The organism is Flavobacterium sp. P1_E4 (assembly GCF_056405915.1).
This window is the reverse complement of the sequence record NZ_JBFUBE010000012.1, coordinates 57,672-115,342: the sequence shown is the minus strand read 5'-3', so window position 1 is coordinate 115,342 and position 57,671 is coordinate 57,672. Positions and strand designations below refer to the sequence as shown.

The following is a 57,671-nucleotide window of genomic DNA, read 5'->3' as shown; positions in this document are numbered from 1 at the left end:
AATCTAATTATTTTGGGGCTTCCACATCGGCAAGCGAAAGTACTTTTGACCTCAATCAAGCAGGAGGCGTTTTTGTTTTCAAAACCAGAAACCCTAACAATGATTTAAAAAAATTCTCGATGTCCATTAATTACGAGAGCACCAATAATTACGACAATTCAATGTTTTCGGCAGGAATCAGTCCCTTAAATTCTGTAGCCAATTATTTTTTAAGCTACGCCAACGGCGTTCCATTAGGATTAATAAAGAATACTAATTACGCATATTTGGACAATGGACCGCAACAAGCTTACCTAGGATATTATGGATTCATTATAAATCCAGTCTCTGAAAATGATGACAAAAATGTAGCATATACTTCAAATGTTCGTCCAGGTGGTAATTACTATCAAGAAAACAGCACTTACTCCAGTGGTTATAATGGTAAACTTATTTTTAACAGCGGTTTGCAATACAAAGATTTTCTATATTTTGGTTTAAACCTGAACTCACACTTTACTGATTATGTACAAAATACCAACTTCTACGAATCCAATAACAACACTTTGGATTTAAATGACAGAGTAAAGAGTTTAAATTTTTCAAACAGCTTACATACTTACGGAGCAGGCTTTTCATTCCAAGTGGGAGCTATCGCAAAATTAACGAATGAAATGCGTTTAGGTTTTGCTTATGAATCACCAACATGGTATAATCTACAAGACGAACTTTCGCAAAGATTAACATCCATTAGCAGTAACATCACAGGAACACTTCCTCCTGATGTAGTTGATCCATTTGTTATTAATTATTATGCCCCTTATGATCTACGCACTCCTGGGAGTTTAACTGGAAGTTTTGCCTATATTTTTGGAAAATCAGGTTTAATCAGTTTGGATTACAAATACAAAGATTATAGTTGTACTGAATTTAGCCCAACAAACGATCCTTATTACAGAGGTTTAAATAGCGCTATGCATAATGCTCTTGGCAGTAGCAATGAAGTAAGAGTGGGTGCCGAATATAAAATACAAAAATTCAGACTAAGAGGCGGATATCGTTTTGAAGGAAGTCCGTACAATGACTCCGCTACTATAGGTGATTTAAACAGTTTTTCTGGAGGTTTAGGATATAATTTTGGTTCTATAAAACTTGACTTTTCGTATGTAAACGTTCACTCCACATCACAAAATCAGTTCTTTTCACAAGGATTTACAGAAAGCGCTCGAATCAATACATCCAAAAACAATTTCACTATGACTTTTGTATTTGAAATGTAAAAATACACACCTAATTAAAAATAAAACCGGTTTTGATTATAAAGTCAAAACCGGTTTTATTTTTAATCTTTACCTGAGATTATACATCCACCTAGATTTAAAAATTACTACTGACCTTCTTTATTTTTATCTAACTTTATTTTGGCGTTTTTCACATTTTGAAGAAGCTGATTCAATGCTTTTCTATCAAAAAAACGTCCTTTGGTGTAAACTCCTGAAATATGCTCTACAGCATGAATGTCTTCCAAAGGGTTTTTCTCCAATAATACAAGATCTGCTGTTTTACCAATATCAACAGACCCCATCATATTGTCCTTTTTCATAAAACGAGCACCATTTATGGTGGCGGAACGCAAAACATCTATTGGTTTTAATCCAGCATCCTGAAACAACATCAATTCCTGTATCAGCGATTGTCCTGGATAAACAAAAACATTTAATGTTGCCGCATCACTACCCGCCAAAATTTTTATACCCGCCTTATATATATACGGAATTTGGCTTTGCAAAAACAAGTACTTTTTCTTGCGCTCGGCTATTTGTTCTGGAGTATCATTCTTTGAGCGTTCTAAACGCAATATATAATCCTTTACGTATGCTTTTGTCAAATAACTCACCATCAAACTATCTTTTAGATAATTATTTTCACCCATAAACGCCACTTGTCGACCTCCAATAAGTGTTGGAGTAACTGACAACCCCTTGTTTCCAAGTTTTTTATAGTTTTCATTGGCCATTTCCTGATTAAAAGTGGCTTGATATAATGTATTAGCTTGTGCCTTCGTTATTTTTCCTGCCTTTAAATCGGAAACTATTGATTTTTCATCATAGCCCTGTCTTAAAAGATAACTGGAATGTTCAACGCTTGAAAAACCAGCATCAACCATCTCTTCTAATGTTAAATCAATAGGAACATGTCCAGAAACGATATATCCACGTTTATGTGCAGCTTCAATACTCTTTAGAAACAATGGCCCTTGTAATGCACTTTCTGTAATTTTAATAAAATCCACATGTCTTTTATCTAACTTATCTAAAGCTATGTTGAGTTCCGCTTCATTACCAATTTCATAATCTCCTTTCCATTTAGAATTAATTCCTTCCAGTTTTATGCCAGCCGTAAAAATAGTAGGCCCTAGCAATTTCCCTGAAGCCACCTCATTGCGCCATTCCAAAACTTGCTCCCCCAAATCACTGGCACAATCTCTCACTGTTGTAATACCATAAGCAAAAAATAACGGAAGCAAGGCTTTATTATCTTCAACCAAATGTTCTCCTTCCAAGTGTATATGCATATCCCAAAGACCTGGTATAAGGAATTTATTCCCTGCATCAATCATATTTACAGCTGATACATTTTTTTTGAGTGTTTGAAAATCACCAATGCTCTTTATTTTTTCGCCATTAATTAATACCGCTTTTTCCTTTCGTATCTTACCCGAAAGAACATCTACAATTTGTGCGTTATAAATCAGATATTGTTTATCAACCTTTTGAGCTCTTGAAGCTATTATACCGCTTAAAAAAACAAAGACAACTATTATTTTGAGTCGAAACTTATTCATAAATTTAAAATTTTAAGAATATCAAAAATAGTCGATTTTGACCGAATGCTGATCGTTTGGGCATATAAAAAAATTCAACTAATACGACAACAACTTTTTGACCATAATACGTTTTATCATTAAATAGCATAATCACCTGAATACTTTTTTTGTTTAGTTCTTTTTAAAAACAAAAACATCTTAAATAACCCCGATGTCCAATTGCTCTCGCAAGTATCTTTTCTTTTTTCAAGAAAAAAAGAAAAGATACTGCAGACAGCGGGACAAATGGTCTTGAATAATGTAAACATTGTGCTTCAAATTATTTTTATACTATCAAAACAGGGCATTTTGAAAGTAAACAGGCAGGGTTTGCACAAAAAATTGTAATTTTGCAAAATTCCTAAATTATCAAGGATATAATACTATGAGAACGAAGTCTTTAAAAAAGAACAAAATAAATGTGATCACGCTAGGGTGCTCCAAAAATGTGTATGACAGTGAAGTGCTAATGGGACAACTCCGTGCGAGCGGAAAAGACGTGACCCACGAGGCCAAAGCAGAGGATGAGGGAAATATTATCGTGATAAACACTTGTGGATTTATTGATAATGCAAAAGCAGAATCGGTAAATATGATTTTGGAATATGCCGACAAGAAAGACAAAGGACTTGTTGATAAGGTTTTTGTGACGGGTTGTTTGTCTGAAAGATACAGACCGGATTTAGAAAAAGAGATTCCAAATGTGGATCAATATTTTGGAACTACAGAATTACCTGCTTTATTGAAGGCTTTGGGCGCTGATTACAAGCATGAATTACTTGGAGAGCGTTTGACTACTACTCCAAAAAACTACGCTTATTTGAAAATTTCAGAAGGTTGCGACAGACCTTGCAGTTTTTGTGCTATCCCATTAATGAGAGGGAAAAACGTTTCGCAGACTATTGAAAAACTAGTTAAAGAAGCTGAAGGATTAGCAAGAGACGGTGTAAAAGAATTGATTTTGATTGCTCAAGATTTAACTTACTATGGTCTTGATTTGTATAAAAAACGTGCTTTGGGTGAATTATTGGAAGCATTAGTAAAAGTTGAAGGTATCGAGTGGATTCGTTTGCACTACGCCTTCCCTACYGGTTTCCCRATGGATGTTCTGGAAATCATGAAACGCGAACCTAAGATTTGTAATTATATTGATATTCCGTTGCAACACATATCTGATTCAATTTTGAAATCAATGCGTCGTGGTACCACCCAAGAAAAAACAACACAATTATTGAAAGACTTTAGAGCAGCAGTTCCCGGAATGGCTATTCGTACAACTTTGATTGTTGGTTATCCTGGAGAAACTCAGGAAGATTTCAACATCCTGAAAGATTTTGTCCAAGAAATGAAATTTGACAGAATGGGTTGTTTTGCTTATTCACACGAAGAAAATACTCACGCTTATTTACTTGAAGATGATGTTCCAGACAACGTAAAACAAGATCGTGCCAATGAAATAATGGAGTTACAGTCTCAGATTTCATGGGATTTAAATCAAGAAAAAGTAGGCAAGACTTTTAAATGTATTATTGACAGAAAAGAAGGAGGTCATTTTGTGGGAAGAACAGAATTTGACAGTCCGGATGTAGATAATGAAGTTTTAATTGACGCTACAAAACACTATGTAAAAACTGGTGATTTTGCTATGATTAAAATTATTGAAGCAACAGAATTTGATTTATACGGAGAACCAGTTTAGATTTTTGAATTTTTAATTTTTCAAGTTTACATTTATGAAGGCATTTAAAACAGTACTTTTTGTAGTTTTTTTATTCTTGTCGGTTAACACTATTTCGGCACAACAATATGGAAATGGTTATGGCGGTGGAGGATATGGTGGTGGAGGATACGGAGGAAATGGTTACGGTAGATCTAACCAAATGAGTCAAATGTCTCAAAGCAATCAACAAAGTGCCCCTAAACCTATTCCTGCAGAAGTAACTGCAGCAAAAATTGTAGACTATTACAAAAAAGAACTTAATCTAGATGCTCTTCAAGAAATAGTCCTTAATAATATTTACACTAAATCACTTAAAAAGCAAGAGGCTTTAATAAAAAAAGAAAGCAGCGACGAGGAAAAAGAAAAAGAATTTAAAGTTCTTGGGGAAATGACTGATTTGGAAGTGTTGGATATATTAAACAAAGACCAAAAAGCAAAATATCAAATTTTGAGCGAGGATCGAAAAAATAAAATAGAATCTAGAAAACACTAAAAATTTGCTATAAAAACATTTTTGAAATGCCTACCATGAAAAAGCACATTTACTATATCATTCTTCTCCTCTTTATTGCTTCCTGTGCAACAAAAAATCCTCATAAAGAAACTGAAAAGGAATACAATGCACAAATAAAAAACTTAAAAGAAACCATATCTGCAAAAGAAGCTGTTCCCTTAAAAAGCGAACCAAGTGTAGTAATCGACAGTGTTGCATATCGATACAAAAATCAATTACTTAACTATAAAGATACTCTTTCTAAAACTGACGCTAATATTTTACAAAATGGTATTGCATCTGAATGGGTAGGTACAGTCAATTTTAATTTAAGAAAACCCAATTTCATTATCCTTCATCACACAGCACAGGATTCTTTACAACAAACAATAAAAACCTTCACCTTAAAAGACACTAAAGTTAGTGCTCATTATGTGATTGCCAGAGACGGAAAAGTAGTTCATATGCTCAATGATTACCTAAGAGCTTGGCATGCAGGAAATGGATCATGGGGAAAAAACACCGATATTAACTCAAGTTCTATTGGAATTGAATTGGACAACAATGGTTCTGAACCATTTTCAGACACCCAAATTAATACTTTATTGGCTCTTTTGACCAAATTAAAAAAAGACTACAATATCCCTACACAAAACATAATTGGACATGCCGATATTGCGCCAACAAGAAAAAAAGACCCAAGTGCTTTATTTCCATGGAAGCTTTTAGCCTTAAATGGTTTTGGGGTTTGGCCAGAAGATACTCTTGAATGTCCTCCCACTGATTTTAATGTTGAGCAAGGTTTACAAGTAATAGGATACAATACCAAAAATCTTTCGGCAGCTATCATGGCATTCAAACTTCATTACATCCAAACTGAGGTTAATGATATTTTGGACGAAAAAACGATTGGCACTATCTACTCGATTTATAAAAAATAAAAAAAAATCAATATATAAAAAACGCTTTTTGATCCTTCAAAAGGCGTTTCTTCTTTTATGTTACTCCGAAACGTATTCTTTATCAATAGCCCTTAAACTTGAAAGCAGAAATAAAAACACCATTCTATACAATAACATTCTCATTCCATACTTTATCTAAAAAGATTATTTTTACTTACATTTAATCCCGAATCCACATTAGAAATTAACTGTTTGTGTATTCTTATTCAAATCCTAGCACTTACTATAATTTTAAAATTGAATAATCTAGTTTTATAATTTAGTCTAATATAGATTGTGGATTTAAGTTAGAATGATTTGCAGACAAAATCATTTTACAGGATTTTGTGGTTTTAATATCAAAAGACAATGAACAAATCAAAAATCTGGCTATCCTCTCCTCACATGGGAGGCACCGAACTCGAATACATACACGAAGCATTTGACTCGAACTGGATTGCTCCATTAGGGGCAAATATTACCGAATTCGAACATGATTTAGAAAAATATTTATCCCGAGGACTTTTTGTAACAGCTTTAAGTTCAGCGACTGCAGCTATTCACTTAGGTTTAATTCTATTGAATGTTAAAGCAGGTGATGTTGTTATTTGCCAATCCCTTACATTCTCAGCATCAGCTAATCCCATTTTATATCAAGGTGCAACTCCCATTTTTGTTGATAGCGAACTTGAGACGTGGAATCTTTGCCCAATTGCTTTAGAAGAAGCTATTATAGAAACGATTCACAAAGGGCAGATTCCAAAAGCAATAATTACTGTTCATTTATATGGTGTTCCATATAAAATTGAAGAGATAAGAACCATTGCCGACAAATACAATATCCCTATTTTGGAAGATAGTGCCGAGGCTTTAGGTAGCAGTTACAAAGGGCAAAAATGCGGTACTTTTGGAGATATTAGTGTTTTTTCATTCAATGGCAACAAAATTATAACCACTTCTGGAGGTGGAGCAATTGTTACATCAAATCATCAATTAAAGAAAAAAGCACAATTTCTAGCCTCACAATCAAAGGATGAAGCTCCTCATTATCAACATAGCGAAATAGGATATAATTACCAGATGAGTAATATTTGCGCAGGTATTGGTCGAGGTCAAATGAAAGTATTAGATAAACACATCGCCTTAAGAAGATCTATGCATGATTTTTATGTTTCTCTTTTTGAAAATGTTCCTGGAATTACTGTTTATTCTACAACAAATCCTGACTACTTTTCTAATTACTGGCTAACTACAATATTAGTAAATCCTGAAGAAACTAAAAATGGTATCAATCGAGAAACCATCCGATTAACATTGTTGGATTCCAATATAGAATGCAGACCTTTATGGAAACCCATGCATTTGCAACCACTCTATAAAAATTATCCCTTTTACGGAAATAAAATTGCTGAATCATTATTTGAAAAAGGGCTGAGTTTACCTTCAGGTTCCAATTTAACCGATTTGGATAGAGATCGCATTCGTACTGTTTTATTAAATTTATTAAGCTAACCGAATTTAAATAGCATAATAAAAACGCTAAGACTAGAAGTACCTAACTGAATTCCAACAAACTAATAATTCAAAATCTCTTCTTTGAATACTATCTCCTTTAACTTTACACTTTCTTCAAAAGAAATAATGTATTTACCATAATGAGAATCAGACCTCACAAAATAACACATTTCTTTTTACACCAATTATTCTGCCGTCTTAGCGATTAACTCAAAAATATCCTTGCGACTGCTTACAAATTCAGTCAAAAACAACCAACCAGTTTTTAATTTTCATATTCAAAAATATTCTATAAAAGAAGTGAAAAAATCAAGCAAACCATAGCTAGTCCGTCCTAAACAAAAAAAGCTGCCAAAACCACTAGGGATCTTGACAGCAAAAAAAAAATATTTTTTAATATTATATAAGTCTAAACTCGAATGATAATTCCTTTGAATTAGAATCCGTAAACCACAGCTAAAAGAACTTGAGTAGCAGAACTAGTAGGATTCAAATCCGAATTAACGAACATAACATCATCTGAATTAGTATCAATTCTAAACTCTGGAATAATAGTCAAGCCACTTACTTTATAGTTTCCTGATAAAGTGAAAGCTGTTACGTCTGTTTTTCCATATACAGAAGCTTCTTTATATTTGAAATATTCCGCACGCATTCCTAAAGCAAAAGCATCGTTAAACGCATAAGATGGGTATATAGCAGCTCCTGTATAACCTACATCACCTTCGTTTGAAAAATCAGCCCCATTTAAACCTAATTTGAATTTTTCAGTAAGTTGGAATGTCGCTGTTAAATCAAAAATAGTACCACTTACAGAACCGTCCATAAAGTTAAGATAGGCGCTTGTTCCTCCGGACACATATGACAATTGACCTCCTACGGCATTTAATCCTTTTGCAGGATCTGCTTTGTAAGAATTCCATGAGTCATTAAACACTCCTAACATTGCCCCAAATTTTTCTGTTATTTTATAATTGGCTTTAACACCCGCATTTTGGAATGGTCCGTTGGTAAACAAATATGAAGTTGAATAAGAGAAATTACCTACTGGTGAAATTACCTCATACCCAATAAAAGTTCCCATATAACCGGCAGTAAAACTTAATTTATCTGAAACTGCATATGATGCGTATAAATTTTGAATATGGAATGAATTCAAATCAGTTCCATCACCATTTGGAATCGATTGATATTGTCCTCTTGGACCAAAAGATACTTCACCCACAAAAGACACTTTTTTTATAGTTTTCTTAAAAGCAATATCTAACATACCTAAAGAAACTGAATTTTGATCTGTTCCAAAACTTGTTGGAATATTTGCTGTTTTTGAAAAATCATACTTGTAATACAAATCTCCAGAACCTGAAATTTGTAATGGAGTAGTTTCTGGCGCATCTTGTGCAAATGCAAAACTTGTAGTCAAGGCTAACACTAAAATAGTAATTACTTTTTTCATATTTAATCTGTTTTTTAGTTAGTAATTCAATTAGGGTAATTGAATCGAATTTGGTTATTTTTTCTTTTTTCCTGAGACGAAATTATTAACTTTTAGTTAACAGAAAAACTTTTTTAAAAGTTTCCGAGAAGAATTATCGATATCCGAAAATCATCTAAAAATAATATGTATTTCCTATTTTTTTTAAATTATATTAAAAATTCAATAATCGAATTTTTACTAAATACTATCAAAATTTAAAGCTATTTTAAATTTTAGAGTTAAAAAAACATAGTTTAAGATCAAATTACACAATTAAAAAACACACAACCCCATAAAAAAATAGGGGTATTAAAAAATATTTAATTTTAAAAAATAAAGACTAATTACAAAAATCAAGTATTGATTAAATCGACAAAACAAGGAAACCTTAAACTCACACACTTAAAATTAGCATTAGTTTAAGGTTTTGAAAATCGAAAAATAGAATCTTATTTTAAAGGATTTATCAATTCGTCTATTTATAAAATCATTCAATAATCAATGATTTCATATTCATAAATTCTTTAATTCCTACCTCAGACAATTCTCTTCCATATCCTGATTTTTTTATTCCTCCAAAAGGAATCCTAGAATCAGATCGAACTAGAGAATTGACAAAAACATTGCCCGCTTCAATTCTTCTGGCCAAAGCATAAGCTCGCTCTCTATCTTCAGTCCAAATTGCCGAGGCCAAACCATATCGATGATTATTTGCTATAGCAATGGCATCATTTTCATCTTTGGCTCTAATAATAGTTGCCAATGGGCCAAAAGTCTCTTCTTTAAAAGCAATATTATTAACATCCACAAAATCAATTAGTGTAGGCTGAAAATTACAATGGTCTCTTTCACCTCCTACTACCACCCTAGCTCCTTGTTTTAAAGCACTTTTTAATTGCTTACTTAATTTATCAGCCAAATCAATTCTCGCCAAAGGCCCCATATCAATCCCACTCTGTAATGGATTCCCTTGTTGCAAAGCAATTATTTTTTTAGCAAAAAGTGCAGCAAATTCATCGGCAACTTGTTCGGTAACTATAAACCGCTTTGCACAAATACAGGCCTGTCCCGCATTCAGCATTCTGGATTTCACAGCTATTGTGGTTGCTTTTTCCAAATCGGCATCATCCAAAACAATAAAAGCATCCGATCCACCCAACTCCATCACCGATTTCTTTATATACTTTCCAGCTAATACTCCAACCGAAGAACCGGCCATTTCACTTCCTGTCAAAGTAATTCCAGAAACAACATCAGAAGCAATCACACTTTCAACTTGTGAAATATCAATGTTTATTTGCTGGAAAACACCTTCTGGAAAACCAACTTCCAAAAACATCTTTTCGATGGCTTTCGCACAACCAATAACATTTGGTGCATGTTTTAAAAGAGTAACATTCCCCGCCATAATTGCCGGTGCAGCATAGCGCAACACTTGCCAGAAAGGATAATTCCAGGGCATAATAGCAAATACAGCCCCCATAGGATCATAAACCGACATACTCTTGAAAGGTGTGTCGTAATATTGATCTTTAAGTATTTTCTCTGCATTTTCAGCATAGTAATCACAATTCGTTGCTGATTTTTCAACCTCAGCGATTGCTTCGGGAAGAATTTTACCCATTTCATTGGTAATAAGCAATCCCAATTCATCTTTGTTAGCTCTCAATATACCTGCCAATTTTTTCATTCTATCGGCTCTTTCCTGAAAAGTTGTAGTACGCCAATTCTTGAAAGCCAATTCCGATAATTGCAATTTCTGATCCAATTGAGCATTGGTCAAAACTTCATGCTCAGCAATAATGGATTGCGTAAACGGATTTATAGATTTAAATAATTTGACTGTATTATTCATTTTGTTTCCTTAATAATTTTACTAATCCAAAATAACGTTGTGCACTTTTATAAACCGTCATAGATATATTGGTTTTAGCATCAAAAATACTTTCCAAACATATATTTGGCTCCAATTAGTTCATTCAAATTTAATTAATCATTTACACAAAATATAATTATTTTGCTTTATCACCAATATCAAATTTGTTTCATGTACATCTGTTTCAACCAATCCAAATATCATTTTCCATCTAAGAAATATTATTCGATTCAAATGACTTTTATTAAAAATTAACCTTTAACCAAATCACCAAACTTTTTTTACTTGTTTAGTATTAATTGCTAAACCATTTTCAGAATATTTTAGATTTAGATTTTCAGAAAAACACACAAACCAAAAATAAAATTTACAAATAGAGATTGGAAACTAAACCTCAATATCCCTAAAGTAAAGTTTTTTTTGTAAATTTATTTCTCCAACCACTAAAGACCAATCATTTATGATACGAAAAGCTACTACTCAAGACTTAGATCAATTGACGAATCTCTTTGATCAATATGCTGTTTTCTATAAAAACCCATCCAATTACGAAAAGCATTATGCATATCTAAAGGAGCGATTAGAAAATAATGAGGCTATCATTTTTGTAGCTTCAGATGAAACTGATGAAGATAAACTTATTGGTTTTGCTCTAATTTATGTAACTTTTTCTTCATTGGCACTTAATAGAATCCTGATTTTAAATGACTTATTTGTCGACTCTTCTGCTCGAAAAAAAGGTATAGGTGAAAAATTAATTCTAAAAACTGTTGAATTTGCTAAAGAATTAGGAGCTCATGACATCCGATTAAGAACCGCAAAAAACAACACTGTAGCTCAAGGATTGTATCATAAAATGGGTTTTGTAAGAGAGGACTTTCTGTACAGTTATGACTTAGCAGTCAATTAATTAAAAAATGCGAAATAAAATAAAAAAAAGAGGATTCGTATTGAAATCCTCTTTTTTTTTTGAATAAAATCAAATTTAATTAATGGTATTATTTTGAAATACTTGATTAATTAATTCGAATATTTTTTCTTTATTAAGAGGTTTAGTAATATACCCTGAAAAACCGGCCTTCATGATACTTTCCTCCACTTCAGAAGAAGAGTGTGCCGTTTGAGCTATTACAATTCGATCTGGATTGACTTTTTTTATTATTTCAAAAGCTTCGTAACCATCCAGTACAGGCATTTTTATATCCATAAAAATTAAATCAATATTTGGGTCTGCCGCACTAATATCAACAACTTCCTGCCCATTTTTAGCTCTTAAAACAATATGGTTTTTCTTTTCCAATATCGTTTTTAGCAACAGAAAATTAATATTATCATCTTCAGCCACCAAAATGGTTTTGCTTTCAGACTCATTATACGCTATTTCTGGGACGCTATCATTTTCATCATGAGTCGTTTCATCATAATACAATGGAATAGTAAATTTAAAAACTGATCCGCCACCAAAAACCGATTCTACGGTAATTTCTCCTCCGAGCATTTCTACATAGGCTTTGGAAATTGACAATCCCAATCCTAAACCGCTGAGCGAAATAGAATAATCATCTTCTACTCTTCTGAAGCGATCAAATATTACTTTTAAGTCTTTTTCACTAATTCCAATCCCAGTATCTTCAACCCTAAATTCTAAAAATTTTTTATTTGGACAAATGCTATAACCAAACGCAACATGACCATTATCTGTGAATTTTATGGCATTAGTCAATAAATTAACGATAACTTGTTTCAATTTAATTTCGTCGGTCAAAACATCATTCGGTAGTTTAACGCTATTTTCCAGTTGGTAGAACTTTATGTTTTTATCATCCGGTATTGTAACTTTCAGTGTATTATATAATTCATTCAAACATTTTTCAATGTTCAATCCTTTAAATTTTGGCGCAATTTGTTTGGCATCAATTTTGGACATTTCAATCAAATCTTCAATAATAGACACTAAACTTTTGCCACTGGTATTTATGATTTTCAGATACTTCTTTTTGAAAGTATCACTTAATTTATCATCCATCAGTAAGTCTGAAAAACCAATAATAGCATTCATGGGAGTTCTGATTTCATGTGATAAATTGGCCAAGAAAGTCGATTTGAGTTTATCACTTTCTTCAGCTTTTTCTTTTGATTTTTCCAATTGGTATCGGTTCTTCCTATGATCTTCAAACAGATTACCAATATAACCAAATTCACCAGGCTCTTTTTTCAAGAGACTGATAGAAATTTCACGATCACTTTCTAAAATTGTAGTAATTAATTTCAAAGGTTTATAAACCCATTTTCTGGAATAATGAACTGCCGCAATAAGACTAATTAGAGTTACAATTACTATAATCAACAGCAACTCTTTGGTTTTTTCAAAATTGAGATGTGAAGGTCTTTCAAACAATAATTTGGCAACTACCATATTATCTGCATTTCTCAATTTTATTACAGAAGTTACCTTTTTATCCCCAATGGTATCCATATCTACTTTATCCAAAAGCTGAATTTTGGAGCTGCAGATATCTTCTAAATTTTTAAAATATTTTGGATCCAATAAACGAGCCATAAACATATAACCTGACGGCTTCGATTTTACTTTTTTAGGATCATTTGAAGCATGGATGGTCCCACCAAATATTTCGACAACTCCTTCAGGAACTCTCATATAGAACCGAGAAAATTTGGTTCTATATAGATGCATCATTGCTTCTTTGGGAATAAAATCTTTAGATTTAAAATTAGATTTTGAAGTATTGGCGATAAATTTTTTATCTAAATTATAAATTCCAATATAATCCACTTCGTAAGTAGGAAATTCATTTACTATATATCTATTAAACCATGAGATATCTTTTGACTTTGTGAAATTGACCAAAGCATCCCAATAGGTAAGATCATTTATCGTAACAATTTGTGTCTTTGAATTAAAGTCAAATAACCGATTTACCTCAGTTCTATACTGATCTGAATTGACTTTAAAAACGTCCTTTTCTTGCTGAACAGTGTATAAATAAAGAGATGTAAACAGCAATAAAAATAGCGAGCAAATCCCTATGATCAATAACACCAATTTAGAATAAGTCGTTAATTTTAATGTCAACTTCATTTAGTCAAGGGGATTATATCAAAAATAGAGTTGCAATATACTGTTTTATTTTACAACACAAAAAAATCCAACACTTTGAAGAGTTGGATTTTTGAGTTTAACAAACTAATTCTTTCCATTGTATTTCCTTAAAAACTCACGTGTTTTAAGGCCTGATTCTTTAAGATCCTCATCCTTCCATTTCCCTTCTGAGCTTGCAGATTTTTTTAACATGGAACAAGTTTCGTCTTTATCTGAAATAGACCAAGTGATCCAACTTAATTTTCTCGCTTCCATCCAATCGATGTATTCCTGCCATGCAACATAGTTCATCGGCCCATCTCCTGAAGCTTCCATCCCTGCTGATTCGGAGATAAAAATGGGTAAACCGCTCTTGATTGCTTCATCTGTTCGATCTCTAAGTTCTTTTCCATGTGTAGCCGCATAAAAATGCATAGTGTACATTAAATTATCATAGCCTTTTATAGGATCTGTCGCGGGCAAATTAACATCTTGATCCCATTTTGGGCTTCCAACCAAAATAATATTGTCTGGGTCGTTTGCCCGAATCACCTTTATTACTTCTTCGGCGTAAGCCTTAACTTCTGGCCAAGTTTCGTAGTCCGGCTCATTAAATACCTCATAGATTACATTTGGATATTTTCCGTATTTCTTGGAGATTTCGTCAAAATATTCCTTTGCTTCTTTTAAATTAATGTTATGGCTGTGCCAATCGATAATTACATAAATATCGGATTTAATAGCTCCTTTTATTACGGTTTCGATTTTTTCTTTGGAAAATTCTGGTTCTTTCTTATAAGAATGCTCACCTGCTTCGATACCCATTGCTGCGCGGACAACATTACATTTAAAATCTTTAGCCAACCAGTTTACTGCTTTTTCATTATAAAATCTGGGCCACATACTATGCCAGCCAAAACTTACTCCCCCTAAAACAATTGGATTTTGGTTTTTATCTACCAATTGTGTTCCTTTTACGCTGAGCTGTCCGTGCTTTTTAACAAATTGTGCGTTTGCCAAGCCACCACAGCTCAACGCAAGCAGAAATAAGACAATCTTTGATTTGAAATTCATATCTTTTGAATTAAGGAATCAATTTTAATGTAATTACATCATGAGAAGCAATATCGGCAGTGAAATTCTTTTTGGTCGTTCCCGTTTCTTTGTTTTTCCAAAGGTCTTTGATTTTGAATACTGTTTTATTGAAATCGGCTTCATAGCCAAAATCAGCATCTTTGATCGGATTTTTTTTCCAATCATAATTGATTTTTTTAGGAACATCAGATCTGTTCAAAAAGGTAATAGCCCAATTTCCATCGGATAATGGTTTTACCCAAACTTCCAATCCGTCTTCGGCAGAAAGTTTGAATCCTTGAATTCCCAATTTATCCTGATTTACGGCAATCAATTCTTTATTCGTTAAAATAGCCAAGGTTTCTTTGGACATTTTTCTAAAATCATTTCCGGCGATTAAAGGTGAAGCCATCATACACCACATCGCAAAATGGGTTTTATCTTCGGTATTGGTCATTCCGTCGCCCACTTCCATCATATCAAAATCATTCCAATGATCTGGGCCTGAAAACTTACGAATGTCTTTGCGCATTTCTGCAATTTTCATAAATCCCCATGACGACCAATTTCCTTCTTCGTGGTGGAACTCGCAATCAAAGCAAGGATAAATATCACCCGAAATTCTCCAAAGGTTCCCTATTGGTTTTCCCCAATTCCATACTTGAGTGTCACCCCATTCGCAAAGACTGAAAACGATAGGTCTTCCTGCAGTTTTAAGTGCATTGCTCATAGTTGCATAAGCCTCTGGAGCATTGATTCCTGCAGTGTTACACCAATCGTATTTAAGAAAATCAATTCCTAAGTTAGCATAAAAACGGGCATCTTGATATTCATAGCCACGTGTTCCTGGGTATCCAGCGCAGGTATGTGTACCGGCACAATTGTACAAACCAAATTTTAGTCCTTTGGAATGCACATATTCGATTAAGGATTTCATTCCGCTTGGGAATTTTATTGGGTCTGGAACTAGATTTCCATTGGCATCACGTTCTTTTGTCATCCATCCATCATCCAGTACAATGTAATTATAACCCGCAGCCACCATTCCTGTGGAAACCATAATATCGGCAGTTTCTTTTACTAGTTTTTCATCGATGTTGGTTTCGAAAGTGTTCCAAGAGTTCCAGCCCATTGGCGGTGTCATGGCTAAACCTTCAAATTTTCCAGTTCCTTGTTTATAAACATTTCCCTGTGAGAAACCTTGAATTGCAATACTGCTTAGAAGTAAGGAGAGAAGTAATTTTTTCATTTTTTATTTTTTCTTTTGTTATAGATTTTTGAAAATGTTAGCACGCAGATTTATCCAGATTTACGCAGATTTTTTAAAATCAAATGTCTTGTTTTGCAGGATTTGCGTGAGGGATGGCAGTGGAGCTCTTTTTTCTTTTCAATTGCCCCGGGTTTAAACCCGGGGCAATTGAAAAGAAAAAAAGCGGGAACGTACAGCCCGACCCTTGTGGTCACGCCCAAATTATATTAATTGTTCGTTGCATTTATTTTTATTTCGACTTTTTTAAGTCCGCTGCTGGTTGCTGTTAAAGTGATTTGGCCCGCTTCGCCAGTAGTTTGAATGATAACCTGAGCCAAACCGTTAAACAATTTGCGTTTATAATTTTCGGCTTTGGTAATAATTTGAATCGTTCCTGGGTTTTGATTTACCACATCCCATTTGTATTTTTTCAATAAGGGCTGGGCAATAATTGCAATGCTATTTTTGCCTGAATGCAGTATTTTTTTCTCTAATACAAAGGTGTCTCCTTTTTTGTTTTCGGGAATTTCATTGCTGATTTTATGTCCGTTGATAAAAACAGACTGCTTTTTGCCAAGACTGTTGTAAAACAAACTGATCGTTGTTTCGTTGTAATTCGCCGGCAATTCGAACTCGGTTCTGTAAACGACTGCTTTTACTTTTTTGCCAAAAATAGTATCTCTGTCGTCTGTAAAGGCTTTTTGCCAAGATTCGGTTGCTACATTTTCTTGAGTTTCTTCGGAAACATTAAAATCGGCTACTATTTTTTCTTTCAGATTTTCAATATTCAAAACGGTGTTGGTTTCTAAATATTGGTCGGGTTCAAGTGAAGTCGGATTTCCGTTTCCTACACCGATAATTTTTCCCGGTCCTGTGATTGAAAAGGTTACTTCGTTATCAGCAATTGGCACAGAAAGTCCTGATTTATCTTTGGCACTGACCGTAATCATAGCGATATCATTTTTGGCAACTTCTATATTATTTTTATCAGACGCTAAATTTAAAACAGTTGCTACTCCAGTAGTTTTTACAACATCGGTTATGATTTTCTTTCCGTTTTTGTACCCGACAGCTTCAAGCGTTCCGGGAGTATAGTTGACATTCCATTCCAGATGCCCATCCTTCTCCATTGTTTTTTTGCCTAAACTTTTCTTATTTAAAAAAAGTTCCACTTCGTCACAATTGCTATACGCCCAAACTTCGATATTTTGATTCTCCTTTCCTGCCCAGTTCCAGTGAGGTAACAGATGCAAAACAGGCTCGTTTTGCCACCACGCCTTTAAGTACCAAGCAGTGTCTTTATAAAATCCACATTGGTCCACCATTCCGAAATAAGAACCTGTGGAAGGATATTCAAATGGAGTTGGTTCCCCTCGATAATCAAATCCTGTCCAAATGAACATTCCTGACAAATACGGACGGGAATTATAGTGTTTCCAGCCTTGTTCTATACTAATAAAACTAGAGCTTGGCGCTTTATCATAAGCTGGCATGATGTGTTTTTGATTGTCACGATAATATTCGCCTCGAGTGGCATTAGTACTTCCTTCTTCGGTTCCCCAAATGCATTGATTTGGGAATAATTTATGCTGCTCATCGGTGTTTTTATTCACGATATAATTGATTCCCAGCAGACCCATAACTGTTGTAATTCCGTTACTGCCAATCCCACCACTAAAAGCGGCTGTTGCAGGTCTGGAAGCATCAATCGATTTCACATAAGACTGCATGGAACTGGCAATTCTGGCACCTACAATATCATTTTCAATTCCCCATTCTTCATTTCCGATACTCCAACTAATGATTGATGGATGGTTTCTATCGCGTTCGATCATTTTTTTTACATCTGTTAGGTGCATTTCTGTGCTTCCCATTAACCGATTCTCGTCAATTACTAGTATTCCTAAACGGTCACAAGCTTCAAGCAATTCGGGAGTTGGCGGATTGTGTGAACAACGATAGGCATTGCTACCAAAGGATTTTAATGTTTTGATTCGGAAATCCTGCAATGCATCCGGCATGGCCGATCCTACTCCCGCATGATCCTGATGATTGTTTGTCCCTTTAATTTTGACATGTTTTTCGTTAAGAAAAAAACCTTCATTGGCATCAAAACGGATAGTTCGGATTCCAAAAGTCGTTTGGAAAGTATCCACTAATTTATCCTCTTCATAAACCGAAGTAATCATTTTATACAAATAAGGATTTTCAAGCGACCAAAGCGTAGCATTCTGTACTGTTAAATCTGCTGAAAAGTCCTTGGTTTCTCTTGGATTTAAACTGCAGGAATTAATTGTTTTTTCGGAAACACTTTTCCCAGTGGCATCAAAAACAGTTTGGTTTATTTTGAATGATTTTCGAGTTTTTCCTTCGTTTGTAAGTGTTACTAATCCGTTAATTGTTGATGTATTGTCTTTTGTTTTTGTTTGCACAAAAGTGCCGTTATCCGGAACATGAAGCTCATTGGTTTTATTAAGCCAAACATGACGATAGATCCCTGCGCCTTCATAAAACCAACCTTCTTCCATGGTTGCGTCTACACGAACGGCGATTGTATTTTCGCCTCCATAATTAATATAATCGGTGATATCATATTCAAAACCTAAATAACCGCTGTCTTGATTTCCTAAATAATGTCCGTTTACCCAAACAATAGAATTACGAAAAACACCATCGAATGCGATATGAATTCGGCGTCCCAAATCACTTTCGGGAATGGTAATTTTTTTTCGGTACCAACCGATGCTTTTATCTGGAAAATTTCGGCCAATTGCTTTGAATCCGTGGCTAAAACTAGCTTCATTGCTAAAACCTTGTTCTACTGCCCAATCATGAGGAAGATCCAGCTTTCGCCAAGAACGGTCATCAAAAGAAGCATTAGCAGCGCCATCTCCAAAACCTGCTTTTGCCAAATACGAAAAATAAGCCGTTCCAGTATTAAAATCTTTCTTCGTATCTGATGGATGACCAAAAGCAAATTTCCAATCTTTATCTAGTGAAATATGTTCTCTATTTTTGACACTTTGTGCCAAAACTGAGAAGTAAAAACTAAAAAAAACAATCAGTAAATGTGATTTAAGAATCTTCATTGCATAAGAATAAAATGTTAAAATAAAAGCAATCCCTAATTGCTCAGATTAGGGAATGCACTAAAAAATAACCAAATAAAAAAATTAAACTAAAGTCATTATTATTAATAATTACAATCAAAAAAAGCTTTTTAATTGATCTGTATATTATTATCTATTTATTTATTGATTTCGAATGTCTTAGGCGCTGCGTCTTTCACAATTGCCATTATAGCAATGGAGCTGTTTTTGTTTTTTATTTTTCCAAGGTGTTTTACTTCACCTCTTATAAAAAACCCTGATTTTTGATAAGGTTGCCAAGAATATTTACCGTTTTTATTGCCTAAAAGGACACTTCCAAAATTAGAATCCAATCGAGTATATTGTGGCTTGAATCCATACTGGTTTCCACCTAAAATGATATCCAAAATACCATCGTTATTTACATCTAGTGTACAAATGGTATTTACACTCGAAAACTGTACTTCTTTAGGCAGTATTTGTATTTGAAATTTACCATTCCCCTTATTAATTGCGATACAACTTTCTTGTGTTGTCACCTTTTTTTGTATTGACTTGTCTATAACTTCTTTCGAAAATATATCTTGAAACGATTTTGTAGCATATTCGGCATAACTTAAATTATGTTTCTTAATGGATGGAATTTGACTTGCCAATTCTTTCTTTAAATTAATAGTCAAATCACGTCCGCTAATTGTTCTGGTTGCAATTTGCTCAATTGTACCATTATCATCGAAATCATTAATAAATAATTTCAGTGGATTTTCGTTTGTTGCTTTATAAGACGAATTAGTTCCTTTATTTCCTAAAATAAGATCTTTTTGTCCATCATTATTTAAATCCACACAGGAAACTGCATTCCAAAAGCCCGAATAATTAGACAAATTTGATTTGAATTCAACCAATTTTTTTCCAGTATTTTTGAAAATTACTGGCGCAGACCAATCGCCAACTAAAATTAAATCTTTTTTGCCATCGTTATCAATATCTTCCCAAATTGCATCAGTCACCATTCCAACTTGGTTTAATTTGAATGCTATTATGTCTGTACTATTTTTAAAATTTCCTTTGCCGTCATTTTCTAATAATAAATGTTTGGGATCGATTCCATATACACCTGGAACACTTCTGCTGCCAATAAATACATCAATATCCCCGTCATTATCAAAATCAGTAGCCGTTATTACTGCCACATTATTATTTGTTGTTGGAATATTAGTCTTGCTTTTTATAAAATGCCCCTTCCCGTTATTTAAATACAAACGGTTTTTATAATTAGCTTGATCTGCTTTTTCATTTCCACCAGATCCGACCATTAAATCCAAATCTCCATCAATATCTACATCAAAGAAACTAGCAGCTGTATCTTCAAAATCTGAATCATTATCTAAGTCAATTTGTTTTGTTATTACAAAATTGTTGTTGCCTTTGTTTATGTATATTTTTCCCGAAGCCCCTTTTGCACCACCAATGTAAACATCATCGTTTCCATCTCCATTGATATCTCCTACGGCTAACGAAGGCCCTTCTTGAGACAACATTTTTGAAATTAACCCTTCATAATCAAAATCGATATAATCATTTTCTTTGTTAGGAAGTAAAGAATTTGCTTTTTCTGTAAACAAATGTTTTGGCAGTATTTTATTAAATATATAATCTGCTTTTGCCTTATTAATATCTAATTTTAAAGTAGTATTTGCTGTTACTTTTTTTATTGTTTGACATTTATTATTAGGCCATATCACTTGCAAAGAGTCAATTTTTTTGTTTCCAATACCAAAAACTAAACTATAATCCATTGAAGATTGAAAACCTCTGGAAGGCATCAATTCTTGTTTTATTATTTCCTTTCCTGAAAATAAATTAACAGTACTCCCAACAGCAAATTTGTTCTGAGAATCACCTTTTAGTTGCACTTTTACAAAATGATTGCTTTTCTTTTTTTGTGAATTATTTTGATAAACAAACGATTCCATATTGACATTGTTTACCACTAAATCAAGATCCCCATCGTTATCAAGATCTCCATAAGCAGCGCCATTTGAAAAACTCGGCATATCTAATCCCCAATTTTGTGCCTCATTTGTAAAAGTTAGATTTTTATTATTTTTGAATGCATAATTAGAAACAGGCGTACTTGACATTTTATTGATTATAGTTTCTAATTCTTCTTTTTTGCCACTTCGAACCATCTTTTGAATAAAACTATTGGCAAAAAAATCCATAAAGTCTTGATTAGTCAAGTCGTGATAAATACCATTACAAACATAAATATCTTTATAACCGTCATTATCCATATCAAACAGCAGTGCACTCCAACTCCAATCGGTTCGGGAAACACCTGCAAAATTGGCAATTTCGCTAAATGTATTATTCCCATTATTCAATTGTAATGTGTTTTGCATAAACTGATTGTAGAAATCAAGATTTAATTTTCGGGTAAATAAATCATAATTTTCAAAACTTGTAGTCGTTTTAAGGCGGTCGTCCGGTTCTGGCAACATATCCGTAACGAATATATCAGCTAGTCCGTCATTATTAATATCCGCCATATCTAAGCCCATTGAAGATTGACTGATATGACTTACTTTATTTTGCAACTCTTCGGTAAATGTTCCGTTTTTATTGTTGATATATATGTAGTCTCTTTCATAAAAATCATTGGATATATAAATATCTGGATATAAATCCCCATTTAAATCCCCAACAGCAACACCTAATCCAAATCCGATAAGGCTTCCATAAATACCTGCTTCTTGACTTACATCTGTAAATTTACCGTTGTCATTACGCATTAATTTATCGCCGCCGCCTTTTAGTATTTCAGGCACATCCCAATCTTTATCGCGTAATTCTCTTTTATTAGAGTAATTTAGACTGCTTACTGGTATAAAACTGTTATTTAGAATATAAACATCGAGATCTCCATCTTTGTCATAATCAAAAAAGGTTGCATTTGTAGTTATACCTGTATTTGCTAAATTATATTCTGCTGCATTTTCAATAAAAATATTATTTCCTTTATTGATGAACAGTTCGCTTTTTTGGTTTTCGGCATTCTCATTTCCTGCTGAGCAAACGTAAATATCTAATAATCCATCAGCATTAATATCAACCATCGTAACTCCTGTTGACCAAGAGTTATTCCCTTGTATACCTGCTTTTTGCGAAATATCTTCAAATTTAAAATTTCCTTTATTTAAAAACAGTTTGTTACTACCTTGATTCGATGAAAAAAACACATCTGATAAACCATCATTATTGATATCACCAATAGCAACACCACCTCCATTATAAAAATTTCTATAATTAAAAAGATTCATTTTCTTTCCGTTCGTTACTTCATTAACAAAAGTAATCCCCGTTACAGAAGCATCCATTTTAGTAAACAGAGTATCTTCGTTTTGTTTTGAACAACTTGAAAAAACAAAAAACAAAACCAAGAATGAAGCAAATTTTTTTAGCATATTAAAATTATTTTATAACAATTATTTTTTCAAGATCATACATAACAACTATTCATTAACTTATAAAAAAAGAGGGTAAAAAATACCCTCTTTTAGGAATCTAAACAATATTAAACCAAATTAATAACCAGGATTTTGTTTTAAATTTTTATTCACATCTAGTGCATTTTGAGGAATTGGAACTAAATCATGTCCTGCAGGAATCGTAACATTGAATCTATCCTTAATGTATTTAACATGATTTCCTGTTCTTCTTAATAAATACCATAATGAAAACTCTCCTGCCAACTCATGTCTGTATTCATTTAAAATAGCCTCATCCAGATTAGCAGTAGGTGCAGTTGTCAATCCTGCTCTATTTCTAATTTTCATTAAATATTCTACAGCTTTGGTGTCATTACCAAGTTTATGATAACATTCTGCTTGGCTAATTAAAACTTCGCCATATCTCATAATAATAAGATTTTGACCACCAAATAAATTTGGATAACTCCATCCTTGTACTTTTGGGTCTCTCCATGTTTTCACATTATAATAACCAGTTCTACCGCTAGATGCTGTTTCTCCTGGGCCATACCATGGTGCATCAACAGTACCACAAGTATTCATTCCACCATATTCTGCAATTATATTTTCATATTCAGAAATTTTTATAAGTGGATCAGGATGTGTTTCACCAGGTCCTATAACAGTAGCCGCTTTTCTTGAGTCACCAGGTTCAAATGAGTCATGTAAGACTTTTGTAGAAGCTGCATATCCACCACCTTTACCCACTTCAGCAGGCATACAAAATGATTGTAAAAAAGTAACATTATCATCACGTCCCCATGACAAATCACCTACTGCATCATTAAATTGCAATTCAAATAAAGATTCTTTACCGTTTCTATTTATAGTGGCATGAATATCAAGAAAATTTGCTTCTAAAGCAGCATGTCCTTCTATTGCTTCATAAGCCTTTGCCGCTTTATCATATTGTTTTAACCACATATAGGCATTTCCAAGATAAGCGTAAGCTGTAGCTTTTGTTGCTCTACCTTTGTCTATAGCGTCATATGTCCATGGCAATTTAGTAACTGCTTCTTCCATGTCTTTAGCAATTTGAGTAAAAACTTCATCTTGTGTATTTCTTGGGGCATAATCATTTACACCATCTGAAGGTGAAATTACAACTGGAACACCCCCAAAATTTGAAGCTAAAATAGTGTACATAATACCTCTAACTGCCAAACATTCTCCTTGCAATCTATTCCCTAAATTCGCACTAACTTTACCAGCTTCTATAGCTTCAGGTAATTTTGCTAACGCCATATTTGCTCTACCAATACCAATATAATGACTTTCCCAAAGCGCATTAAACGGCGCAAAAGTTGAAGGTATTTCATATCGTTGAAAGAAAGTATCTGCTCCAACATTCAAAAGGTCTTGCGACAAGAAGTTTGCAGGGTAAAACAATGCTTTAGTATTATATTCGGCACTTTTTTCTCCTTGAAACGTATCATATACTCCAGAGATAGCTGCAGTTGCAGTATTATCATTTGAGAAAACAATTTCGCCGTTAATACCATCTGTTTTTTCATCTAGCAAGAAGTTCTCAGAACAACTTGAAGAAATCAATATTGCAAAAGCTAAAAATGTTTTTGCTATCTTAATTTTATTATTTTTTTTCATTTCTAATGTTTTTTTAAAATTGTAAGTTTAAACCTAAAGTAAATGATCTAGATACTGGATAACTACCAAAATCAATTCCTCTAGTTTGCACACCACCTGTAGTACCGTTTTGATCAGAAACTTGACCAATTTCTGGATCCCATCCTGTGTATTTAGTAAAAGTTAATAGGTTCTGACCACTCACATAAATATTTAAGTTTGACATACCCAATTGACTTATTATACTTTCAGGCAGTGAATAACCAATTTTTAAATTTCTTAATCTTAAGTAAGAACCATCTTCTATAAAGTGATCGGAAGCTCTATTATTTTTATTTGCATCAATCAAAGTTGCTCTTGCATATTCATTTGAAGTTCCTGCTCCTCTCCAATAGTTATTGTAATAATCAACACTAATATTTGTATATCCGTTACTTATACCATAACCACCTGCAGTTTCTTGCTCAACACGAGTATAATTAAGAATTTCATTTCCGTAACTACCATTAAAATCAACACCCAAAGAGAATTTTTTATATTTTGCATTGAAACTAAAACCACCGTAAAACTTAGGAATTGGACTTCCAATAACTGTTTTATCCTCAGCTGTTATTTTGCCATCTCCATTAACGTCTACAAATTTTCTATCTCCAGGTACAGTAGCTGAATTTTGATAAACTCCACCATCAGCACCTGCATTCAAAGCATCAATTTCTGCTTGATTCTGGAAAATACCAGCTGCTTTGTAACCATAAAAAGATCCAACATTACCGCCAACGTATGAACGCGTAATATCTTGCCAATCATCAACAAAAGATGGAGCAAATTGAGAAGTAAATTTTACAAATTCTTCTCCACCAAGACTAGTGATTTCGTTTTCAATTGTAGTTAAATTAGCTGAAACATCCCAAGTAAAATCACCATTAGTTTTTCTATATCCTAATAAAAACTCAAAACCTTTATTCTCAATATTTCCAGCATTTACTGGTCCTGAAGTAAAACCTGTTTGGGCTGGTTTTGTTTGATACAACAAGAAATCTTTAGATTCTTTATTGAAATAATCTACTGTAAAATAAACTTTTCCATCAAATAATTCTCCATCAATACCTAAATCAGTTTGAAGTTGAGTTTCCCATTTTAAAGAACTATTAGCTAATCCTGTTGGCGCTAGACCTGGCGAAAGTTGTCCGCCAAAAGTATATCCAGCATCATCACCATTTATACCGTTAGCATAAGTAGTTTGATAAAGGAAAGGCCCAATTCCTTTATAGTTTCCAGTTTCACCGTAGCTTCCTCTTAATTTCAATACATTAAATACACTTCCTTTCATGAAAGCTTCTTCATCTATATTCCAACCTGCACCTGCAGAATAAAAAGGAGAATATGGATCTTCTAAAAATCGATCTCCAACACCATCTCTTCTTGCAGTTGCCGTGATGTAATATTTATTATCATAGCTATAATTGAATCTTGCAAATTGACTCGCCAATGTACTAGTACGAGTATATCCGTTTGTATAATCAATTTTTCCAGCTGCTGATAAATCTCTAATATCATTACTTAAAAAATCTGAACCTCTAGTAGATAAAACTTCATTAGTACCTCTTTGAGCAGAAACCCCTCCCAACAAATTGAATTTACTTTTACCAAAAGATTTTGTATACTCCAATAAACCTTCAGCCATCCAATCATTATACACATTGTGTGTAATGGCATAAGTCGCATTTGCTCTATTATCAGCATTTGCAGAACTACGGAAATAAGATGGTAAAAATTGAGCTCTATTGTCACTTATAGTAGTAAAACCATAATTAGCTTTTGCATTCAATCCAGGGATTATATCATACTCAACACCCAAATTAGCTTGCGTCGTATATTTAGCATTATCATTATCTTGGTCTAAAGCCAGACCCAAAATATTTGTACTTGTAGCAAATTGACTTACGTCTCTAAAAGCACCATACAATCCATTATCATAAGGTAAATTTGTTCCTGTTGTATTAGATAAATAAGGAACATTTGTAAAAACCTTTGCTAAATTATCGTATCCACCACCTAATGGCGTATAAGTAGATTGTTTGTTATATTTAATGTCAGCTTTTGCTTTAAATTTATCTGTGATATCATATTCACCTTTTAAACCTAAATTCCATTTTTTACTTGAAGCCCCTATAACAATACCATCTTCATCTGTAAGACCAGCTGTTAAAGCAACTCTAATTTTATCACTTCCACCTCTAATAGAAACATTATGTCCGTATCTAACTGCAGTTTGATAAGCATAATCTTGCCAATCAACATTCGTTAAACCAGCACCCGAGTTTGCCCATTCTGGAAGTGTTGCCACGCCTTGTGCTGTACCTAAATCGTTTGCGAATTTAGCAAACTGATTAACGTTCAACATATCAATTTTTTTATGTAGGTCACCTGTACTTAACCAACTGCTAAGTTCGACAACCATAACTCCTTTTTTGGCGCTTTTAGTTTGAACAATTACAACACCATTACTCGCTCTAACCCCATATAAAGCAGAAGCTGATGCATCTTTCAAAATAGAAATAGATTGAATATCATTCGGATTCAAATACGAAATATCTTCTACAGGATATCCATCAACTATATATAGTGGAGATGTACTTCCAAAAGAACCAACTCCACGAATATTTACTGACATTCCTGATCCAGGAGCACCAGAATCTTGTGTTACTTGCAAACCAGCAACTTTACCTTGCAAAGCTTGATCTACTGATGTTACTGGCATACTAGTCAATTTTTCTGAACTAATTACACCTACTGCACCTGTTAAATCTTTTTTGGTAGTTTTTCCATAAGCTACAACTACAACATCTTCCAACTGGTTAGAAGCAGATACAAGAACAACGTTTACTTTTTCTTTTCCATTAACATTAACTTCTTGTAAAGCATAGCCTATAAACGAAAAAACTAAAACGTCTGTAGCTTTCAGACCGCTTAATTTATAATTTCCGTCAAAATCAGTTGTTGTACCATTGCTACCTCCCTTTATAGTAACATTTACACCTGGTAAAGAGCCTTCAGCATCCTTTACAGTACCTGATACGCTCGTTTGAGCAAACGTAAAGCTACTCGCTAATAGGAAAAACGACATCAACAGAAGCATCTGGTAATTGAACTTCCAATGAATCAAATTAGATAATAATCTTTTCATAATAAAAATTTGTTAGTTAAGTTCAATAATATCCAAATGGCTATTTCGGATATTATCATTGGTATTAATTAGTGTTATTTATAATTAACAAATCTATAACAGTACTTAACATCAAATTAATATTATTATATCATTTACTAATAATATTTTTTCAAAATGAAAATATAATTACATATAAAAAAATTATAATCAGAATTTTTTAAATTATTACTATTTATTACCTATAATATATATCATATAGTTAATTTCGAAATAAAAAATGCTTCCTGAAAGACTCTCGCAGGAAGCATTTTAGCAAAAAAAATGATGTGTATTATAAGATTCTCTTTAATCCTGAAAAATCATCGCGGTATTGACTAGGAGTACATTTTTTAAAAGCCTTAAAACTTCTATTAAAATTAGCTATATTATTAAACCCCGACTTGAAGGCAACCTCCGAAATACTTAGGTCTTTCTCCACTAACCACCTGGCTGCGTAACCAATTCGGATGTCATTAATATAATTGACAAATGTTTTTCCAGTACGTTTTTTTATAAATCTATTAAAAGAAATCGTCGTCATATTTGCCACACCTGCCACTTCTTCCAATGATAATTTTTCGGCAAAATTCTTTTGAATATAATCATAGATCAATTTCATTTTATCATACTCTTCAAAAGTATCATTTTCAACGGTAAAAGTTGACAAAAGCCTTTGATTACGGGAGTTTGCAAGATCATACAATATAGAAATGATCTCCAAGAAATAGTCCATACCATCCAACTTGGATATCTTTATTAACCTTGGAGTAAGCATTTCGGCCACTTGATTTGAAAATAAAATACCATGTACAGAACGATTAAACATCTCCTTTATAGGTGTCATAATTCGTCTTGACAACAAAAACTCATGAAAAAGATCATTATGAAATTGAATGGTTATCTCGTGAATTTCTTTGTTTTTGCATTTATTCAATTCCCAACCGTGGTACAAATTAGGACCAACCAACACCAACTCTATATCGTCAATCTCTTCTATATTGTCGCCTACAACACGTTTCACACCTTTTCCGTTCAATATAAAATTGATCTCAAATTCAGGATGATAATGTACAGGATAATCAAACTCATCTTTAACTCTGTCAAAAACCAAAAAACTATCTTGTGCTGCAAGTGGAACTATTTCTCTATGAAAATTTTTAAAAGCGCTCATAATTCATTTTTTTATTTGCAATAATAAGATATAAAATTGACAAAATAATATTAACCCAAAAGATCTTATTGCTATATCTTTGAAAAATGGATTTATACTTTTAAAACTAAAAATATCTTAAAAAAATATAAATCATTTTAAAGCCGTTATTTTTTTAACATTTTGACAAAAAATTAATAAAAATATAAAATTGCAACTTTAAAATTTTAATCATTTGATATTCAATCCGAATTGATTTTTATTTTATTTTAAGCCAATAAAAACTCATTACAACAGATATGACAAAAACAAGCTATATATCCTCACTTTTTTTAATTTTTAACATATTTTACTCCTGCTATTCACAGAACAGTGATACTAAATTATCATTATCTGATAAAAAATCTACCAAAAACACTATACAGTTGTATCAAAATTTACAAAAAACTATCAATAAAGGCATTTTATTTGGTCATCAAGATGATTTGGCATACGGTGTAAACTGGAAATATGAAGAAGGAAGAAGTGATGTAAAAGATGTCGTTGGAGATTACCCAGCGGTTTACGGATGGGATTTAGGGGGACTTGAAACCAAGTCAGATAAAAATATAGACGGCATTCCTTTTGACAAAATGAGACAATATATAATTGACGGATACAACAGAGGAGGTATTATCACTATCAGTTGGCATTCTAATAATCCTTTAACAGATGGGAATGCTTGGGACACTACTCCAAAATCATTGGCTTCTGCTTTACCTGGAGGTCAAAGTCATGAAAAATATAAAGCTTGGCTGGATGAAGCTGCAAAATACATCTTAACTTTAAAGGATAAAAAAGGGAATCTAATTCCTTTATTGTATCGTCCGTTTCATGAACTTACTGGAACTTGGTTCTGGTGGTGCAAAAACAATGGAAGCCCTGAAGAGTTTAAAAACCTTTGGAAATTCACTATTGATTATTTTCAAAAGAAAGGAGTTCACAATTTAATTTACGTGTACAACACTGCCGATTTTAATTCGAGAGAAGATTTCTTAGAATACTATCCAGGCCCCGAATATGCTGATATTTTAAGTTTTGACAAATACATTTACAATGATCCTTTGAAAGACAATTCTTTTGTGAAAAATTGTCAAAGACAATTTGGAATAATCGCCCAAATTGCCAAAGAGCAACATAAAATCATTGCTTTTGCAGAAACGGGTTACGAAGCCATTCCATATGATAAATGGTGGACAGATACTTTAATGAAAGCTATGGGGTCCTACAAAATATCCTATGTGTTGGTTTGGAGAAATCACGGATGGCAGGAGAAAGAAAAAAAATTCCATTATTATGCTCCGTTCAAAGGACAAGTAAGTGAAAAAGATTTTATCCAATTTTACAATCTAGACAACATTCTTTTTGAAAAAGATGCCGCAAAAATAAACCTTTATAAAAAATAAAACCATGACAACAAACCCCAAGAAAGTAATGGATTCTAAAATCAGTTTAAAAGAAAAAGTTGGCTACGGATTAGGAGATGCTGCTTCCTCCATGTTTTGGAAAATTTTCAGCATGTATCTGATGTTTTTTTACACCGATGTCTTTGGGATAGCGCCTGCCGTGGTTGGAACTATGTTTTTGATTACCCGAATTTGGGATTCCTGTTTTGATCCATTGGTTGGAATTATTGCGGACCGTACCAAAAGCCGTTGGGGAAAATTCAGACCGTATTTATTGTGGACAGCGATTCCATTTGCCATAATTGGAGTACTGACTTTTTATACCCCAGACTTTGATGAAAAAGGAAAAATAATATATGCTTACGTTACTTATTCATTAATGATGATGGTATATTCAATAATCAACGTGCCATATGCTTCTTTGCTTGGAGTAATGTCTGGTGACCGAAAAGAACGCACTACTCTTTCCTCCTATCGTATGGTTTTTGCTTTTGGCGGAAGCTTATTAGCCCTTTGGTTAATTGAACCATTGGTAAATCATTTTGGAGGAAGTTTAAACTCAAAAACAGGCTGGTTATACACTATAATCGTTTTTGGAATCATCACTACAATTTTCTTTTGGTCTTGCTTTTTTCTAACCAAAGAAAGAGTACAACCTATAAATGATGAAAAACCAAATTTAAAAGAAGATTTAAACGACCTTCTTAAAAACAGACCTTGGTGGATTTTACTAGGTGCCGGAATTGGCGCTTTGGTATTCAATTCTATCCGTGATGGGGCCGCGGTTTATTATTTCAAATATTATGTAAGCAGTACTGTGAGTTATAGTTTCAACATTTTGGGAGAAAATTTTGCGATGACTCCAACCACTCTTTACTTGGTATTGGGACAAGCCGCAAACATCATCGGTGTGATTGCAGCTACTCCAATCGCCAACAAAATTGGTAAAAAGAAAACCTTTTTTGGGGCTATGGCACTTGCCGCTATTTTAAGTATCTTTTTCTATTATATCGGAAAAGAAAATATTGTACTGATTATGGTTTTCCAAGTAATGATTAGTATTTGCGCAGGTTGCATCTTCCCATTAATCTGGTCCATGTATGCTGATAGTGCAGATTATTCCGAGTGGAAACAAGGCAGAAGAGCCACTGGTCTTATCTTTTCAGCTTCCTCGATGTCTCAAAAATTTGGTTGGACAATCGGCGGTGCTGCAACTGGATGGCTTTTAGGATACTTTGGCTTCCAAGCAAATGTAGTGCAAACTATCACTGCACAAAACGGAATATTACTAATGCTAAGTATACTTCCGGCAATTGCTGCCGCACTATCAGTACTTTTCATTCTATTCTATCCTTTATCTGAAGAAAAACTACAGACCATTGAAGACGAACTTAATGACAAAAGAAATTTAAACAAATAATACTTGATTTTAGAAAATTCAGTTATGAGCACTACAAAAATAAATACCGATTTAAAACAAATAAAAATCGAACTCGACAAACAATTCAATGCTTTAATTCAAACAAAAAACGAACCACAAGAAGGTATTGGAAACGGAATATACACTCGCTACAAAAACCCCATTTTAACTGCCGCACACACACCACTGGAATGGAGATTTGATTTTAATCCAAATACAAATCCATTGCTTTTGGAAAGAATTGCCATAAACGCGACATTCAATGCTGGAGCCATAAAATGGAATGACAAATATATCCTCGTGGCTCGTGTGGAAGGTGCCGACAGAAAATCTTTCTTTGCCATTGCCGAAAGTCCTAATGGTATTGATAATTTCAAATTTTGGGACAAACCTTGTGTGATTCCCCAAACTGAAGAACCAGACACCAATGTGTATGATATGCGTTTAATAAAGCATGAAGACGGATGGATTTACGGTATTTTTTGTACTGAAAGAAAAGATCCATCAGCACCAAAAGACGACACCAGTACCGCTATTGCCAATGCAGGAATTGTACGTACCAAAGATTTAATCAACTGGGAAAGATTACCTGATTTGATTTCGAATACAGGACAACAACGTAATGTGGTATTGCACCCTGAATTTGTAAACGGAAAATATGCTTTGTACACTCGTCCGCAAGATGGTTTTATCGATGTAGGAAATGGTGGTGGAATTGGACTTGGATTTGTGGAAGACATGACCAATCCAGTTGTAAATGAGGAAAAAATCATTTATGGAAAACAATACCACACTGTATATGAATTGAAAAATGGTCTGGGACCAGCACCAATCAAAACTGAAAAAGGTTGGTTGCACTTAGCTCATGGAGTTCGTAATACTGCCGCCGGTTTGCGCTATACTCTGTACATGTTTATGACGGATTTGAATGACATTGCAAAAGTAACTCATGCTCCTGCAGGACATTTTATGGCACCAGAAGGCATAGAAAGAGTTGGAGATGTTTCCAATGTTTTATTTTCTAATGGATGGATCGAAGACAATGACGGAACTGTTTATATCTATTATGCTTCCTCAGATACCAGAATGCATGTAGCGGTTTCATCTGTAGATAAACTTGTGGATTATGTTATAAATACACCCGAAGACACCTTAACTTCTGCGGGTTCTGTCAATACAATTATCAAACAAGTGAATAAAAATAAAGAAATTTCATAATTGTGCAAACCGATTTAAAAAATCTAAAAACAGAATTAAAGCTTGAGCTTCAAAGTATTCTTTCCTATTGGATGGAAAACACTATTGATCAAAAAAACGGAGGTTTTATTGGTCAAATAGATTACAATAACAACACAAACAATGAAGCAGAGAAAGGGTCTGTATTGAATGCAAGATTACTATGGACCTTTTCTGCAGCTTATAAAATTTCAAAGAACAAAGAACATTTAGATACAGCAAAACGTGCTTTTGAATACATTTCAGAACACTTTTACGACACTGAATTTGGAGGTATTTTCTGGAGCGTCAATTATAACGGAACTCCAAAAGACACCAAAAACCAAATTTATGCTTTGGCCTTTGCCATTTATGGATTAAGTGAATATTATTCGGTTGCCAAAGATGAAAAAGCATTGGATATTGCGATTGCGTTATTCCAAAAAATTCAAGAACACAGTTATGACGCTGTTAACGGTGGATATCTGGAAGCATTTACCCGCGACTGGCAACCTATTGAAGATTTACGCTTGAGCGAAAAAGATGCTAACGAAAAGAAAACAATGAATACCCATTTGCATATCGTAGAAGGATATGCAAATTTATATACCGTTTGGAAAGACGAATCATTACTAAAGGTCATTGTTGAATTATTGGTAACTATCGAAAAATACTTTATCAATACTGAAACTGGGCATTTAAGATTATTTTTTGATGAAAATTGGGTAGAAAAGAAAGACGTTATCTCCTATGGACATGATATTGAAGCAGCTTGGCTTTTATTGCAATGTGCCGAAATTTCTGAAGATTCGACATTAATTGCCAGTTATAAAAAACACGCCATTCAAATTGCGGATGTTACCAAAGAAGGAATAGATTCAGATGGCGGATTATGGTATGAATACGATCCCGAAACCAAAGAATTGATGGCCGAAAAGCATTGGTGGCCACAATCCGAATTGATGATTGGTTATTTTACTGCTTGGCAACTTTCCGGAAAACAGGAGTACTTGGACATTGTTTTCAAAAACTGGGACTTCACTCAAAAGTATATTATTGACAAAGAAAAAGGAGAATGGTTTTGGGGAATCTATGCGGATTATTCCACTATGGAAAAAGACAAAGCTGGTTTCTGGAAATGCCCTTACCACAATGGTAGAGCCTGTATTGAATTAATTCACCGAATTTAATGTGACTCATTGTGACAATAGTTTTTTAGAAAAAAAAAGCAAATACAAGTTTAGAGCAAAAGGCCTTATAATTTGTGTAAATAAGATCATAAACGGAATGCCCTAGCCCTGATAGTAGTAAAAAGCCCGGAGTCAGGTTGACTTAAATTTTTTGTGTTTGAAAAGCGACTGAAAGAAGCTCTTTCAAGCACTCAAAAATTTTATCAACCTGATGAGGACTTGAAGCGGATAGCAGGATTAAGCTCCAGAAAATAAATCAAATTAATTATGAAGAAATCAGCATTAAAAATAGTTTTAGCCCTTATTTGTTTGATCAGCATCTCTTGTGATGCTCAAAAACAACAGGATAGAATTACAGTAAAAGGAACACAATTCTTCAAAGGTGACAAACCTTATTCCTATATTGGAACCAATTATTGGTACGGAAGTTTGTTAGCTTCTAAAAATGTGGGGGACCGAAAAAGATTGCTTCGAGAACTGGATTTGATGCAAAAGAACGGCATCGACAACTTGCGAATTTTGGTAGGTGGAGATGGTGGAAAATACGATTATACCGTTCGTCCAGCTTTGCAATACGAACAGGGAAAATACGACCAAGATTTACTTGACGGCTTAGATTTCCTTATCGCCGAAATGGGGAAACGCAATATGTATGCGGTTTTGTTCCTGACAAATAACTGGGAATGGTCCGGCGGAATGTCGCAATACTTGGAATGGAATGGTTACGGAGCTATTCCAGTTCCTGCAATTCCACCAAATACTTGGCCACAATTTATGTCCTATACCGAAAAGTTCCATAGTTGTGAGCCTTGTATGGAAGCGTTAAACAATCACGTGAAATTTATTTTGGGCAGAACAAACGCCTACACCAAAAGAAAATATACGGAGGACAATACGATTATGGCGTGGCAGGTTGGGAATGAACCAAGACTTTTTACTGTTGAAAATGAAGCTAAATTTACTGCTTGGCTTAACAACATTGTCAACTTGATTGATAGTTTGGACAAAAACCATTTGATTTCTACCGGTTCTGAGGGAAGAAACAGTTCCAACGACAGTATGGAAATTTTTGAAAGAACGCATCTTAATCCGAATATTGATTATTTAACGATGCACATTTGGCCAAAAAACTGGAATTGGTACAAAGCGGAAGATGCCGAAAAAACATTACCTACCACACTTGAAAATGCGGGAAAATATATTGACTTGCATGTAAAAGTTGCCAATAATTTAAAAAGGCCTATTATTATTGAAGAGTTTGGTCTACCAAGAGAAAATGAAGGTTTGGTTTCAACAGCTTCTGTAACCAACAGGGATATTTTTTATAATTATATTTTTAACCTAGTTGCTGAAAGTGTTGCCAATAAAGGTGTGCTGCAAGCTGCTAATTTTTGGGGTTTTGGTGGAGAAGGAAAGGCAGTAACTGCAGATGGAAAATGGAAACCAGGCGATCCTTTGACTACCGATCCACCACAGGAACCTCAAGGGTTGAATTCGGTTTTTTCAACTGATAAATCGACTTTGAAAATTGTTAAGAAGTATAATTTGGAATTACAGAAATGAGTCTCTAAGATTCTAAGTTAAATTATCTTCTGCATAAATCTTAGTAACTTAGTCTCTTAGAATCTTAGCATCTAAAAAAATATGAAAAAAGTAATAATCTTAGTGTTTGCCGTTTTGTCTTTTTACAATTCCTATTCTCAAAAGAAACAAAACTTTCAATTGGTTTCTCCCAATGGAAAAATTGAAATTAACATTGCGCTTTCCGATAAAATAACTTGGACGATAACGCACCAAAACGAAACTATTTTGATTACTTCACCAATGTCTATGACTGTAAATGAAGGCGAAATATTAGGTAAAAATCCAATGCTTTTAAATTCAAAAAAAGAAAGTATTCGCACCTCTTTTGAATCTCCACTTTACAAAAAGAAAACAGTTCAAGATAATTACAATCAATTGCTTTTGAATTTCAAAGGCGATTTCAGTATCGAATACCGTGCTTTTGATGAAGGTGTTGCCTATCGATTTATTACCAAAAAGAAAAGTGACATTATCGTAAAATCGGAAGAAGTGGTTTTGAATTTTGACAAGGATTATGCAACTTTAATGCCTTATGTTCGGGATTTAAGAGCCCCAAAAGACCCTTATATTTCCTCTTTCGAATCCCATTACGAAAACAAAAAAATAAGCGAATTTGCCAAAGATACTTTAGCATTTTTGCCTTTCTTGGTCGATTTTAAAAATCAGAAAAAAGCAGTCTTCCTGGAAGCAAACCTTCAAGATTATCCAGGAATGTTTGTAACTAACAACAAAGCAAAATCAGGATTTGAAGCCCGTTTTCCAAAATATCCTTTGCAGGAAATGAACGGAGGATTCAACTACCTCAACAAATTAATTAGCCAAAGAGCCGATTATCTGGTTAACACAAAAGGCACACGAAATTTCCCTTGGCGAATTGTCGTTATCTCAGAAAACGACAAAGACTTAGCCAATAATGATATGGTTCAGCGATTGTCCGAACCTTCCAAAATAAAAGATGTAAGCTGGATTAAACCAGGTAAAGTAGCTTGGGACTGGTGGAACGACTGGAACATCTACAACGTAAATTTTCAGGCAGGAATCAACACCGAAACCTATAAATATTACATTGATTTTGCTTCCAAAAACAAAGTGGAATACGTTGTTTTGGACGAAGGTTGGAGCGTAGAAACGAACATTATGGAGCACAACCCAAAAGTAGATTTAAAAGCCTTAATTGCTTATGGCAAGGAAAAAAATGTGAGCATCATACTTTGGGCTTCTTGGATGGCATTACACGAAAATATTGATGCCGTTTTCAAAAACTACGGCGATATGGGCATTAAAGGGTTTAAAGTAGATTTCATTGACAGGGACGATGCCAAAATGGTAAATTCGGTTTATGAAATTGCCCAAAAAGCAGCAGATCATAAATTATTATTGGATTTCCACGGTATGTACAAACCAACAGGAATCCAACGCACTTTTCCTAATATTTTGAACTTTGAGGGCGTAAAAGGGCTTGAAAACAACAAATGGACACCAAACGATGATGTTCCTACTTACGATTGTTCCATTCCTTTTATCCGAATGATCGCTGGCCCGATGGATTATACACCAGGCGCAATGCGAAATGCCACAAAAAGCGAATTCAAACCCAGCCATTCGAATCCCGTAAGTCAAGGAACAAGGTGCCATCAACTGGCGCTGTACACTATTTTTGAAGCCCCTTTGCAAATGATGGCCGACAGCCCAACAGCTTACATAAAGGAACAAGAATCAACCGATTTTATCGCGAAAATCCCAACCACTTTTGATGAAACGGTTGCATTGGATGGAAGTGTTGGAAATTACGTGGCGATTGCCAGAAAAAAAGAAAACAATTGGTATCTTGGAGCAATTACAAACTGGAATTCCAGAGATATTACTATTGACTTTTCATTTTTAGAAAAAGGAAAAACATTCGAAGCGGATTTATTTACAGATGGGTTAAATGCCGAGAAAGCGGCAGTTGATTACAAAAGAGAAAAAATCACCGTTGATTCCGCCAGTAAAATTACCTTTCATTTGGCTAGCGGTGGTGGATTATCTGCAATAATTTCGCCTAAATAGAAAACGACGAAGAGACGCACCGCAGTGCTTCTCTTCGTCGTCATTTATTCACGATGCAAAACATTTATTTTAAAATAGATTCAATCGCATTCAATTCATCAGATGAAAATTCTAGATTTTGCAGTGAATCAATATTATTGTTCAATTGTCCCACAGAACTGGCACCAATCAAAACAGAAGTAACTCTATTATCTTTTAGCAACCAAGCCAACGCCATTTGTGCCAAAGATTGATTTCTTTGTTTTGCAATATCATTTAGTTTAATGATTTTTTGAATTCTGTCCTCAGAAACCTCATCTTCTTTTAAATGCCCATTTGGATTGTGAGCCCGAGAATTTTCTGGAATTCCTTTTAAATATTTATCGGTCAAAAGTCCTTGTGCCAAAGGTGAAAATGCAATACAGCCCACTCCTTTTTCCTCAAGAACATCAAGTAATCCTTCTTCGGGAGTTCTTACAAACATTGAATATTTCACTTGATGAATCAAACAAGGTGTTCCCAATCGTTTCAATATTTCAGTAGCTTCCTTTGTTTGCTCAGGATTGTAATTTGAAATTCCGGCATACAAAGCTTTACCGCTTCGAACTGCATAATCCAAAGCCATCATTGTTTCTTCCAAAGGTGTTTCGGGATCAAAACGGTGTGAATAGAAAATATCTACATATTCCAAATTCATTCGTTTCAAACTTTGGTCTAAACTCGACAACAAATACTTGCGTGAACCCCAATCACCATAAGGTCCATCCCACATTGTGTAACCCGCTTTGGTCGTAATTACGATTTCGTCGCGAAGGTTTCCCTTAAAATTATTTTTAAGAATAGCACCAAAATTAGTCTCTGCCGAACCTGGAACCGGACCGTAATTGTTAGCTAAATCGAAATGAGTAATTCCCTTATCAAAAGCTGCTTTGGCAATACTTTCCGCATTTTCAAAACTATCTACCGAACCGAAGTTGTGCCATAATCCCAAAGAAATTTGAGGCAATAACAACCCGCTTTTTCCACATCTGTTGTATTTCATTATATCAATTTTAAGGTTTGATTTAATTTATAATTGGTAAAGTTCGCATTCGTAAATTTATAATACAAATAAACCCGACTTGTTTTAAATACAAATCGGGTTTAAAATTAGTCCATTCTATTAAGTGGAATAGAATTAATAGAATGAAAAATTACTTCTCCCTCTTTTTTGGAGAGATTTGAGGTGAGGTCTTATTGCAATTCAAAACCACTTTCCAAACCTGTGTCTGAGCTTCCTCCAATCCTAATTTTGAAAGCTCCTGATTCTACCAAATAATTGCCTTCATTATCAAAGAAACCTAATTCCTTGTCAGTCAAAGTAAACGTTACAGTTTTGGTTTCACCCTTTTTCAGGGCTACCATTTCAAAACCTTTTAATTCTTTTACAGGTCTGGCCAAACTTGCGGCGACATCTTGAATATAAAATTGTGCCACTTCTTTACCGTCATAATTACCCGAGTTAGTAATCTCCACAGTAACCACAACCGGCTCCCCTTTTGCGAAAGCAGACTTATTAATTTTTAAATTTTTATAATCGAAAGTTGTATAACTCAACCCAAATCCGAAAGGATACAAAGGCGTTTTTTCTACATCGCTAAAATGCGACCAGAATACATTTTTATCACTATTTACAGGTCTTCCCGTATTATAGTTGTTATAGTAAATAGGCACTTGACCAACATTTCTTGGGAAAGACATTGGCAATTTTCCACTTGGATTGTAATCTCCATACAACACTTGCGCCACAGCATTACCAGTTTGCGTTCCCAAATGCCAAGCCTCAACAATAGCAGGAATATGTGATGCTGCCCAAGGCAAAGCCAGTGGTCTTCCGTTGTTTAAAACCAAAACAATATTTGGATTCACTTTGTAGATTTCCTCCAATAATTCTTGTTGAACTCCTGGCAAATCAAGATTAGTTCTACTGCGTCCTTCTCCAGTCTGAAAACCGTGTTCTCCCAAAACCATCACTACAACATCTGCATTTGCAGCTACTTTTTTGGCAGCTTCAAATCCGCTTTTGTCTGTAGTGTTAAAAACCAATTCATCCACAAACGCCGTTTTACCAATAGTCAAATCGGCTCCTTTTTCAAATGTCAATTGGTTGTCTTTGTAATGTTGCATTCCTTCCAGAACCGAAACAGCGGTATTATCATCCGATGCAATTCTCCAACTTCCCAATGGGCTGTTTTTGTCATTTGCCAAAGCCCCGATCAAAGCAATTTTCTGTCCTGATTTTTTTAGCGGAAGTAAATTCTTTTCGTTCTTCAACAACACAATAGATTTTTTGGCCATATCCAAAACTCCGTCGTTATTGGCTTTGTTACCTATCGTTGCTTTTTCTCTTTTCTCGTCACAATATTTGTAAGGATCATCAAATAATCCCAATTCAAATTTCACGCGCAAAATTCTTCGAACGGCATCGTCAACCAAAGCTTCTTTTACTTTACCTTCTTTCACCAGTTTCACTAATTCAGATACATACAAATGTGATTCCATATCCATATCCGATCCAGAAATCACGGCTTTGGCAGTAGCTTCCGCACCATCTTTGGCAAAACCGTGGGCAATCATTTCTCTTACCGAAGCCCAATCCGAAACCACAAAACCATCAAATTTCCATTTACCTTTTAAAATGTCTCTTTGCAAAAAGGCATTTCCCGTTGCAGGAACACCATTCAAAATATTGAACGAATTCATCAAAGTACGAACGCCTGCATCAGTCGCCGCTTTAAACGGAGGCAAAACCGTGTTGTACAATTTTGAATTACTAATATCCACCGTATTATAATCCCTTCCAGATTCTGCAAAACCGTATGCAGCAAAATGTTTGGCGCAAGCCGCAATCGTATTTACTTTTTGCAAGTCAGCTCTCGTATCACCTTGAAAACCCGTAATTCTTGCCTTTGCAATTTTACTTCCCAAATAAGGATCTTCTCCCGCACCTTCCATCACACGTCCCCAACGGGCATCTTGTGAAATATCGACATTTGGTCCAAAAGTCCAGTTGATTCCAGATGCCGAAGCCTCGTCTGCCGCAATCTGAGCCGATTTTTTAATCGCTTCCATATCCCAACTCGCCGCTTCTGCAAGCGGAATTGGACTCAACGTTTTGTACCCGTGAATCACGTCAAAACCAATTATTAATGGAATTCCCAATCGGGTTTCCTCAATGGCAATTTTCTGAACCGCTCTTACCTCTTTCACCCCGCGAACCGACAGCATCGAACCTACCCAACCATCACGTAAATGTTTGTATTTCAACTCGGCATTTCCTCCTTTTGGAGCCGGCCCAGTTACTTCCCAAAAACCATTATATTGATTCATTTGCCCGACTTTTTCCTCCAATGTCATTTGTTTCATCAACAAATCGATGCGTTCTTCAATCGGTTTTGTTTTGTCTAAATGTGGTAATTTTTGTGCAATCATATTTCCTGTGCTAATCAGGGCAAAAATCCCTGCAATAATTAATGTATTCTTTTTCATAATTTGTAATTTCTTTTTGGGCGTGTCTCTTGTCCTGAAGAAAAATCAGGACAAGAGTCGGGCTATACGTCTTTATCTCTCCGCTACGCTGCGAGGATACCGCCTGCTATCCCTCACGCAATTCAGAGTAAACGACAACATTTTATCTTTATACGAAAAAACAAATCATCTCTATATTATTATTCCGAGATAAAAGACGAAGCCGGTAAATTCGCTCTATTGAAAAGAGTCGACTGATCTGTATTCTTCCAAGCGTAACGAACTTTCACGGGAGCTTTCACCTTATCCGATTGTAATACTATTGCATTGTTTTTGATGACAGCAGTCGCTTTATAAAACACATTATCAGCTCCTGCAACTTCAAACAAATCAGCTTTCTTGTCTTTAAAATACAATCCCTCAGCATAATCAAAAATCACTGTCGCTTTATTTTTCTCGATTTTAATTCCTTTATAAAACGGCCCGTTTACCAATGCCGAATTAGTTTTATAAGTATTGACCAAAGCCAAATTAGCCAAACGAATCCCAACCGATTTTTTATCTTTTGGATGAATATCCTCAGCTGTCGAAATATCACTAGTCACAACCATTCCAGTGTTTTGAACTTCCTGCAATACTTTACGTTGTGCATCACGAATAATGGCTCCGCCAAAATGATCTTCCCCATATTTATAAGGTGCAATCTGAACAAAATAAAATGGAAAATCATATCCCCACAATTTTCTCCAAGAAGTGATTAAAGCCGAAAGGGTTTTATCATAAACCGCTGATCCTACATTGCTTTCCCCTTGATACCATAATGCTCCCGCAATTTTGAATTTAGTCAAAGGGAAAATCATTGCATTAAAAGCACGCGCTGGTTGGTTTGGACCGTAGATTTCTTCTTTCCTCGTTTTCGCCGATTCCAATAAAATAGCATCGTTTTGAATCACTTCTTCTGGCATCCAAATCTCAGCAGGTGTTCCGCCCCAATTGGACGAAATCAAACCTATAGGTACATTTTTCAATTCTTCCTGCAAGCGCTTTCCAAAGAAATAACCCACCGCACTAAAATATTTCATTGTTTCGGGAGTGCATTCTGTCCAGTTTCCAGAAAGATTATTTTGAGGAGTAGTAGCAGTTAATTTTGGGACCAAAAACAATCTAATATTTGGGTTTGTTGCATTTTTTACAGCTTCATCACCGTTTTCAATTCCCCAACTGGCATTCATTTCCATATTGGATTGCCCAGAACAAATCCAAACCTCACCAATCAAAATGTTTTTCAAGACAATTTCATTATACCCTTTTATCGTAATGGTATATGGCCCTCCTTCTTTTGGTGTTGGAATGGCAATTCCCCATTTCGCTTGATTGCTAGCTTTAACTTTATAGGTTTCATTATTCCAACTTGGGGTAATCACCACTTCTTCCTGTGAATTTGCCCAGCCCCAAATGGTAACTTCTGTATTTCGTTGCAAAACCATATTATCCGAAAACACGTTGGGCAGCGTAACATTTGCGAAAGCGGCATTCGAAAGCATTAGAAAAAGAACAAATGCTATTATATTATTTTTCATTCAATATTTTTTTAAAGAAAGGAATTAACTGGTCGGCCATCACTTTATCATCTGCAATATCGGGATGATAGCCACAACCTTTTGGACTCATCGGTTTGAATTCAAACAACGCAATTGGTTTATGTTTTTTATCGCTTTCAAAAGCCATCATTACTTTTTTCAAACATCTAACAAAAGCTACATTTCTTTCACCCGAAACCATCGGACTTGTCAGCAAAACAATTCTAGTATTTGGAGCGTGTTTGTAAACCGTTTTGATGAAATCAATATAATTCGAAACGTATTTTTCATCATTAAATGGCAATCTCGCTTTTTTGCCATCGCCATCTGAAAGGTCATTGGTTCCCAAACAAATACTCACTAAATCAGGTTGAAAAGCAAAATCATAAGGCTTTGAACTGTCCCTATTCAGATATAAATTTTCGTAAACATCGGGGATATTGGGTTCATCAAGATGCTCGTCATTCCAGTTGCGATACATTCCATAACCCGAAACGGAACTCAACAAATAATCGATATTCAACGCTCTTGAAAGTATAGGCCCGTATGCCCAATAAGCATTATGCTGATCATACCAGTCACCACTACCACAAGGAATCGTGGACGCATCGTTTCCGTAACCACAAGTTATGGAATCACCAATGAGCTCAATTTTTTTTCTGTTTTTAGGTGCAGTATTTTCGACCAGCTTCGCTGCAGTTCCAGCAAATAAAACGCCTCCATTGGCAGCTTCTGTCGCTTTATAAATGGAAAGATGATGTGTCTTTATAGCATTTGAAACGGTAATAGGAAAGGATTTTACATCTCCTTTTTCGATTCGAATTCTTCCGATATATTTACCGTCAAGTTCTAGAGAAACATAATTTTGATGATTTTCAACACTTTGCAAAGAAATGGAACAGGAATTTCCTTTAAAATCAAATGACACTGAAGAAGCAGAACCTATGAGAACAACTTTGTCGTCTTGCATTTTTTCAATTCTTCCTTGGTACTCAAAAAGAGATTTGGCATCTGCCTTTTTTTGGGCAACCGAAACGAACGAAACGGAAACCAATAAAAATAAAAGGCATTTTTTTATATAATTCATAATCTTTTGGGGCTTTTCACAATAGTATAGATAGCAAATATAAAACGATTGCGATTCAGGATTAGATACTATTTTTTCAAACTATAATCAAAAATTTGCATAGCTCTTATTAAAAACAAAAAAACCACCTTTTCAGGTGGTTCAAGATCATTTAATGATTCTAAAATTAACTTTTCGCTGCAGCAGACGCTGCAACTACAGTTCCTTTAATAGTCAAAACTTTAACAGTCGTTTCAGCATTTGTAGTTACCGATACTGTTTTGGTAAATGCTCCAACATTCGCTGCATTATAGGTAGCAGTAACTATACCTGATTTCCCCGGAGCAATTGGTGTTTTGGTATAATCTGTTGCCGTGCATCCGCAAGATCCCTGCACATTGGTAACTATGACAGTAGTTTTTCCAGTATTTTTGAATTCAAATACAATAGGTTTTGGAGTATTTTGAGGAATAGTCCCCACATCTATACTCTCATTTTTCCATACGATTGAAGAGGCAGTGGCAGCCACTTTTGAAACTAAATTTTTCACGGGAGCAACAGCCGAAAATGACATTAATCCTAGAGTTAATGCCAACATTGAAATTTTAATCATTTTCATATTATTGTGTTTTAAAGGTTATCGTTTGAATAATCCAAAAGTAGATTAGAAAAACATACTCCCTTGTTAAGCAGTATCCAATGTTTGTTAACGACTTGTTAATGCAAAAAAGACTGCTAAATTTTGATTAATATTACACTCAGAAATTGTTTTTATGAAACTAACAAAACTCAATAGTAGCATCTTAATTGGATTAATAGCAATTATAGGAATCCTAATAGCGCAATTGCTTTGGACTAAAGAAGCCTTTACTATTGAAGAAAAAAAATTCAGCCAAAAAGCACACGTCGCCTTACTTGAAGTAGCAAAAAAATTATATCAGGGAACCAATCAAGAACTTCCAGGTAAAAATCCAGTGCGAAAAATATCCAATGATTATTATATTGTCAATATTGATAACGATTTTGAACCCGAAATTTTAGAATTTTATCTAATCTCCGAATTCAAAAAAATGAATATCACTACAGATTTTGAATATGCTATGTACAATTGCCAAAGCGATGAAATGGTATATGGCAACTACATCTCACTATCCGAAAAGAAACAAACCAAGCATTCCGTACATTTCCCAAAACATAAAAATTTGGTCTATTATTTTGCTATTCGATTTCCTAATGAAACTAGTTATTTATTCAGTTCATTACGATTTTGGTTTGTGCTTTCAATAGCTTTGATTATTATTTTACTGGTCTATGTGTATTCTATTTTTACGCTTTTACAGCAAAAGAAATACTCCGATTTGCAACGTGATTTTATTAATAATATGACCCACGAATTCAAAACGCCCTTGTCTTCCATACTAATTGCTTCCAATTACCTGATTAAGCAAAATCCAATTTTGCAAGATGAAAAATTAGAAAAGTACACCCATATCATTATTGACCAAAGCAACAAATTAAATCAGCATATCGAGAAAATTTTAGCCGTTGCAAAATCTGACAATGCTCCTTTAGTGCTAAACAAAATTCAGCAGAATGTTTTACCAATTTTAGAATCTGTAATTGAAAACATTAAGCTAAAACATCCCGAAACCCAAATCGAAATTAAAACCGATTTACCGTCTATCACTATTGAAGCTGATGAATTTCATTTCACCAATTTGGTTTATAACCTGCTGGATAATGCGATCAAATACTGTGAAAATAAACCCGAAATTAGTATTGCTATTGCAAAAATTGGAAAGCATTTGCAATTAAACTTTACTGACAACGGCATTGGAATCTCCCCAAAAAACATCCCCTTTGTATTTGATAAATTTTACAGAGTTCCGAGTCAAAAAAGCAATGAAGTTACTGGATTTGGGCTAGGCTTATACTATGTCAAGAAAATTTGTGATCTTCATCACTGGAAAATAAATGCAAAATGTAATCTAGAAAAAGGTTGTACCTTTTCACTACTAATTCCACAAAATTAATGAGTACTGTTCGAATATTATATACCGAAGATGATGCAACCTTAGCATTCCTTACCAAAGATAATTTGGAACAAAATCATTATGAAGTGACGCATTGCGAAGATGGAAAATCTGGTTTTGAAGCTTTCAAAAAAGGAACTTTTGATATTTGTATTTTGGATATAATGATGCCAAAAATGGATGGATTTGAATTGGCAACCGAAATCAGAAAACTCGATACCGATGTTCCCATAATATTTCTCTCTGCCAAAACCCTAAAAGAAGACCGCATCAAAGGACTTCGATTAGGAGCCGATGATTATCTAATAAAGCCTTTTAGCATTGAAGAATTACTTCTTAAGATTGAAATTTTTTTGAGGCGTTCCCTCAAGAATAATGCAATTGAAAAATCAATTTATGAAATTGGAAAATACCAATTCGACACCAAAAATTTCATCCTTTTTAATGAAACTGAAAAGATAACCCTCACCCAACGTGAAGCCGATCTCTTAAAATTATTCCTGGACAATAAAAATGTAGTCTTGAAACGAGAGCAAATCCTAACCTCTCTTTGGGGTGACGATGATTATTTTATGGGACGCAGTCTTGATGTTTTTATTTCCCGTCTGCGAAAAATTTTGGCAAACGAAAAAGGAATTGCTATTGAGAATTTACACGGGATTGGGTTTCGATTTACTGTAGCATAAAAAAACCACCCTCATCGGGTGGCTTTTCAATTCTTATAAACAGCTACAAAGGAATATTCCCGTGTTTTCTATCAGGAGTTACACTCACTTTATTCTCTAGCATACTAAACGCTTTTATCAATTTGCGTCTCGTATCTTGTGGTAGGATTACCTCATCCACAAAACCACGTTGAGCTGCAGTGTATGGATTGGCAAACAACTCGGCGTACTCAGCTTCTTTTTCCAAAAGTTTGGCTTCGTGGTCTTCGGCATCGTGGATTTCTTTTTTAAAGATAATTTCCGAAGCTCCTTTAGCTCCCATTACGGCAATTTCTGCAGTAGGCCAAGCAAAATTCATATCGGCACCAATATGTTTGGAGTTCATTACATCATAAGCACCACCATAAGCTTTACGGGTGATTACTGTAACTCTTGGCACTGTAGCTTCACTTAGCGCATAAAGTAATTTTGCTCCGTGAACAATGATTCCGTTCCATTCTTGATCAGTTCCCGGCAAAAAGCCCGGTACATCCACCAATACCAATAGCGGAATATTAAACGCATCGCAAAAACGGGTAAAACGCGCCGCTTTTATCGAACTGTTCACATCCAGACAACCAGCCAAAAACATCGGTTGGTTCGCTACAATTCCTATGCTTCTACCTCCCAATCGGGCAAAACCCACGAGGATGTTTTCGGCATAGTTTTTATGTATTTCAAAAAACGAATCTTCGTCAATAATCCCTCCAATCACGCTGTGCATATCGTAAGGCTTATTCGGATTATCCGGAATAATATCTGCTAATTGCAAACGCACTTCATCTTTAAGTTCATAAGGCAAGTTACGTGCAGTTTCTTTGTTGTTTTGAGGTAAATAACTCAACAATCGTTTCAGGTCTTCTAGACAAACCACATCATTCGTCGAAGTGCAATGTGCCACACCCGACTTGGTAGAATGCGTACTCGCTCCTCCCAATTCTTCCGAAGTAACGGATTCGTTAGTCACGGTTTTCACCACATTCGGACCAGTAACAAACATATAACTGGTGTCTTCAACCATCATCGTGAAATCGGTCATAGCTGGAGAATACACAGCTCCACCGGCGCAGGGGCCCATAATTGCTGAAATTTGAGGTATCACACCACTGGCTTGTACGTTTCTAAAGAAAATATCGGCATAGCCTCCCAACGAACGAACACCTTCCTGAATACGTGCTCCACCCGAATCATTCAGTCCAATCATAGGTGCTCCCATTTTGACAGCCATATCCATAATTTTACAGATTTTCTCAGCGTGTGTTTCAGATAATGAACCTCCAAAAACCGTAAAATCCTGTGCGAAAATATAAACCAATCTTCCATTGATGGTTCCGTATCCTGTGATAACTCCATCACCATAATACATTTCATTTTCCATCCCAAAATCGGTAGTTCGGTGTGTCACCAACATTCCGATTTCTTCAAAAGAACCTTCATCCATCAAATAATTGATACGTTCTCTTGCCATCAGTTTTTTGTTCGAATGCTGTTTCGCAATACGCTTTAGTCCTCCACCCAAATGGGCTTCGGCTATTTTATCATTTAGTGTTTTTATCTTGTCTTGCATACTGTTCTATTTCAACCGTTAATTATTAATAACAGAAAGTTTTTTTTGAACCATTAAGATATTAAGAAAATTAAGTTTTGCCTTAATGAAACTTAATATCTTAATGGTTCAAATAATTTTAATTCGATAAGCACAAATATCCCATTCTATTAACCTTTCTGCTTTGGCTAAAGCCAACTTAATTTTTTTTGCCCCATTAAATTAAGTTTTTCTTTTCTAAATGAACCTTAATTTCTTAATGGTTCAAAAAAACTAATTCGGTAAGCGTACTATTTTTTGATCTTCAAAATACTGTTTCAATGCCACCAAAGCAGCAATTTCGGCTTCTTTTGCCATTTGGGTCTTCAACACATCGGCATTGTAATATTTCTTAACAAAATGTGTGTCGAATTTCCCCGAACGAAACGCCTCGTGCTCAAAAACAAATTTCCCGAAAGGCAAAGTCGTATGAACTCCTTCCACCTGATAACTTTCAATGGCTTTAATCATTAATTGAATCGCCTCTTCACGAGTTTGTCCGTAGGTGATTAATTTGGCCAACATCGGGTCATAATAAATAGGAATATCCATGCCTTGTTCAAAACCGTTATCCACACGAATCCCTTCTCCAACAGGCAATTTATAAACATCCAAATGACCAACACTCGGCAAGAAATCATTCATTGGATCTTCGGCATACACACGCAATTCCAGCGCGTGTCCTTTTATTTTCAAATCTTCTTGTTTGATTGTCAAATCTTCTCCCCTAGCCACTCTGATTTGCAGTTCAACCAAATCAGTACCAGTAATCAATTCCGTAACAGGATGTTCTACCTGCAAACGGGTATTCATTTCAAGAAAGTAGAAATTATTGTTTTCGTCCAATAAAAACTCAACAGTTCCTGCTCCAAGGTAATCACAGGATTTAGCCACCAAGACAGCTGCCTCACCCATTTTCTTGCGCAATTCTGGTGTTAAAACTGCCGAAGGCGCTTCTTCAACCACTTTTTGGTGACGACGCTGAATACTACATTCTCTTTCAAACAAATACAAAATATTTCCGTGACTATCTGCCATCACCTGAATTTCGATATGTCGTGGAGAAGCCACATATTTTTCTATAAAAACCGAACCATCGCCAAACGCAGCAACTGCTTCACTTATGGCGCGATTCATTTGAGATTCAAAATCGGCTTCACTTTCCACCACACGCATTCCTTTTCCGCCACCTCCAGCCGAAGCCTTAATCAATATAGGAAAACCGATAGATGTTGCAGCTTGCTTTGCTTTTTCGATATCGGTAATCGCTTCATCAATACCGGGAACCATCGGAATATTGTATGCTTTAACAGCATCTTTGGCCGCCAGTTTACTTCCCATAATTTTAATGGCTTTCGACTTGGGACCTATAAAAATGATGTTATTTTTCTCGGCTTCTTCGGCAAAATCAGCATTCTCACTCAGGAAACCATATCCTGGGTGAATAGCATCAACGTTCAAAGATTTAGCAACTTCTATAATTTTGCTTCCCAACAAATACGATTGGCTAGAAGGCGCTTCCCCAATCCAAACGGCTTCATCAGCAAATTTTACGTGCGGTGCATTTCTATCGGCAGTAGAATATACTGCCACGGTTTTAATGCCCATTTTTTGTGCGGTTTTCATCACCCTAATGGCGATTTCCCCTCTATTGGCAACTAATATTTTTTGCATAATTTTACTCGAATTCAATTAATAAATGCCCCTTGTCTACTGCATCTCCCGTACTCACCGAAATGGATTTGATCACACCATCACGAGGCGAAAGAAAACTGTTCTCCATTTTCATAGCGCCCAAAATAATTAGATTATCATTCTCTTTCACGGCTTGTCCGACAACAACGCTAATTTCCAAAATTAATCCCGGCATAGGCGCTTTAATTGCGTTAACTTGTTTGGTCAACCCAACTTCAAACCCCATTTCCTTAATCAAAATATCCAGTGGATTTGAAATTGCAACAGTATAATTTGTATTGTTTACCTTAACCGTATAGCTTTTTTGATTGAAATCCGAAGTGATGATTTCCGCTTTATAAGGTGTGTTTTGATGCAGTATATGAAATTCATTTACTCCCGTAGGTATTGCATCTAGTTGAGAAATACTTTCCTTTTCAAAATCAAAATGGAAAGCATCGTTTACAGCTACTTTGTAATTATCACTCATTCTTGGTCTTTTTAGGGGAGTAAAAGTATGAAAAGAAAACGTTTTCGTAAACAAAAAAACAAATTCTAGACAAAATCCTCCAAAGAACATCAATTAGGGCGTGCCTCCAATAGAAAATGGGCCTACTTCACTTTGCGCATATACGGCCCATTCTCTACTGGAGTCGGGCTATCCGCCTTACTTCGGTAACTTGCTACTATCCCTCACGCAAACCGCTGAACAAGAAAATTTAGTGGTAAAATTATCATTTATTAGGATTTATGCAGTCAGTATAGTTCTGCCACAATCTTATTCGCAATCTAACCACAATATTGTCATACCGACAGAGGAAGTATCTCCACAATACATTTGGCAATTTATAAATAGTGCATTCCCATTTACGGTTCTTGCAATACCATTTATAGTTCTTGTAATACCATTTATGATTCTTGCGATACCATTTATAGTTCTTGCAATACCATTTATAGTTCTTGCGATACCATTTATGATTCTTACGATACCATTTATAGTTCTTGCAATACCATTTATGATTCTTGCAATACCATTTATAGTTCTTGCGATACCATTTATGATTCTTACGATACCATTTATAGTTCTTGCAATACCATTTATAGTTCTTGCAATACCATTTATGATTCTTGCGATACCATTTACGGTTCTTGCAATACCATTTGCGGTTATACCAACCTGATTTACAAATCTAGCTTCCGCGGTAGGAAAAGTTTAATGATTCCTGCAAAAAAAATTTACAATACCAACAGCCCGAATTCCCTTAAGGCATTAACAGGTTTTGAATACCAAAACAACTCAAAATCTTCTAGCTGCTGTTCAAAATCAGTTTTTACTTCCTGGAAAGAATAAGTTTTTGCATTCGAAACTGAGATTTTTTGAAGCATTTCAACAAGCCATTCTCCTTCCTTTTTATTGGTTTGAATACTGAAACTTTCTTTCTTGTCGTGAAAAGTCAAAGCCATCATTTCCCAACTATTTCCTTTTTTGGATTTGGTAAATGTTTCAATTAATGGTTTTCCACCCAGCCAAACGATTTTGGCGGTAGGTTTGATATTAAAATTGTTTTCTTCCTGCAACGCATCAAAAATAAAATCAGGACTTATTTTTGTCTTTGGAATTTTGAAATCAAACCAATCCTGCAACTCATAATCAAAACAAATCCCGTGCATAAAATTGAACAGCGATTTCTTAAGTCCAAAACTAAATTTATCGTGATCGATTCCTGTTGAATCAACAAAATTAATATCATTATTGGCAAAAGTACCAATGGCTTCCGTTTCTTTTACAGCTCCAAATTGCTCAGGAAACATTCCCACAGGACTGTGTGCCGTCATCGCAAATTGATGCCAAAACCCCGATTGCAACACTCCCACTTCAAACAATTGACGCACCATTTCGAGACTGTCAACCGTTTCTTGAATAGTTTGTGTTGGATAACCGTACATCAAATACGCGTGTACCATAATACCCGCTTCGGTAAAATTCCGAGTAACTTTCGCCACTTGTTCTACCGTTACTCCTTTATCAATCAATTTCAATAATCGATCCGAAGCTACTTCTAGCCCACCCGAAACGGCAATACAACCGGAAGCTTTTAGCAACAAACACAAATCTTGAGTAAAACTTTTTTCGAATCGAATGTTCGTCCACCAAGTGACAGCCAATTTTCGACGAAGAATTTCAAGTGCCAAAGCCCGCATCAACGCTGGTGGCGCGGCTTCATCAACATAATGGAAACCGTTTTCTCCAGTTTGAGCAATCATTTCTTCCATTCGGTCGCACAACAAACTCGCCGCAACGGGTTCGTAAACCTTGATATAATCTAGAGAAATATCGCAAAACGTACATTTCCCCCAGTAACAACCGTGTGCCATCGTGAGCTTATTCCAACGTCCGTCGCTCCACAAACGGTGCATCGGATTCACAATCTCGATAACCGAAATGTATTTATCCAAGAGCAAATCCGAATAATCCGGCGTTCCCACTTGGGATTGCTTGTAATCGTGTTGAGTGGAATTATTTTTATAAACTACTTTTCCTTCTTCTAGAAGAAATGTTCTTTTATATGAATTGTGATTTGGATTTTCAATATTGGCAATCAATTCCTCAATTGGCGTTTCACCATCATCCAAAGTGATATAATCAAAAAACTCAAAAACTCGTGCATCCGAAAGTGAACGCAATTCAGTATTCGGGAAACCGCCACCCATCGAAATTTTAATATTCGGATAATGTTTTTTCACCCATTGCGCAGATCGAAAAGCGGAATATAAATTCCCCGGAAACGGAACCGAAATCAAGAATAAAGTCGGCTGAATCGTTTCGATTCTCTCTTTCAAAATCGAAAGCAGAATATTATCTATATAAGTCGGTTCTTGTTGCAAAGCTCCGTACAATTCATCAAAAGAATTGGCACTACGCCCCAATCTTTCTGCATAACGACTGAAACCAAAATTTTCATCGACACATTCTACTATAAAATCTGAAATGTCTTCGAGATACAAAGTCGCCAAATGTTTGGCTTTGTCTTGCGTTCCCATCGTTCCGAAAGCCCAATCAAGTTCCTCCAATTGCGCAAATCGAGAAGCTTCCGGCAAGAAATCTTCCTGGCAAATTTGTAGAGCCAAGGTTGGATTTTTTCCCTGTAAAAATGCAATAACCGAATCGATGGTTTTAATGTATTCGTCTTGTAAAGCTAGAATTCGTCTGCAGTTGTCCGTTGTTGGTTGTTGGCTTAAAGATTGAAATAACGAGATCAAACCTTCTTTCGAAAACAATTTCAAAATCACCTCAATCCCTAAATCCGCCTGAACAGATTCGATATTTTTAGTATTCAGAAACCCTTTGATATAAGCCGTCGCTGGATAAGGCGTATTCAGTTGAGTAAACGGGGGCGTTATGAGGAAAATTTTGGTTTTCAAGAGTGAGATTGTTTTTGTGCAAAAATAAGGTATTTTAGAATCTATAAAATAAAATCTATAACATATCCATTTATTTACGTATTTACAGATAAGTTTGACTTTAATCACACATAAATCACGAACAATTATAATTAATATAGACACCTATCAAAGTAATTATTTTAAAGCGTTTTTTAAATACTATTTACCAATGTCAAAAAGCATAACTTTTTCCAACTTTATAATAAATCCCTTATTTTTTTATAAATTGCCACAAATTTAAGTCTGATTATTTGTATCCATTAAATACAATTTTTACAAAAAACAACATATTCGTCCCACGACATGATGAAAAAATTATTTTTCTCCTTATTATTCCTTATTTCATTTGTAGCAAATGCCCAATATACTTCCATTCCTGATCCTGAATTTGAGTGGTTTCTGATTTATAGCGGATATGATTCTGGAAATATTGATGGAAAAGTACTTACTTCAAATATCAATACCATTAAAGAAATTTATTTTTTTCCAGGTGCTGCTAATATTAACATTAAGGATTTGACAGGGATTGAAGATTTCAAAGCTCTAGAAAAACTAAATTGTATGAATTGTAATTTGACTAGTTTAGATTTATCCAAAAACATTTTTTTAACTGAATTGATTTGTGTAGATAATAAATTAACAAGTTTAAATGTTTCAGGCTGTATTAATCTAAAAACAATTAACTGTAATGGAAATCAATTTACCAGTTTGGATTTTACCCAAACTAATAATCTCGAAACTTTATACTGTAGAGGCACTAAATTAATTGATTTAAAATTGAATACTAATCTAATAAATTTAGATTGTAGTTATAATAAACTAATCACTTTGGATCTTTCCAAAAGTATACTTCTGGAGACTTTAGTTTGCGAAGATTGCAACCTTAATAGTTTGGATATTTCAAATAACATTTATTTAACTAGCTTATCTTGTTTAAACAATCAACTTACATATTTAAATGTTTCAAAAAATATTAAACTGATTCAATTATCCTGCGAAAACAACTTACTAAATAATATTGATATTACTAACAATCCTGAATTAGTATCCTTACAATGCCCTAGTAATCAATTGACAAATCTAAATATTTCACAAAATATAAAACTAACAAATTTAGATTGTTCGGTCAATCAAATAACAAATTTAGACACATCAAATAACGCCTATTTGTCCGAATTGTGGTGTTTTAATAATCAAATTACAAGTTTAAATATTTCTAAAAATATTAATCTAATTAAATTATTATGTTATGACAATAAATTAATTAGCCTCAATACTTCACAAAATCTTAAATTGGAAATTTTATATTGTCACAACAACTTAATCACTAGTCTAGATGTTTCAATGAATAATAATTTAGATTTTTTTAGATGTGCAAATAACAAACTTACCTATTTAGATCTAAGAAATAGTAAAAGCTGGACTTGGTGGAATGATACTTCATATTGGACTAATAACCCAAAACTAGATTGCATTTATGTTCCTGATGCTATTTTTTTTAATATTTATTATTCAAACCGGAAAGATAACACAGCTAACTATTTTGATGAATCACCCCCAAAATTCGAATCAACAACACAAACAGTTTGTTCAAAACTTAACCCAACTCTAAACGATATTGTTGTAACTGGATACAATATCAAATGGTTTGATTCACTTCTTGGTGGAAATGAGCTACCTGACATAACCCTTTTAGCGGATGGCTCGACCTATTTTGCTATGAACACCGCTGGAAGTTGCGAAAGTTTAAGAACACCAATTACAATAACTTTGCAACCAATTTCTGTTCCTTCAGGAATTTCTCCTCAAAATTTATGCAATCTAGAAAGTCCCACTTTAAACAATATAAATGTTTCAGGAACATCTATTAAATGGTATGATATTGCAACTAACGGAAATTTATTACCAAATTCTACGCCAATAAATAATGGATCAACTTATTTTGCTTCTCAAACTCAAAATGGTTGTGAAAGTCTACGAATTCCTATTTTAGCAAATCTTCTAAACATTATTAAACCCACAATATACTCCCCACAACCCTTCTGCATTCAACAAAATGCAACTTTAAACGATATTGCTATAACAACAGGACAAAACGTAAAATGGTATGATGCACTAACTGCTGGAACGCTTTTATCGAATACAACCCCTCTTCAAAACGGCATCACATATTATGCATCACAAACTATAAATGGATGCGAAAGCGGAAGAGTTGCTATAGAAATAAAAATTCAAGACACTCCAGCTCCAACTGGAAATGCAAACCAAACTTTTTGCTCAGATCAAAATTCAACTATTGCAAATATTACAGTTACTGGACAAGATATAAAATGGTATGATGTAATAACCAATGGAAATGTTTTACTAAGCAATGCCTCTCTACAAAATGGAATAACATATTATGCTTCGCAAACTCTTAATTCATGCGAGGGTGAAAGACTAGCCGTTACTGTATCTATCCAAAATACACCTGGAGTTCCTACGGGAGATACAAACCCAAAATTCTGCAAAAGCGAAAAGGCTACTTTCAACAATATTAATATTACTGGAGAAAATTTAAAATGGTATGACTCTAATACGGCTGCAAATCCTTTAGAAAATACCACGCTACTAGAAAATAACACAACTTATTATGTTTCTCAATCCATCGGTTGTGAGAGCGACCGACTAGCTGTTTTAGTAAATGTTTATGATACACCATTACCAATTGCAAATGCCTCAAAAACTTTTTGCATTGAAGAAAATGCTACCATAGACAATATTATAATCACTGGCCAAAACATAAAATGGTATGATACATCATCTGCAGGTAATGTTTTGACAGTCACAACAGCTCTTGAAAGCAAAACATATTATGCCACTCAAACTAATAATAATTGCGAGAGTAACAGACTTGGTATAGCTATAAAAATCCAAAACAATCAAGTGCCAATTGCCGATGCTAACCAAAATTTCTGTATTCAACAAAATGCCATAATCAATACTATTAAACTTAATGGACAAAACATAAAGTGGTATAATGCTGAAACAGATGGAATAAATTTATCAGAATCAACACCACTCGAAAACGGAATTACCTATTATGCTTCGCAAACCATTTATAATTGTGAAAGCGAAAGAACTCCAATAACAATTCAAATTCAAGAAGCAACAACTGTTGATTGCATTCATTTTATAGATGAGCTTCCTTTTCCTAAATTCTTCACTCCAAATAATGATGGATATAATGATACTTGGACAATTGATTTTATTTATTTAGCGCCAAAATCATCGATTAGAATATTTGATCGATATGGAAAACCACTAAAAGAGCTAGGTTCAAATTCTAATGATTGGGACGGAACTTTTATCGGTCAAACTCTCCCAGCCACAGATTATTGGTTTGTAGCTACACAAAAAAACGGAAAAGAATATAAAGGCCATTTTAGCTTGAAGAGGTAGCCAAAAAAACTACAAAAAATCAGATTATTAGAAAAAAGGACCGCTTAACAATGCCGAAAAAGATCTTTTAGGCTCTGTCGAATTGAATTCCTAGTAAGAAAAATGCCTCTTAGTATAGTGTTTTTTCACCCATTGTGCAGAACTAAAAGCTAAATATAAATTCTCCTAAAACATAACCGATTTGATACTTTTATAGTATCTATAAACCCTTTGATATAAGCTGTAGCTGAATAAGGCGTATTTAATTGCGTAAACGGGGGCGTGATGAGGAAAAGTTTGGTTTTCAAGAGTGAGATTGTTTTTTATGCAAAAAATAAGGGATATTTGGAGATTTTTAAGGAAAAGATTTTTAAGGTGTTGTTTCTGTTTTGGGGCTAAGTTTCAAATATTCAATTTATAAATATTTAATTACATTTGCAACATCTTAAATTATTCAGATGAAACAAAAATTACTTTTTATCTATCTCCTTATTTTTATATTCTTTTCTAATAATAGTAAAGCCCAAGACTTTCAATGGGTAAGACAAATTGGAAACCAACAAACTGATGAAGCGGAATCTATAGATGTGGATAATAATGGTAATTCTTATTTTATTGGTACAGCACAATCTTATACCTACGATCTTGATCCAACTCCAAATGGCTCACAAATTATAGATAACACTTCTACTCCATTTTCTCCATATAGTGACATTTATTTAATAAAACTAGACAGTGATGGCAACTTTAGCTGGGGAAAAACATTCGGAGATTTAAAATCAGGACAATATGCTTATAAAGTAAAAATTGGCCCAGATGGTAATATTTATCTTTTTTTACAAACTGCAGATTTGGTTCCGAATCAAATTAACTCTTATATTACTATTATAAAAATTTCTCCAGACGGAAATGAATTGTCAAA

General features: G+C 34.5%; 37 protein-coding genes (2 of these 37 cut by a window edge). 17 read left to right on the top strand and 20 right to left on the bottom strand.

The window, feature by feature from the left end; genetic code table 11:
* Nucleotides 1-1,259: the 3' portion of an OmpP1/FadL family transporter gene (locus tag AC1DY0_RS12550; RefSeq protein ID WP_477188939.1), read on the top strand. It extends 250 nt beyond the left edge of the window; the window shows 1,259 of its 1,509 coding nt (coding positions 251-1,509); the start codon falls outside the window, past its left edge; it ends in the stop codon at nt 1,257-1,259.
* 107 nt (nt 1,260-1,366) lie between these two features.
* Here the strand turns inward: AC1DY0_RS12550 and AC1DY0_RS12545 are convergent, their stop codons facing one another.
* Nucleotides 1,367-2,824 (bottom strand): amidohydrolase family protein, encoded by a 1,458-nt coding sequence (locus AC1DY0_RS12545; RefSeq protein WP_477188938.1) that lies wholly within the window; start codon nt 2,822-2,824, stop codon nt 1,367-1,369.
* Between the two features lie 406 nt (nt 2,825-3,230).
* Here AC1DY0_RS12545 and rimO point away from each other — a divergent pair, with 406 nt between their 5' ends.
* The 4 genes from rimO (at nt 3,231) to AC1DY0_RS12525 (ending at nt 7,511) form a co-directional block, all read left to right on the top strand.
* Nucleotides 3,231-4,544 (top strand): 30S ribosomal protein S12 methylthiotransferase RimO, encoded by a 1,314-nt coding sequence (rimO, locus tag AC1DY0_RS12540; RefSeq protein WP_477188937.1) that lies wholly within the window; start codon nt 3,231-3,233, stop codon nt 4,542-4,544.
* Between the two features lie 34 nt (nt 4,545-4,578).
* Nucleotides 4,579-5,058, top strand: coding sequence for a hypothetical protein (locus tag AC1DY0_RS12535; protein WP_477188936.1), 480 nt, complete (start codon nt 4,579-4,581; stop codon nt 5,056-5,058).
* Between the two features lie 35 nt (nt 5,059-5,093).
* The gene (locus AC1DY0_RS12530; protein ID WP_477188935.1) at nt 5,094-5,999 is read left to right on the top strand and encodes an N-acetylmuramoyl-L-alanine amidase; all 906 of its coding nucleotides are present in this window, start codon (nt 5,094-5,096) and stop codon (nt 5,997-5,999) included.
* Nucleotides 6,000-6,368: 369 nt separating this feature from the next.
* The gene (locus AC1DY0_RS12525) at nt 6,369-7,511 is read left to right on the top strand and encodes a DegT/DnrJ/EryC1/StrS family aminotransferase (RefSeq protein ID WP_477188934.1); all 1,143 of its coding nucleotides are present in this window, start codon (nt 6,369-6,371) and stop codon (nt 7,509-7,511) included.
* 439 nt (nt 7,512-7,950) lie between these two features.
* Here AC1DY0_RS12525 and AC1DY0_RS12520 read toward each other — a convergent pair whose 3' ends face one another.
* On the bottom strand, nt 7,951-8,970 hold the full coding sequence (locus tag AC1DY0_RS12520; RefSeq protein WP_477188933.1) for an outer membrane beta-barrel protein: 1,020 nt from the start codon (nt 8,968-8,970) through the stop codon (nt 7,951-7,953).
* Between the two features lie 508 nt (nt 8,971-9,478).
* Nucleotides 9,479-10,846 carry an NAD-dependent succinate-semialdehyde dehydrogenase gene (locus tag AC1DY0_RS12515; protein ID WP_477188932.1) on the bottom strand — a complete coding sequence of 456 codons (1,368 nt, stop codon included), beginning with the start codon at nt 10,844-10,846 and terminating at the stop codon, nt 9,479-9,481.
* A gap of 481 nt (nt 10,847-11,327) precedes the next feature.
* On the opposite strand from AC1DY0_RS12515, the gene AC1DY0_RS12510 reads away from it, so the two are divergent.
* Nucleotides 11,328-11,777 carry an N-acetyltransferase family protein gene (locus AC1DY0_RS12510; protein WP_477188931.1) on the top strand — a complete coding sequence of 150 codons (450 nt, stop codon included), beginning with the start codon at nt 11,328-11,330 and terminating at the stop codon, nt 11,775-11,777.
* A gap of 75 nt (nt 11,778-11,852) precedes the next feature.
* Here AC1DY0_RS12510 and AC1DY0_RS12505 read toward each other — a convergent pair whose 3' ends face one another.
* The 8 genes from AC1DY0_RS12505 to AC1DY0_RS12470 form a co-directional block, all read right to left on the bottom strand.
* Nucleotides 11,853-13,967, bottom strand: a complete 2,115-nt coding sequence (locus AC1DY0_RS12505; protein WP_477188930.1) for an ATP-binding protein — start codon at nt 13,965-13,967, stop codon at nt 11,853-11,855.
* 105 nt (nt 13,968-14,072) lie between these two features.
* A complete protein-coding gene (locus tag AC1DY0_RS12500) occupies nt 14,073-15,041 on the bottom strand; it encodes a glycoside hydrolase family 5 protein (RefSeq protein WP_477188929.1) in 969 nt (322 codons plus the stop codon).
* Between the two features lie 10 nt (nt 15,042-15,051).
* Nucleotides 15,052-16,290, bottom strand: a complete 1,239-nt coding sequence (locus tag AC1DY0_RS12495) for a glycoside hydrolase family 27 protein (RefSeq protein ID WP_477188928.1) — start codon at nt 16,288-16,290, stop codon at nt 15,052-15,054.
* Between the two features lie 227 nt (nt 16,291-16,517).
* Nucleotides 16,518-19,379, bottom strand: a complete 2,862-nt coding sequence (gene galA / locus AC1DY0_RS12490) for a beta-galactosidase GalA (RefSeq protein ID WP_477188927.1) — start codon at nt 19,377-19,379, stop codon at nt 16,518-16,520.
* 158 nt (nt 19,380-19,537) lie between these two features.
* Nucleotides 19,538-22,846: a VCBS repeat-containing protein gene (locus tag AC1DY0_RS12485; RefSeq protein WP_477188926.1), complete on the bottom strand. Its 3,309-nt coding sequence runs from the start codon at nt 22,844-22,846 to the stop codon at nt 19,538-19,540.
* Between the two features lie 120 nt (nt 22,847-22,966).
* Nucleotides 22,967-24,517 carry a RagB/SusD family nutrient uptake outer membrane protein gene (locus tag AC1DY0_RS12480; protein WP_477188925.1) on the bottom strand — a complete coding sequence of 517 codons (1,551 nt, stop codon included), beginning with the start codon at nt 24,515-24,517 and terminating at the stop codon, nt 22,967-22,969.
* 13 nt (nt 24,518-24,530) lie between these two features.
* Nucleotides 24,531-27,683, bottom strand: coding sequence for a SusC/RagA family TonB-linked outer membrane protein (locus tag AC1DY0_RS12475; protein ID WP_477188924.1), 3,153 nt, complete (start codon nt 27,681-27,683; stop codon nt 24,531-24,533).
* A gap of 313 nt (nt 27,684-27,996) precedes the next feature.
* Nucleotides 27,997-28,875, bottom strand: a complete 879-nt coding sequence (locus AC1DY0_RS12470) for a helix-turn-helix domain-containing protein (protein ID WP_477188923.1) — start codon at nt 28,873-28,875, stop codon at nt 27,997-27,999.
* Nucleotides 28,876-29,153: 278 nt separating this feature from the next.
* On the opposite strand from AC1DY0_RS12470, the gene AC1DY0_RS12465 reads away from it, so the two are divergent.
* The 6 genes from AC1DY0_RS12465 (at nt 29,154) to AC1DY0_RS12440 (ending at nt 37,757) form a co-directional block, all read left to right on the top strand.
* Entirely contained in the window at nt 29,154-30,299 is a 1,146-nt protein-coding gene (locus AC1DY0_RS12465) for a glycoside hydrolase family 26 protein (protein WP_477188922.1), read from the top strand.
* Nucleotides 30,300-30,303: 4 nt separating this feature from the next.
* Complete coding sequence (locus tag AC1DY0_RS12460; protein WP_477188921.1) at nt 30,304-31,719, top strand: MFS transporter; 1,416 nt, start codon at nt 30,304-30,306, stop codon at nt 31,717-31,719.
* 24 nt (nt 31,720-31,743) lie between these two features.
* Nucleotides 31,744-32,937, top strand: coding sequence for a glycoside hydrolase family 130 protein (locus AC1DY0_RS12455; protein WP_477188920.1), 1,194 nt, complete (start codon nt 31,744-31,746; stop codon nt 32,935-32,937).
* A gap of 2 nt (nt 32,938-32,939) precedes the next feature.
* Nucleotides 32,940-34,124, top strand: coding sequence for an AGE family epimerase/isomerase (locus AC1DY0_RS12450; protein WP_477188919.1), 1,185 nt, complete (start codon nt 32,940-32,942; stop codon nt 34,122-34,124).
* Between the two features lie 267 nt (nt 34,125-34,391).
* A complete protein-coding gene (locus AC1DY0_RS12445; RefSeq protein WP_477188918.1) occupies nt 34,392-35,687 on the top strand; it encodes a glycoside hydrolase 5 family protein in 1,296 nt (431 codons plus the stop codon).
* An 81-nt stretch (nt 35,688-35,768) separates the two neighbouring features.
* Complete coding sequence (locus AC1DY0_RS12440) at nt 35,769-37,757, top strand: glycoside hydrolase family 97 protein (protein ID WP_477188917.1); 1,989 nt, start codon at nt 35,769-35,771, stop codon at nt 37,755-37,757.
* Nucleotides 37,758-37,821: 64 nt separating this feature from the next.
* On the opposite strand, the gene AC1DY0_RS12435 is transcribed toward AC1DY0_RS12440, so the two are convergent.
* The 5 genes from AC1DY0_RS12435 to AC1DY0_RS12415 all read right to left on the bottom strand — a co-directional run bounded on the left by AC1DY0_RS12435 (nt 37,822) and on the right by AC1DY0_RS12415 (nt 44,508).
* The gene (locus AC1DY0_RS12435; RefSeq protein WP_477188916.1) at nt 37,822-38,778 is read right to left on the bottom strand and encodes an aldo/keto reductase; all 957 of its coding nucleotides are present in this window, start codon (nt 38,776-38,778) and stop codon (nt 37,822-37,824) included.
* Between the two features lie 191 nt (nt 38,779-38,969).
* Nucleotides 38,970-41,264, bottom strand: a complete 2,295-nt coding sequence (gene bglX / locus AC1DY0_RS12430) for a beta-glucosidase BglX (RefSeq protein WP_477188915.1) — start codon at nt 41,262-41,264, stop codon at nt 38,970-38,972.
* A gap of 179 nt (nt 41,265-41,443) precedes the next feature.
* On the bottom strand, nt 41,444-42,823 hold the full coding sequence (locus AC1DY0_RS12425) for a sialate O-acetylesterase (RefSeq protein ID WP_477188914.1): 1,380 nt from the start codon (nt 42,821-42,823) through the stop codon (nt 41,444-41,446).
* On the bottom strand, nt 42,813-43,910 hold the full coding sequence (locus AC1DY0_RS12420; protein WP_477188913.1) for an SGNH/GDSL hydrolase family protein: 1,098 nt from the start codon (nt 43,908-43,910) through the stop codon (nt 42,813-42,815). Before AC1DY0_RS12420 ends, AC1DY0_RS12425 begins: the two co-directional genes overlap by 11 nt.
* Nucleotides 43,911-44,076: 166 nt before the next feature.
* Nucleotides 44,077-44,508 (bottom strand): DUF1573 domain-containing protein, encoded by a 432-nt coding sequence (locus AC1DY0_RS12415; protein WP_477188912.1) that lies wholly within the window; start codon nt 44,506-44,508, stop codon nt 44,077-44,079.
* Between the two features lie 154 nt (nt 44,509-44,662).
* Between AC1DY0_RS12415 and AC1DY0_RS12410 the strand changes: the two genes are divergently transcribed.
* Nucleotides 44,663-45,922 carry a sensor histidine kinase gene (locus AC1DY0_RS12410; RefSeq protein WP_477188911.1) on the top strand — a complete coding sequence of 420 codons (1,260 nt, stop codon included), beginning with the start codon at nt 44,663-44,665 and terminating at the stop codon, nt 45,920-45,922.
* Nucleotides 45,922-46,608, top strand: coding sequence for a response regulator transcription factor (locus AC1DY0_RS12405; protein ID WP_477188910.1), 687 nt, complete (start codon nt 45,922-45,924; stop codon nt 46,606-46,608). Before AC1DY0_RS12410 ends, AC1DY0_RS12405 begins: the two co-directional genes overlap by 1 nt.
* Before the next feature lie 43 nt (nt 46,609-46,651).
* On the opposite strand, the gene AC1DY0_RS12400 is transcribed toward AC1DY0_RS12405, so the two are convergent.
* The 3 genes from AC1DY0_RS12400 to AC1DY0_RS12390 form a co-directional block, all read right to left on the bottom strand.
* Nucleotides 46,652-48,193, bottom strand: coding sequence for an acyl-CoA carboxylase subunit beta (locus AC1DY0_RS12400; protein ID WP_477188909.1), 1,542 nt, complete (start codon nt 48,191-48,193; stop codon nt 46,652-46,654).
* Nucleotides 48,194-48,445: 252 nt separating this feature from the next.
* Nucleotides 48,446-49,885, bottom strand: coding sequence for an acetyl-CoA carboxylase biotin carboxylase subunit (accC, locus tag AC1DY0_RS12395; RefSeq protein ID WP_477188908.1), 1,440 nt, complete (start codon nt 49,883-49,885; stop codon nt 48,446-48,448).
* A 4-nt stretch (nt 49,886-49,889) separates the two neighbouring features.
* Nucleotides 49,890-50,375, bottom strand: a complete 486-nt coding sequence (locus tag AC1DY0_RS12390; RefSeq protein WP_477188907.1) for an acyl-CoA carboxylase biotin carboxyl carrier protein subunit — start codon at nt 50,373-50,375, stop codon at nt 49,890-49,892.
* A gap of 232 nt (nt 50,376-50,607) precedes the next feature.
* On the opposite strand from AC1DY0_RS12390, the gene AC1DY0_RS12385 reads away from it, so the two are divergent.
* Entirely contained in the window at nt 50,608-51,066 is a 459-nt protein-coding gene (locus AC1DY0_RS12385) for a hypothetical protein (RefSeq protein WP_477188906.1), read from the top strand.
* Between the two features lie 55 nt (nt 51,067-51,121).
* Here the strand turns inward: AC1DY0_RS12385 and AC1DY0_RS12380 are convergent, their stop codons facing one another.
* Complete coding sequence (locus AC1DY0_RS12380; protein WP_477188905.1) at nt 51,122-53,308, bottom strand: B12-binding domain-containing radical SAM protein; 2,187 nt, start codon at nt 53,306-53,308, stop codon at nt 51,122-51,124.
* Nucleotides 53,309-53,632: 324 nt separating this feature from the next.
* Here AC1DY0_RS12380 and AC1DY0_RS12375 point away from each other — a divergent pair, with 324 nt between their 5' ends.
* Entirely contained in the window at nt 53,633-56,770 is a 3,138-nt protein-coding gene (locus AC1DY0_RS12375; RefSeq protein WP_477188904.1) for an Ig-like domain-containing protein, read from the top strand.
* A gap of 437 nt (nt 56,771-57,207) precedes the next feature.
* Nucleotides 57,208-57,671 carry the 5' portion of a T9SS type B sorting domain-containing protein gene (locus AC1DY0_RS12370; RefSeq protein WP_477188903.1) on the top strand. Its footprint extends 2,140 nt past the window's final position, so only the first 464 of its 2,604 coding nucleotides appear in the window; the start codon lies at nt 57,208-57,210; the stop codon falls past the right edge of the window.

Bases quoted from the DNA above. Each gene is read 5' to 3' on its own strand.
- AC1DY0_RS12545 (WP_477188938.1), bottom strand. From the start codon at position 2,824: ATGAATAAGTTTCGACTCAAAATAATAGTTGTCTTTGTTTTTTTAAGC.
- AC1DY0_RS12535 (WP_477188936.1), top strand. From the start codon at position 4,579: ATGAAGGCATTTAAAACAGTACTTTTTGTAGTTTTTTTATTCTTGTCG.
- AC1DY0_RS12530 (WP_477188935.1), top strand. From the start codon at position 5,094: ATGAAAAAGCACATTTACTATATCATTCTTCTCCTCTTTATTGCTTCC.
- AC1DY0_RS12525 (WP_477188934.1), top strand. From the start codon at position 6,369: ATGAACAAATCAAAAATCTGGCTATCCTCTCCTCACATGGGAGGCACC.
- AC1DY0_RS12520 (WP_477188933.1), bottom strand. From the start codon at position 8,970: ATGAAAAAAGTAATTACTATTTTAGTGTTAGCCTTGACTACAAGTTTT.
- AC1DY0_RS12515 (WP_477188932.1), bottom strand. From the start codon at position 10,846: ATGAATAATACAGTCAAATTATTTAAATCTATAAATCCGTTTACGCAA.
- AC1DY0_RS12510 (WP_477188931.1), top strand. From the start codon at position 11,328: ATGATACGAAAAGCTACTACTCAAGACTTAGATCAATTGACGAATCTC.
- AC1DY0_RS12505 (WP_477188930.1), bottom strand. From the start codon at position 13,967: ATGAAGTTGACATTAAAATTAACGACTTATTCTAAATTGGTGTTATTG.
- AC1DY0_RS12500 (WP_477188929.1), bottom strand. From the start codon at position 15,041: ATGAATTTCAAATCAAAGATTGTCTTATTTCTGCTTGCGTTGAGCTGT.
- AC1DY0_RS12495 (WP_477188928.1), bottom strand. From the start codon at position 16,290: ATGAAAAAATTACTTCTCTCCTTACTTCTAAGCAGTATTGCAATTCAA.
- galA (WP_477188927.1), bottom strand. From the start codon at position 19,379: ATGAAGATTCTTAAATCACATTTACTGATTGTTTTTTTTAGTTTTTAC.
- AC1DY0_RS12485 (WP_477188926.1), bottom strand. From the start codon at position 22,846: ATGCTAAAAAAATTTGCTTCATTCTTGGTTTTGTTTTTTGTTTTTTCA.
- AC1DY0_RS12480 (WP_477188925.1), bottom strand. From the start codon at position 24,517: ATGAAAAAAAATAATAAAATTAAGATAGCAAAAACATTTTTAGCTTTT.
- AC1DY0_RS12475 (WP_477188924.1), bottom strand. From the start codon at position 27,683: ATGAAAAGATTATTATCTAATTTGATTCATTGGAAGTTCAATTACCAG.
- AC1DY0_RS12470 (WP_477188923.1), bottom strand. From the start codon at position 28,875: ATGAGCGCTTTTAAAAATTTTCATAGAGAAATAGTTCCACTTGCAGCA.
- AC1DY0_RS12465 (WP_477188922.1), top strand. From the start codon at position 29,154: ATGACAAAAACAAGCTATATATCCTCACTTTTTTTAATTTTTAACATA.
- AC1DY0_RS12460 (WP_477188921.1), top strand. From the start codon at position 30,304: ATGACAACAAACCCCAAGAAAGTAATGGATTCTAAAATCAGTTTAAAA.
- AC1DY0_RS12455 (WP_477188920.1), top strand. From the start codon at position 31,744: ATGAGCACTACAAAAATAAATACCGATTTAAAACAAATAAAAATCGAA.
- AC1DY0_RS12445 (WP_477188918.1), top strand. From the start codon at position 34,392: ATGAAGAAATCAGCATTAAAAATAGTTTTAGCCCTTATTTGTTTGATC.
- AC1DY0_RS12440 (WP_477188917.1), top strand. From the start codon at position 35,769: ATGAAAAAAGTAATAATCTTAGTGTTTGCCGTTTTGTCTTTTTACAAT.
- AC1DY0_RS12435 (WP_477188916.1), bottom strand. From the start codon at position 38,778: ATGAAATACAACAGATGTGGAAAAAGCGGGTTGTTATTGCCTCAAATT.
- bglX (WP_477188915.1), bottom strand. From the start codon at position 41,264: ATGAAAAAGAATACATTAATTATTGCAGGGATTTTTGCCCTGATTAGC.
- AC1DY0_RS12425 (WP_477188914.1), bottom strand. From the start codon at position 42,823: ATGAAAAATAATATAATAGCATTTGTTCTTTTTCTAATGCTTTCGAAT.
- AC1DY0_RS12420 (WP_477188913.1), bottom strand. From the start codon at position 43,910: ATGAATTATATAAAAAAATGCCTTTTATTTTTATTGGTTTCCGTTTCG.
- AC1DY0_RS12415 (WP_477188912.1), bottom strand. From the start codon at position 44,508: ATGAAAATGATTAAAATTTCAATGTTGGCATTAACTCTAGGATTAATG.
- AC1DY0_RS12410 (WP_477188911.1), top strand. From the start codon at position 44,663: ATGAAACTAACAAAACTCAATAGTAGCATCTTAATTGGATTAATAGCA.
- AC1DY0_RS12405 (WP_477188910.1), top strand. From the start codon at position 45,922: ATGAGTACTGTTCGAATATTATATACCGAAGATGATGCAACCTTAGCA.
- AC1DY0_RS12400 (WP_477188909.1), bottom strand. From the start codon at position 48,193: ATGCAAGACAAGATAAAAACACTAAATGATAAAATAGCCGAAGCCCAT.
- accC (WP_477188908.1), bottom strand. From the start codon at position 49,885: ATGCAAAAAATATTAGTTGCCAATAGAGGGGAAATCGCCATTAGGGTG.
- AC1DY0_RS12390 (WP_477188907.1), bottom strand. From the start codon at position 50,375: ATGAGTGATAATTACAAAGTAGCTGTAAACGATGCTTTCCATTTTGAT.
- AC1DY0_RS12375 (WP_477188904.1), top strand. From the start codon at position 53,633: ATGATGAAAAAATTATTTTTCTCCTTATTATTCCTTATTTCATTTGTA.